Here is a 57,671-nt window from a genome sequence, read left to right on the forward strand (position 1 = left end):
CTCTAAAGGTCCCACTTGATCAAAGTTTAACTTTTCTGGAACGTTAGACCATAGAGTGTGATAGTCACGTAAACAATGATCAAAGGATCTGGATTATAACCTGAGTAGCGTGGGTCGGAATTCCCGCGTGAATTTGGGAGGCACCAACTTCCAAAACTAAATACTCCTTGAGACCGATAGCGAACTAGTAGGGTGACCGAAAACTGAAAAGTACCCCAAGAAGGGAGGTTAAAAGTGCCTGAAACCTGGAGGCGATAGAGCGATATGGCGTTAAAGGATCTTTATTGTGAAGGAAACAGTCGCGAGGCTGCAGTACGGGCAATATTGCCAATGTCATATCTTACGTTTTGAAGAACGGGCCAGGGAGTGTATTCAAATGGCAATGGCTAACTTGCAAATAGGAAGCCGAAGCGAAAGCAACATGCTCGCAACCGTAAGGTGAGGAGCGACGTATACAAGTGCGTGGAGTCATTGGGATACGACCCGAAGCCGGGTGATCTAGGCGTGGGCAGGTTGAAGCGTGGCGAAAGCTACGTGGAGGACCGCAAGCGGTATTGATCTGCAAATCATTCGTGTGACCTGCGTCTCGGAGTGAAAGGCTAATCTAACCCGGCATCAGCTGGTTCCTTCCGAAACATGTCGTAGCATGACCTAACTGGAGATAGTCGGTGAAGTAGAGCACTGATTGATGGTCCCGGGGAAGAAATTCCTCAGCCGTTTGTCAAACTCCAAACTCACCGTCGTCGAAGAAAGTTGGAGTCCGGACTACTGGGGTAAGCTTGTAGTCCGTAAGGGAGACAACCCAGCCCGTGGTTAAGGTCCCTAAGTGTCGACTAAGTGTTAATACTAAAGGGCGTCCTAAGCCCTAGACAGCTGGAAGGTTAGCTTAGAAGCAGCTATCCTTTAAAGAGTGCGTAACAGCCCACCAGTCGAGGTTTGGGGCCCCGAAAATGGACGGGGCTCAAGTCGACCACCGATACCACGGAGCACCGCAAGGTGATCTCGTAGGAAGGCGTTGCGTTCGGGCAGAAGCAGGGCTGTGAAGTCCTGTGGACCGTGCGGAAACGAAAATCCTGGTAATAGTAACAGCATAGATAGGTGAGAATCCTATCCGCCGAAGGGGCTAGGTTTCCTCGGCAATGATCGTCAGCCGAGGGTTAGTCGGTCCTAAGTTGTACCGTAATTCGAGTACATCAAAAGGGAAACAGGTTAATATTCCTGTACCTCATGACATTGAAACCAACGTTTTTGGGCAGGCCAGGCGGCGCCGTCGCGCCGTTTAAGCAGCGAATCCCGTGGAGAGCCGTAATGGCGAGAAGCGGGCGAATCTGTAATGACGTAAGCTGGCTGCACCCGGGAACCCGTGAAAAGGGAGTCATGGGTCCGTACCGAGAACTGACACAGGTGCCCCTAGCTGAAAAGGCTAAGGCGTGTCGGAATAATTTGGCTAAGGGAATTCGGCAAATTAGCTCCGTAACTTCGGGAGAAGGAGTGCCTGCTATGAAGATAGCAGGTCGCAGTGACAAGAGAGCTCTAACTGTCTAATATCAACATAGGAGATTGCAAACCCGTAAGGGCTAGTACAATCTCTGAATCCTGCTCAGTGCAGGTACCTGAAACCCCGGTTCAACGGGACGAAGGGCCTGTAAACAGCGGGGGTAACTATGACCCTCTTAAGGTAGCGTAGTACCTTGTCGCTTAATTGGCGACTTGCATGAATGGATCAATGAGAGCTCTACTGTCCCTAGCCAGAGTCCGGTGAAGCTTACTTTCTAGTGCACAGTCTAGAGACCTCTAGGGGGAAGTGAAGACCCCGTGGAGCTTTACTGCAGCCTGTCGTTGGGTTGTGATTTTGGATGTACAGTGTAGGTAGGAGACGTCGAAGTCGGTGCGCCAGCATCGATGGAGTCGCCATTGGGACACTACCCTTCCAAGATTACGACCCTCACTCCGAGAGGAGGACCCCGATAGGTGGGCAGTTTGCCTGGGGCGGGACGCCCTTGAAAAGATATCAAGGGCGCACAAAGGTTGACTCAAGTGGGTCGGAAACCCACTGAAGAGTGCAAGAGCATAAGTCAGCCTGACGTTATTCAGCACAGTAGTGGATGACGAGACGAAAGTCGGTTCTAGCGAACTTTTGAGCTCGCTTGGTGCGAGCCAAAAATGACAGAAAAGTTACCCCGGGGATAATTGAGTTGTTGCCGGCAAGAGCACATATCGACCCGGCAGCTTGCTACTTCGATGTCGGTTCTTTCCATCCTGGCCGTGCAGCAGCGGCCAAGGGTGAGGTTGTTCGCCTATTAAAGGAGATCGTGAGCTGGGTTTAGACCGTCGTGAGACAGGTCGGTTACTATCTACTAGAGGTGTCTGTAGTCTGAGGGTAAGCTACTTTTAGTACGAGAGGAACAGAGTAGCGGCGCCACTGGTGTATCAGTTGTCCGACAGGGCATTGCTGAGCAGCTACGCGCTAAGGAATAAGAGCTGAATGCATCTAAGCTCGAAATCTGACTTGAAAAGAGACTACATTAAGGGTCCCGGTAAAAGACCGGTTTGATAGGGTCGGGATGTACGCACCAAGGCAACGAGGTGTTCAGTCCGCGGCTACTAATAATCCGTGCCTGTCTGTCTTTCTTTGTCCAGGCGAAATCTGATATGTGTGTGAGAGTATACACGTTTCTTTGATAAAGTATATATACAATGGTTCCTTCCATGTATCGCTCATTGCCAAGATGGCGGAGCGGCTACGCAATCGCCTGCAGAGCGATTCCATTCCGGTTCGAATCCGGATCTTGGCTTCACTTTATCGTTCATCGTGAGTGAGTTTGGCGGCCATAGCGGCGGGGTAATTCCTGTACCCATTCCGAACACAGAAGATAAGCCCGCCAGCGTTCCTTACTGTACTGAAGTATGAGAGTCTTCGGGAAATATGGATCGCTGCCATCTCACTCACTCTTGATTCTAACTACTTTTTCTAAATACAATATTTTTCTACAAACAGTAATTACTTTGGATTTTTACTGATTTTTTACACTCTTAACACTCAATGTTCCGCGCAAAGCGCGGCACAGAGTGATACTACTAAAAAATGTGTATGGGTAATTATTTATCCACATTTCTGCCCATGGCTTCATTAACATCCTGAATAAAATCAGCCTTTGTAACGATTATAACCTCGTCCTTTTCTCTAAGCTTTGGGTCTTTCTCTGCAAAGATAAAATCACTCTTTCGATAAATTCCAATAAAAGCACTATCTTCAGGTAGTGCTATTTCTGACAACTTCTTATCAATCACACTTTCAGTCGCCACAATTCCCATAAAACGAACATCAGAGCGAACCAGATTACTTAGCTCAATAGTGTTAATGCCTCTAAGTACATCTGATATATATCTGGATGAAATGCTTGAAGGATCTATCATATAATTAAAACCAAGCTTATTGGCAACATCCATGAACTGCTTATCATCTATCTTCAGGATAATCTTCTCAACTTTTGCATCTCTGGCAATCAAACCAATAAGAATATTGTTCTGGTCATTACTGGTACAGGCAACAATTGCATCTGCACCAGGGAGGTCTGCCTTTTCCAGAATATCTGGTCTTGTACCCTCTGCATTTATCACAGTACAATCCAGGGTTTCAGCAAGCTCTTTTGCTATTGCTTCATCTTTCTCGATAAGTATGACTTCCCTTCCCTGGTCGATCATGTTCTTTGTCAGATGTATCCCCAGTGAACCTGCACCTACAACGATAACTCTCATGTTCTCACAGTCCTCCTATTGTTTCTTTTTCTTTTAATCCATGTTCCCGGCATAAACAGCAGTATCAGTGGTATTATTTCAATTCTTCCAAACAACATATCAATAATAAGTACTGCTTTTAGCACTGCTGGCATTGCAGCGCTGGTAGCTCCTGCAGAAAGCCCTACTGTGCTAAGTGCACTTGATATCTCAAAAACAGAAGTGCTGGTGTCCACTCCATATAGCATGAATATGAACGATGAGACTACAAGTATCAGTGTGTAAAGCAGCATGAATGTAACAAGATTGTATATCTCCTCACTCTCGATAACGTGTTCCTCTATCTTCATAGGAGTAATAGTCTCTCTTGGAAGGAACAACCTGAGAAGCACATTATGTACGACCTTGAAGAGCAAAAGCACTCTGAATACTTTTATTCCACCAGCGGTTGATCCCATACATCCTCCAATCCACATCATAAATATCAATCCTGCTTTTGATGCTTCCGACAGGATGGACAGGTCAAAGGTAGAAAAACCCGCAGTGGTAATCGCAGAGATAACCTGGAACAAATTGTCTTTGATAGCTGCATACTCAAAGTTCTCTCTGGATAATGTGAAAGCAAATACAAGTGAACCAAACACTATCAATGTCAGGAAATATTTTAGTTCCTTGTCCATGAAAAACTTTTCAGGCTTCTTGAACAGATATGGGTAGAGTACAAAACTGATACCTCCAAGAATACACGAAATACTGATGGCAGCGGGTATCAGATTTCCATTGTAGGCACCTATGCTGTCAGCCTGTGTTGAAAAACCTCCGGTGGATACACAGCAGAAAGCGTGACAGATGGAGTCAAAAAGTGACATTCCACTGAGCAGTAGCAGTCCAATGGAAACAAGTGTTATGACCACGTAAACCTTGCCAAGTGTACGGGTTGTGGATATTACAGTTGGTTTTAGTTTCATGTCTCCGTAGTTGGCTTTGTAGATTCTGAATGCCGTAGTTCCAGGCCTGATAAGGACTGAAAGGACCACAAGAATTATTCCAATTCCTCCTACCCATTGTCCCCATGAGCGTGCAAAAAGGAAAACCGGTCCAACATCAGCAGGAGCGACACTAAGTCCGGTTGTTGTAACTGCGGAAACGCTTTCAAAGTAAGCATCAAACAATGGCATACCAGTTGATAGCGACATAGGGATGGAACTCAAGAATGCAGATATAGGGAACACCAGAGCAACAATAATGAGTGCTTCTTTCGTTTCAAGGTCATAATCCGGTAAAGTCCTGTAAATTAAAGATCCCAGTAAAAAAATGATAGCTGCACTAACTCCATAATATGTAGCCGCTGCAAAATTGTGGAATATTAAAGCGACAATCATCGGAGCAACAAGAACAAATGAAAAAGCCAGAAGATAATATCCCATGTACTTCGCTACAGCCTTGATATCAACAGGGGTATGCAGTTCGTACATATAATATAATGATTCGTGAATCATTATAAATTATATAGTAAGTTCTGGATTAGTTCCTTTATTTTTTTGTTAATTTCCTCGTTCATTATTTTGAAGAATATCTCAGAGGAAGCTTAAATATATGTTAACCTCATCTAGTGGCTCATGTCACAATTTGATATAATACATAAGGATGCGGCAGGGCGTATCGGTAAGCTCACAACGTCACACGGAGTGGTGGAAACTCCTACCGTAATGCCTGTTATCAATCCAAATATCCAGACCATAAAACCATCTGAAATGAAGGATTTTGGTGCTGAGATTCTTATCACAAATTCATATATTATCTACCGCAAAGACGAGTTAAGGGAAAAAGCTCTCAAAGACGGTTTGCATGCATTACTCGATTATGACGGTCCAATCATGACCGATTCCGGCTCATTCCAGCTTTCAGTCTATGGTGAAGTGGAAGTTACCAACAAAGAGATCATTGATTTCCAGCAGAAAATAGGAACCGATATCGGTGTTCCTCTGGATATTCCTACACACCCTGATGTAACTCATGAGAAAGCAAAGGAAGATATGGACATCACAATAGAGCGTCTTAAGGAAGCAAGGGAACTTGTAAAGGAGGGCGGAATGCTTCTTGCTGGTCCGGTACAGGGTGCCACTTACAAAGATCTCCGTGAAGAATGTGCACGCGAACTTTCAGATGTTGGTTTTGATGTTTATCCTTTTGGCGCAGTAGTTCCGCTTATGGAATCATATCGTTATGCAGACCTTGTGGATGTTATTGCTTCAGCCAAGAAAGGCCTGGACCCTGTAGCACCAGTTCATCTTTTTGGTGCCGGGCACCCAATGATGTTTGCACTTGCTGTTGCACTGGGATGCGATCTCTTTGACTCTGCAGCCTATGCTCTTTATGCAAAGGACAGACGTTACATCACTTCAAGAGGCACTTATCATATAGACAAGCTCAAGTACCTGCCATGCTCATGCCCTGTATGTATGGCTCACACAGCAGAAGAGCTTAAAAAAGCCCACAACTGCACTGAACTTCTGGCAAGGCACAACCTCTATGTCACATTTGAGGAAATGCGTGAGGTCAAGCAGGCTATCTGGGAAGGTAACCTTCTGGAACTGGTAGAACAGCGCTGCCGTTCACACCCAAGAATGCTGGAAGCCTTAAAGCAGATGGCCAATTATTCCACATGGTTGGAAGAATGTGATCCGTCATCAAAATCCACTTTCTTCTACTGCGGACCCGAATCCGCAAAGCGCCCCGAGGTTCTTCGTTTCACCAAACAGCTTGAAAGGCTCACCATCAAAGGTTCAGTGCTTATCAGGCCATATCCAACAAAGAAGGATAAGGAGTACGATACTGTTATGGTATTCAAACCACCATTCGGTTCCTTTCCGCAGGATCTTGCAGAGGTTTATCCATTCAATGCAGAAGTTGTAAGGACTCCTGACTATGAGTCTCTGGAAACTGCTTTCCTTAATACTATAAAGCTGATTGAGCTAAATCCTGAGGCAACCTACACTTTCCTGATGAGGGAGAGTTTCAATCACCCACTGGTTGAGAAACTTAGCGGAATGGATAATGTAACAGTAGTTCCACCGAAGAGTGAGTGATTTTTAGAAATTATTTTTTCTAGGGGAGTTGAATTAGTGATAAAAAAGTAGGCAAGGATATGCCAAATTCCCCTATGATTTTTTACAGATATGTATTGACCAAAAATTAGCCATCAACTACTTTTAATGATCCACCGCCAAATTGCGGATATGTTACCATCCACAGATTGTTTGTTAGAGATACTACAGCACACTCACCGGCATCTGAAATAAACCATTTACATTCGCTTTTAATACACTCTGAATTTAACAAAGGACATATATTACCTGTCATATTGCTTTTCTCCGCACACTTTCATAAATAAAGTAAATGGTATATCACCAGACTCATATTTATTTCTTTTTAGTTTATCTTATGAAATATTGCTGCTTTCTCTTTAATATTCATACAGTACAGATTTACACGTTTTCATGTGTGTGGAGTATAATATTCTCAAATTAAGAATCAACCCTAATACTAATATATAATACAGGGAATTAGGTGCTATAATCTATCAGGTGATATACTTGGTTTCCACTTCAGGCTCTAAAACACGAAATCCTTATCTTGAGATGTTAAGGCCGGAAATTTCGGACATGGACTTAGCCCTGCCTGCAGCCAGCGCTTTACTTGCATCTTATCTGGTTACCGGTGGTTTTCCCGGATTAATACCGTTTATCATAGCCGTAATAGGTGGCTATGCAGCTATCACCAGTTCCTATGTTTACAACGATTGTTGCGACATCGATATTGATACTATTAATCTGCCTGATCGTCCTCTTGTGGCCGACAAGCTCACGCGGGACCAGGCGATGAAATATGCAGGATTCCTGTTTTTAGTTGCCAGTGCAGCAGCTCTTTATCTTAACCCTGAATCATTCGTGGTTCTTGTAATTGCTGTGGTAACCATCAGTATATACTCAAAACTCGCAAAAAGAATGACTTTCCTGAGTTTTGTTCCAGTGGGAATAGCATACGGGCTTGTGCCCATTGGCATATGGCTTGCCTTTGATCCGGCAGGATTTTTAAAAACACCTGATTATGGTTCAATACTTCCGCTTCCTGCAATCTTCCTTGGTCTGATGATGTGTTTTACCGACTGGGGATTCACACTTTCAGGCGTGGCAAGGGATGTAGAAGGTGACAGAGCCAGAGGAGCACCAACATTTCCGGTAACATTTGGCATACCTGCAACATCAAAATTCGTTACTTTTATGTGGGTTGTAGGTGTTATCGCTTCCATAGCCATTGGTCTGACAGCGGAATTGGGGCCGGTTTTCTTTGCAGGCGCACTGCTTGCAGGCGGATGGATGCTTGTTCAATCATTTGATTTCATAAAGAACCCAACAGAAGAGCGTGGAGGAAGACTTTTCCTTCAGGGCTCCAGATATAGAGGAATAATGTTTGGTTCTCTCATACTTGACGTAATACTTTGCATACTTGTACCGGCATATTCCGGTATCTTATGGTAATTTTTATATTTTTGGTAGCTTTGTTAGATTAGCAACTTAAGAGGTTCAACATGGATGCAGATATCATAGTAATAGGAGCTTCCCCTGCGGGAGTCATGGCAGCCAGGAATGCATCGGCAAAAGGCTGCAAAGTCATACTTCTCGACAAAAAGGAAGCTGTGGGCGTACCCACTCACCCTGCAAACACATTTTTCAAAGGAATGTTTGACAGGACAGGAGAGGAAGTAGACCAGAGTTATGTAATAAAGAACCTCAAGGGAGCTTATATTATCGCACCTTGCGGGAAGAACGTGATTTTTGAAGGTGATGCTTATTTCCTTAACAGGAAAAAGTTTGATGAATTTTATATCAAGCAGGCTAAAGATGCAGGTGCTGATGTTCGCTTCGGTATCGAAGTTCTCAATGTCCTCAGGACAGAAGGTGGCTTTATTGTAAGCACATCAAAAGGCAAGATCAAATGCAAACTTGTCATTGTCTCAGATGGAATAAACTCAAGGGTCGCTGCACTTATGGGCATGAAACCAATCAAACATACTCAGGATATTGCCTGGTCACTTGAGGCTGAGATCGAAGCAGAAGGAATCGGCGAACCTGATTACTTTGAATATTATGTAGGTAACCATGCACCAGGATGGAAATCCACGTATTCTCCATGCGGTGGCAACAGGGCTACACTTGGAATGTATGTACGCAGGCATGGGACTGATGTTTCCGACTTTTTCGATGCATGGCTTGAAAAGTTCAAGGAGCTTAAAGGTCTGGATGATGTGAAGATCATAAGCAAATCCACCGGTGGTGATCCAATTGTTGCAATTCCAGGTGAGCTTGTGGCTGATGGCGTGATGATAGTCGGAGGTTCAGCAGCCCAGTCTGGAATTGGCTATGGTATGCATGCAGGACAGATGTGCGGTGACGTTGCAGCCGATGCAATTTCAAAAGGTAATACTTCAAAGAGTTTCCTGTTCGAGTACAGAAAACGCTGGAATGCGGCTTACAGGACAGAATATTATCTTGGAAGGTTCGCAATGGAAGCTCTAAGGAAGATGACTGACAAAGAGATCGATGGGATGATGGAAGTCTTTGAAGGTGAGGACCTGAAAGTTCTTAGCGGAAGTCCTTTCAATCAGGCGTTACAGGTATCAAAGATGATACTGAAGAATAATCCATCTTCTATACTTTCATACAGGGCCATTTTCAGGAACAAATAATGATGAAACCAAAATATTATTTCTACAAGAACCCGGTTTTCAAGGTATATGCTCAGGTTGAGAATAACCGGGTAAGAATGAAGACCTCAGGCATTGCATCATCTATTATGGGTTCTTTTGTAGCGGATATGATGGAAATATTCGAAAATACAAAACCCTCAAAGGTTGAAAATGATAAACTCATTTATTCAACATGGATGCCTCCAATTCCAAGCAAGGCATTTGACCGGCTTGTATCCAGTCAGATGAAAGCCATGAGGGGAAAATATGTTCCAGAGCAGATTACAATTTCTATTACGGAAGAATGCCCTAACAGGTGTCTCCATTGCGCTCTTCCTGACACTAAGAACAAAGCAAGGCTAGATCCTGATACTGTAAAAAGTGTGATAGACCAGACTATTGATCTTGGCACAACTCTTATTATCTTTGATGGAGGTGAACCTCTACTTTATAATGGTCTTGAAGATCTTATCAGCTATGTAGACCAGTCACATGCAATTCCAGGCCTTTTCACATCTGGTGTGGGAATGACTCCGCAGCGTGCAGAGAGTCTCAAAAATGCAGGTCTTTCCATGCTAAGTGTTAGTTTTGACAGCGCCAACGAGGAAGGGCACGATTACATGAGGGGCAGGCCGGGTGTTTTCAAGGAAGCTGTAAATGCTCTCAAAAATGGCCTTAATGCAGGTCTGTTGGTTGGAATCTATGTAGTTCTCTCACCACGCAACGTTGATGAACTCGATGATTTCTACGAACTTGCAAAGGAGATTGGTGTGCATGAACTCTCATTCTATGAGATTGTTCCCACAGGCAGATGGGAAGGTCATGAAAAGGAAGTGCTTTCTCCGGATGATATCAAAAAGTTCGATGATTTTGTTAAAAGAGCATCCAATGCAGAAGGGCCACGTGTTTTCCCGATTCCTCAGATTATCAGGAAAATGGGATGTTTTGCAGGCAGGAAATGGCTCCATGTAACTCCGGAAGGTAATGTACTTCCATGTGCATGCATGCCAAAGCCATACGGTAATATTCACGAAGAAAGTCTTGAATCAATATGGAAAAAGATATACACTGACCCGGTGTTCGGTACAGGTCCATGCCTGATGCGTGATTCATCATTCAGGATCAATCATCTTGGTCTTGAACGGTGATTATTTCCTTTTTTATTCTTTTAGATACATCTACGATTCAGTATCTTTTAATTTCAATAGCTAAGCTAGTATCTGATACTAACCAATGAACTAATTAATAAAAAACAGTTGAAAAAAGGGTGAAAATCACCCTCTTTAATTTGATTATTTCAGGACACCAGATCTCTGGATCGCCATAAGGTTCTCCATGGTGAGCTTTTCTCCGGACTTGAATTTGTCAAAGATGTCTTCTGCATCCTTGCGTGCCTCTGCCCTTGAAGCTTCTTTCTTGCCATCGACATCTCCCTTTCTGAGTTTGCGAAGTTCTTTGTCAATGTCACGGATCTCTTTCTGAGCTGTAATGAAGAGCTTATGCTGTTCATCAGCTTTTTCCTGGAAGTGAACGAATTCTTTGTGAGCAGCATCAGATTCTGCGCGGACCTTGTCAGCCTCTTTGAAGGTGGTAATCATCTTGTCATGATATTCCTGAGCCTTCTGTGCGTACTCTGATAGTGTAGTGTGATAAGTGGATGCCTCGTCCCTGATCCCCTGAGCCTCAGCCAGCAGGTTCTTGAGTTCATCGTTGCCTTCAAGCTGCTGTTTCTTTACAACATACTGTTTCTGGAGTTCAGTGATTTTGTTGACCAGTTCTCTTTCCTTGTTGGTTGTAAGGACCTCTGTCTGCTGTGCGAATTCCAGCCTGTCGATCTCCTTGCGGATATCTTTGATAGAAGGACCACCAAGGTTGTTCTCATTGCGTATCTGGTCGATCTTAGCAAATACTTCGTTAGCCTTGTTGTTGACCTCATCACGGAGTGCTTTGTTCTCCTTTACCTTCTCGTTGTTTTCGTCACGGAGTCCCTTGTATTCCTGTGCTTCATTGATAAGGTCTTTAGTCTTCTTGTTCAGCTCATTACGCTTTGCTGCGAGAGTACTTGCTTCTGCGTTGAGTTCGTTACGTTTCTTCTTATATTCTTCAGACAGGTTCTTAAGCTCTGTCTTCTTGTCGTTCAGTTCTTTCATCATTTCCTTATTATCCTCCCGGTCCAGCAAAAGAGCTGGCATTTCATGCATCTCTAATGCACGATACTTGGCATTACTCGGAATCCAGGGACTGGATAACCGGTATCACTGCTTCAAGGTTCTTCTCTGTGATGACAATATTAGCATGTGCGTGAAGGATTGGTTTGGAATTGAATGCAATAGCAAACTTTGCTATTTTGAATATGCATATGTCATTGGCACCGTCACCAACTACTATACATTCATCAGGCTTAATTCCGTATTTTTCTGAGATCTCTTCCAGAACAAACTCCTTGGAGCCCTGGTCTGTCAGTGGACCTCTAACCTCTCCTGTAAGACACCCATTGTCTGTCAGAAGTTCGTTTGAAACCACGTGATCCATTCCCAGTGTCTCACCAACACGGTCAGCAGCTATTGTAAAGCCGCCTGAGATCATTGCGGTTTTGTAACCTCGGGATTTCAGGAAAGAAACCAGTTCTTTCGCACCTGGCATGAAAGGCATCTTGGCAAGAGCCTCATGTGCCTTATCAAGTGGCAGTCCTTTTAGAAGCTGAACCCTTTGCTGAAGAGCTTCGGAAAAGTCAAGTTCCCCGTGCATTGCCCTTTTAGTTATGGCTGCTACTTTGTCTCCCACTCCTGCGGCCTCTGCTAGTTCGTCAATGGTTTCAGCATCAATAAGGGTGCTATCCATATCAAAAACTATTAACTTGATCCTATCAGAATTGTTGCTGGTACGATTCACTTCATCAAACCTGGAATTTGAATCCCGCATTGAAACAGTATTTAAGTGCCGAGATTGATGTGAGATAAGTTACATTGCTTTTAAGGCTTTCGGACAATATTCTATACATCTTTTTATTTTTTAGGCGGATGATGTGGGTACTGATATAATTCAACAAGATTATATAATATATTCTTTATAATATGTCTGTTGAAACACAGCTTCTAGTTTGGAGGTTCCAATGATAACTACTGATATATCTGCTAAAATTGAAAATTTTGATATTACAAAGGATGTTCTCAATCAGCTTCCATGTATGGTCATGGCAGTTGATCGTGACTTTAATGTTCTCTTCCTCAATGCAGTTGGATGTAAATGGCTTGAAGAGGATCTTGAGAACCTCGAAGGCAAAAAATGTTATGATATAGTGCAATCACCGCATTGTCGTACAGACAATTGTCGTGTAAAGCAGGCAATGGAGAACGATCGCGTATATGTATGGCGAAATAAAATGACAGCTGCCGGGAAGACATTCCCCATAGAATATACTGCTGCTCCTTTGAAGGACAAAGAGGGTAACATAGTGGGTGGATTGGAATATGTTGTCGATATAAGTGAGAGAGTAAAGATCGAGGAAGAGGTGCGTGCCCACAGCCGTACGATCATGGAGCTCTCAACACCTGTCATCAAACTGTGGGATGGGATAGTAATCCTCCCACTTGTTGGTGTCATTGACACTATGCGTGCTCAGCAGATAATTGAGAATCTATTGTTCTCTATAGTTGAAAATGAGGCAGCTGTGGCAATACTCGATGTTACGGGTGTTCCTATGATAGATACAAGCGTTGCCCAGCATATTCTTAAGACAGTAAGTGCAGGGAAGATGCTTGGTGCTGAGGTGATCATCACTGGATTCAGTCCCAATGTTGCACAGACCCTTGTGACATTAGGTGTCAATCTGGGTGATATAAAAACCAGTGGCTCATTACGTGATGGTGTCTCAAAAGCATTCGATATAATTGGTAAGAAGCTGGTCTGATCCGGGTGATTGCATGCAGATACCTATACTGAAATTGAAGAACATACTGTTGACTTCTATACAGAGCGACATGACCGATGATGATGCTCTTAAGTATCAATCAGATGTTGTATCTTACCTTGAAAAGAGTGATGCAAAAGGTCTGATTATAGATATAACTGCAATGGATATTGTTGATTCCTTTATGGCTCGTGTGATTAATGAGACTGCCAGAATGGCGCGTCTTATGGGTGCAAAGGTTGTTCTTTGTGGTATGCAGCCCATGGTTGCACTGACACTTGTAGAAATGGGACGTGAACTTATTGGTGTTGAAACAGCTCTGAATCTTGATAAAGGATTTGACAAACTTCTGGAAATGATTACAGAAGGAGTTGATGATCATTAGTGAGAAAAGCATAGAACTTCATATTGAAGATGATATTCTCATAGCCCGCAAGGTTGCCAGGCAGGAAATGGCCGATATTGGCTTTGGTTCTGCCGATCAGACTCGTATGGCTACAGCCATATCTGAATTGACAAGGAATGTTATTAAGTATGCAGGACATGGCGTGTGTCACATCATCACAGAATCTACTCCCTCGGAAATCGTCATAAAAGTTGAGATTGAGGATTATGGTCCGGGAATCGATGATATCAATAAGGCTATGGAAGATGGGTATACCACAGGCGGTGGTCTTGGTGCAGGTCTTCCCGGTGCAAAGCGTCTTGTCAATGATTTATCTATAGAATCACGTCCGGGATTGACTAAAATTAATTTGGAGATGACACGTCCGAATGTCTGAAATTAAAGATTGTTCATTTCCTGAAAATGGTCTGGAGGTAGTGGTGGAAATAAAGAACCTCGCACATGTTGCAAATGCACAGACGCAGGTTCTTTCGATAGCGAGAAAACTCTGTTTTTCTGAAATTGATGCGCATAAAGCAGCCACTTCTGCATCAGAACTTGCTTCAAACCTGGTGCACCACACATTAATTGGTGGTACCATAAGAATCCGTGAGCTCAGAAAAGAAGGATATGTGGGAATAGAGATTGTATCTAACGATTCAGGTCCGGGTATAATGGATGTTGAGCAGGTCTTACAGGATGGTTATTCAACAGGTCCGGGTCTTGGATCAGGATTACCTTCCATTAGAAGGATGATGGACGAACTTGAAATTTCAGTCATAGACAATACAAACACTTGTATTACTACCAGGTTGTGGTGTCCATGCGAGTAGCAACAGAATCCCGTTCATTTAACAACGACGTGCATTGTGGTGACCAGTGTGACTGGTGGGTAGAAGATGATTTAGTAACGTTGTGCATGATCGATGGTCTCGGTCATGGGTTACATGCTGAAGAGGCAGCAAAAGAAGCTCTTGATTATGTTTCCACTCATCTGGATGAATCTCTTGACAGATTATTCGCCGGGTGCGATAAGGCTATCAAACATACAAGAGGTGCGGCAATGAGCATTGCACGTATCGATCAGGGTAATTCCAGTCTTGAATATGCTGGTGTTGGTAATACCCGTTCGATGATGTATGGAGTAAAGTCCTCTCATCTGCCTTCAAGCTGGGGCATCGTAGGAGGTGGATACCGGCACCTGTATATTGAGAGAGCAGACCTTTCTCTTTACGATCTTGTAATCATGTGGACAGACGGTATACCTGAGCATATAAAGATTTCATCTTATGATATGTATCTGTTACAGGACGAGCAACAACTGGCAAAGAGGATACTCGAGGATTATGGACGTATGACGGACGATGCGACCATACTGGTATATGCAAAGGGGTGATGAAATATTCATAAAGCTGAATTCAATGATAGGTATTATGGTATCCTGAAGGGTTATGTTTCTACTCGTGAAGAAAAGTATCTCATGAGGTCAGAGGATCTTGGTTCTGAGTTGGTTAGATTCAATGTGCCCCCGGAAGATATTATTGAAATGCATGAGATTGCTGTAAAGAAGCTGGCAGCAGATCTACCTGCGAAAAATATGATGGAATCTGTAGGTTTCCTTTCAACTCCTCTTGTAGAAGTTATGATGGCTTATGGTCTTGCATTCAGACGATGGATAGAGGACCTTGAAAAAAGCAAGAAGGAACTTGAAGTTTATGCTCAGGAATTGCAACGCTCCAATGAGCTGAAAGAACTTTTTGCCGATATCATGCGCCACGACCTTTTAAATCCTGCCTCACTAATAAACGGATTTGTTTCTGTCCTGCTGGAAAAGGAGGAAGATGATAAGAAGAGATCCTACCTTTCAAAAATAGAACTAAGTAACCGGAACCTCATCTATATCATCGAAAAAGCAGCGGAATTTGCCAAATTGGATTCTGTTGAAGGACTTGATTTTTCAATTCATGACCTGGGCTTAATCCTTGGAAACATAGTTGATAGTTTCAGACCTCGATTTGAAGAGAATGAAATGACAGTAGGTATGCAAATAAATAGCTTTTATCCTTCAATGGCGAACACTGTTATTGATCAGGTCTTTATCAATCTTATTTCGAACGCTATAAAATACAGCCCAAAAGGAAGTCATGTGGAGATTAGCATATCTGATCTGGGCGAACAGTGGCAGGTCAATGTAAAAGATCAGGGAACCGGTATCCCTGAAGAAGACAGAGAATTGGTCTTCACTCGTTTTTCAAGACTTGATAAGGTTAAAAAAGGAAGTATTAAAGGAACAGGACTGGGTCTTGCAATAGTTCATAAGATCGTAACTCTTCATAATGGTGAGGTTGGTGTGGATAGCAATTATCCAGAAGATGGCAGCTCATTCTGGGTGCGCCTCAACAAGGCACATACGGATTAGTGCTCAGTCATATATTCTCATTTTTACCTTCTTTTTCGCATATTCATTCATTTTTGAATTGTAGCGGTATCATTCCAAAAGTAATATATGCTACACAGTCTATTGCACTACTGTGATTTTACATGGCAAAGATTGGATTCATTAAGCTAGGTAACTTAGGTATGAGCCAGGTCATCGACCTTGTACAGGATGAGATCGCAGCAAGAGAAGGTATCAGTGTTCGCGTTTTCGGTACAGGTCCTAAAATGGGTAAAGACGAAGCAGCAGCAACAGAAGAACTCAAAAAATTCGATGCTGACTTCTATGTTATGATTAGCCCTAACTCAAGCGCACCAGGCCCAACCGCAGCTCGTGAGATATACAAGGATGTTCCATGTGTAGTTATCTCAGACGGTCCAACAAAGAAGGACGATCGTGCAGCACTTCAGGAAGCTGGCTTTGGTTACATTATCATGACCGTTGACCCACTCATCGGTGCAAAGACAGAATTCCTTGACCCTGTAGAGATGGCATCATTCAACTCAGATGCAATGAAGGTACTTTCAACCTGCGGTGTTGTAAGACTTATTCAGGAAGAACTCGACAAGCTCGCTGCAATGGCAGACGAAGGCAAGGAACTCGAACTTCCACACATCCTCGCAAAGCCAGAGAAGTGCATCGAGAGAGCAGGATTTAACAACCCATACGCAAAGGCAAAGGCACTTGCAGCTCTCCACATGGCTGACTCAGTTGCAAAAATCAACTTCCCTGCATGCTTCATGATGAAGGAGATCGAGCAGGTTACACTCACAGCAGCAGCAGGTCACGAGATGATGCGCGCTGCAGCACAGCTGGCAATTGACGCAAGAGAGATTGAGAAGGCAAACGACAGTGTATTCAGGCAGCCACACGCAAAGAAGGGTTACCTGATGACCAAGACCGCTCTCTACGAGAAGCCACAGCAGTAATTTTAATTAAGTACCCTTGTGGTACTTTCTTTCTCTTTTTATGGATACTATTTCTGTAATATTGTTTGCCATAGTTTTGTTTGTGGTAATTGTTCTCTTCACAGCTTATTTTATGAAAAGTACATTGTACATGAATAAGCAGTCTAGCGTTGCAGAAGAGAAGTAAGAATCTGAAAATGATACAGATTCTGTTAAAAATGAGAATGGGAACTGATTCCCATTGAAATACTGAGTTTAATAAATTGATTTATGTAATTATTTTGGCTCTTCCTTAGCTCTTGGCATTGCTATGATCTCTCTTACCTGCATGCCGAAGAAATCAAAGGAATGTGCAGGTCTGACAACTACAGATACGTCTGCTCCCTGTCTTGTTCCGCCAATTGCTATTATTTCTGTGTCAAGTGATACTGGTATGTGACCTGAGTCCGCTGCCATCATTACACACTCAAGAGCAACCTTGAATCCTTTTCCAAATACAGCTCTTAATGTGTCGGATATGACATCAGCACGGCTGGCACCGCCAATGCGTTTCTGGATTGCACGCTCAACACCTGAGAACATGTGTGACTGTGTTGTCATTACAACACCAAGCTCGTTAAGTTTTGCAAGCTTGTCCTCATCGACTTCCCACTTTCCAGGTTCCTTGAGTCCGTATTGGTGTGTGATTGCTATTATCTTGACGTCCTGACCTTTGAATGCTTCTGCGGCAACAAGTGCTGTTTCCCCGCTTGTGCTTGCCAGCACAACGTATTTGATTCCAAGCTCTGCTGCTCTCTCTGCAGATAATTTCATAACCTCTTCGGTGTTTGCTTTTCCAACATCGTCAAAGTATGTGATTGTCTTTTCCATGTTATCGCCTTCGTGATTTTGTGATATAGAGTTGGATGATTTCTTGATTTTATGTCATAAGAATGTTTGTGGTGAGGCGTGGTTTTTCTGTGGGGATATCTATAGTGGTCAGTGGTTCAAATTTAGTTGTTTGAATGTTGGGTTTGGGGCAATAGTAATATAAAAAATGCAACGGATTTTCAATCATTGATGTCTTATTGTTAGAAAGCAAACAATTTTTGTACTTATTTATGTAATAATATATATTGCAACAATTAAAGTAGATTAGTTATTTGATGAAGGTCATAGACTGCCTAATAGTTTTGGTACATTATTCATCTTTAAGTACAATTATTTGTTTGCATACATGTTCTTTTTCCAGAGGGTATAGTGATGATTATGATGATGATATGACCCCTCGGAATACAAACTATATATAGAGCGGAGTATTAAAGGAAATTAGAAGGTGGTGCAAAAATGAAGAACGGACAAAAAATAATCCTTTGTGTAGGGATATTTTTTGCATATATTATTATGTTTGCAGGGACTGCTGCAGCAGATTACAATCCACTTATAATATCAAAGACTGATGGGTGCGATCAAATCGAGCAAGGCGAATCCCTTCTTTACGAGATTTCCTTTGAAAATCCCAATGGACAGGAAGTAAGTGATGTGATCATTACCGATACTCTTCCTGCTGGTGTGACATTTGTAGATGCCACTGCTGATGGTAAATGTTCAGATGGTGTTGTTACGTGGAATATAGGTACAATGTCTGCATCTGAATATGATACCGTTTCAGTAACCGTGCAGGTCGATTCTAATACAACTGGTAATCTGGTTAACACCGCAGAAATCGAATGCAATGAAAGTGAACAAATAAGCATATGTGAGGATGAGACGGAAGTAGTAATTGTATACCTTCCACTTATAATCTCAAAGACCGATGGATACGATCAAATCGAGCAAGGCGAATCTCTTACCTACGAAATAACCTTTGAAAACCCCAATGAGCAGGAAGTAAATGGTGTGACCATTACCGATGCACTTCCTAAAGGTGTGACCTTTGTAGATGCCACTGCTGATGGTAAATGTTCAGATGGTGTTGTTACTTGGAATAAAGGTTCAATGGCTGCATTTGAATGTGATGCCGTTTCAGTAACCGTGCAGGTTGATTCTAATACAATTGGTAATCTGGTTAACACTGCAGAAATTGAATGCAGTGAAATCGGACAAATAAGCAGATGTGAGGATGAGACGGAAGCAATTGCAATGGATTACATTATGGAAGCGATTGCAACTGACTATGTTGCGGAACCGCTGTCAGTAGCATATATTCCACTTGAGATATCAAAGACCGATGGACACGATAATGTTACTCAAGGCGAATATCTTATCTACGAAATAACCTTTGAAAATCCCAATGAACATGAAGTAAATGGTGTGATCATTACCGATACACTTCCCAAAGGTGTGACCTTTGTAGATGCAGATGAAGGTGAATATTCAGATGGTATTGTTACTTGGGATATAGGTACAATGTCTGCATCTGACTCTGGTTCCGTTTTTGTAACTGTGGTTGTGGATTCAGATCCAAATCGTGAGCTGGTTAACTTTGCAGAGATCAAATGCAATGAAATTAGAAAAATAAGCAGCTGTAAAGATAAGACGAAAGTACTTCCAGGAATTCCGGAATTTCCAACAATAGCAATTCCGATGGCTGCCATACTTGGTCTGGCATTCTTCTTCCAGCGTAGAAAGGATTAATAATTAGTTGATTGGAGGTTTAAATCCTCCTTCTATTTTTAATTTTTACTTCCATCATAAATCCTATTCACAAACGATGCTCTTATCTATAAGCTAATTCTTATATTAATCAGGGAGTTTAGTAAGTTGTATTTTAAAAGGTGATCGTTTGGCTGAAACAGATTATGACGACAACAACGTAAAGATCATAACTACAGAGATTCAGACTGAAAATCCAGTACTTATAGAAGGTTTTCCGGGTATAGGTTTAGTTGGTAACATTGCCAGTCAGCAGATAATAGATGAACTTAAGATGGAATATGTAGGTTCCATAGATTCCAGGCATTTTCCTCCAATAGCGGTTCTCTATGAAGGGCTGATCAACATGCCTGTCAGGATCTATGAAAGCACAGAGCATGGCATGGTAATGGTAGTCTCTGACATTCCTATCAATCCGGTAATTGCATACGATATAAGCAAAGCTCTTCTCTCATGGGCTAAGGCCATCAATGTAAAAGAGATTGTCTCTCTTGCAGGAATCGCAACCATGAGCGAGGAGAACAAAGTATTCGGTGCAGCCACTAACATGGACATGCTGGAGAGGATAAAGGACAAAGTAGAACTATTCCAGATGGGCACAATCTCAGGAATATCTGGCAGCATCATGGGTGAATGTCTTGTACGTGAGATCCCTGCCATAAGCCTTCTCGGTTCAACCATGAGCCAGAACCCTGATCCAAGGGCAGCAGCAGTAGTAATTGATGTCCTGAACTTATTATATGACTATAAGATCAACACAGAAAGTCTCATAGAACAGGCAGAGAAGATCGAAATAGAGATGCAAAGGCTTGCGGAAGACGTAAGGACAACCGAACAGCCCACAGCAGGTGGAAGGAAAGAGTTCCCAATGTACGGGTGATAGCATGGAATATATTGCTTTAACAGGAATATCTGAGCGTGTAATCTCAGAACTGAGGCAGAACAAGCTTCTGACCATCGAGATCAGAAGTCCTCACAACTTTCTGGCAGCACTGCGCATGAACGTAGGCGACATGTTGTTCCTGACCCATACATGCCCTGAGGACCTCACGGGCGGAAGCATGGGCATAGTCACCAAGCTGGTCAGGCATCAGGTTTCAACTCACCGGGTAATGCAGAGCAGTGAATCCTTTTACGAGGAGCGTGAAACCACAAGCCTAAGACTTCAGCTTGACCCAAAATGCATTGCACGTGTCAGGAGAGTCCTGAACAACACCATCGGCGAGGTCACAAAAGTAGATGCGGAAGAAATTCCACTCTACAATGCCAGATGATTATAATCAATGGAAACAATAGATCTAATACAATCGATATGATCAATCAAATGTTGCAGGGATATTTTTCAGTCCCTCTTCTATTTTTTCCAGCATGCTATATGCAATTCCAATCGGAACTTCCTCATTAGCATAGCCGCTGTGTTTTCTTGAACCCTTACACCCATAGGAAATACCAATCCCTTCCTTCAGTACCCTTGCAGTACAATCTCCGCATATGGATGCTGCACCAATTGACCTTGAAGTAATGCCCTCTCCAAAATGAAATGCATATGCCTGTATAATTTTCATGGCACTTTCAGGTTTCAGGTAAAGCAAAAGAACATCGAACTTACCGCTATTTTTCCCAAGAGGCTCGATTTTAATCGACCTATATTCCCTTTCGACTCTCGAAAGTGAATCAACCGCTTTCTGTGCAGTCTCCTCATCCTTATAACGATTGGACTTCAGGTAATAGTCCGCCGGACTGTTCTCACTCACGCCAAGTATGAATTTTCCAGGCCTACATCTCTGGTCTTCTATCTGGAATGATTCTCCTTCACGTGCCAGATGAACGAGTTCACAGTAAAGCTTCTCTGATGTCTCTCCTTCTTCATCACAAAGAGAGATGCACACAGGCTCCCCTTCGTCCATAAGCGCTTCAATATTCGGGTAGCTTTGATTATTTTGATTATTCGGATAATTTGAATCTCTGCATGGCTTCATAATCTCAATCCCTATCCTTCTGTTCCAGAATCTCTTTCTTAGCCTCTGCTGCGTACATATGTGCAAGCCTTGTTGGTTCGGGTAACTTATAGCCTTTCAGGCAGTGTTTCACGATCTCAAGCGAGCTATCAACAGATACTTTGTGTCCGGGTGCCACAATAATCGGATTGCTGCGCTTATTACTTTTCAGAAGCCAGCCAACCTGCTCACCTTCATATACAAGTTTCTGTGATTCTCCAACCTCGACAGGTGTTTCAGAATCGCCGCAAAGAATCTTCTTGGAAACACCAATAGTCGGTATATCCATAACTGCGCCAAAATAAGTAGCCATTCCTGCCTTTGTAGGATGGTTGATGCCACAGGAATCAAAAACTATAATGTCCGGCTTGTTCTCAAGTTCCATAAAAACAGATGCGATGGCTTTTCCTTCTCTGAAGTTCAGGTAAGTTGGGATATACGGAAAAGCAACCTTCTGCACAATGTATTTCTTTTCAATAACTTCAAGGGTATTATAGTCCAGAACAGGCATGGCACAGACGATCTTGTCATCAAAATATGCACAGTCCACGCCTGCTATCCTGTCTATTTTTCCAAAGCCATCTTCAAGACTTAGTTTCTCGATGGCTTTGTTTTGGAGGACCCTCAGTTCCTCCAGTGTGCGTGAAGAGGGGTCGAACCAGTAATCCAGTTCGCTATTATTCAATAGTTGCCCTCACAGTAGTGAACACAGGTCCACGGATGTCAATTTTCTTCTTCTTGCTTGTGATGAAGCGCTGTGCCAGTGGTTCAAGGCGGAAGTTAATCTCTGAAGGAACCTTCACGATTCTGACCCTTGTCTCAACTTCGCTCTCACCATTCTCTACGGCACTCTCAATATCCTTTGCTGCCTGGCAGGCAAAAGCATCAAGGAATCTGAGTCCGGTTCTTGCGGAGTGGTTTTCAAGTACCTTCTTCCATTTCTTGTTGTCAGGTACTCCAAGGATGTCGTTCTCATATGCAACGACCTCATTAAACACTGCAGGTCCACAGAGTTTAGTTTCCTCTTCCGGTTCGATAACTGAGACTTTCACAGTCTTTCCATTGATAGTTCCTTCCCATGCAGGGAATTCACATGGACTTGGAGTTGAACCATTTTCCTCACAGACAGTCACAATAGCCTTTACAATCTCCATGCCTTCTGCGGTTTCAGGAACATTTGCAACTTTGACATTCTTTGCAAGTTCATTATCGGTCATTTTCCACTCAGAATATTGTGTGATCTGCGGGTATGTAAGTGAACGGATATCAGTTGCATCGTGGAGTATCATAGCAAGCCTTTCCACACCAAGCCCGAGGTTCATCACCGGATATGGTATATTGTACTGTGAGAGGGCGATAGGTGAGTAAATACCGAAGGTTGCTATCTCTATCCACCCGTCGGAGTACTTTGTGTTAGAACCAACTAATTTTGGATGGTAAGCAAATACCTCTATCTGAGTGTCAGGTACGTAGTACTTGCTGCGCTTGTCGTCCGGCCTGAACATGAACTTCTCAAAACCGAACTGTGAAAGTAATCCCTGAGCCACTGCTTTTCCATGGTCGATTGTCACGTTCTCATCCATTATCACACAGGACGCAGAGTAGTATGTCATAAGACGTGCAGCATCCTCGTCCTGTTCTCTTCTGAAACAGCGATCAATTGAGAAGAAGTTAAAAGGTGGGTTCGCACGTTCGATCACAGATGAAAGACTGATAAACCATCCTGATGTCATGTGGCTTCTGAGAGTCTTCTTGGTTGCCTGTGGAATGAGTTCCTTAAATTCCGGGAAAACCTGGTCAATCATCTCAACAACGAGTGAGTCTGAGACATTGATACTGGCTGCAATCTCGGGTACAAGGTCATCTCCCTCAACGTCCCCCTTCTTGTATGCGTGAAGAACCTTCCTGATGGTCTCTATGGCTTCGTCATTCACACCACCTAATATCTCCTTAATCTCAGCAATACGCTCGTCTGAGATGCCTACATTTGGACGTGGGAGTCCTGCAAGGTAGAAGCACCTGTCAAGGACGGCCAGTGCTTCATGGCTGAACTGCTTGTGAACCTCTCTCTCATCAACAATGAGAGGGTTCATCATTTCCTCAAATCCCATTCTCATGTATGCATCACGAAGCTTTGAGATGGTGTCATAGACAGGGTGTGGCTTGCCGTATTTGATGGTCATGTGTGGGTACTGGTCATTCAGCGTTGACTCGCTGATGTAATCTTTACCCTTGTTCCATGCAGCATCAAAATCCTCACTTGCTGCTTTTTTAATATCATCAGGGTTGAATTTCATGTATATTCCTCGTAATATGTGTAAATATGTGATCTTTGTAATCTTGAAATTGAAATAAGCTGATCAATTCTGGCGGATCGACTAATTAATTCTATTCTCAAATTCCTTCATTGCCTTTTCCAGTTTTTGCTGTCGCATAGCATTTGTAAGGTCGCCTCTGGTCTTCTCTATAATTGATCTTGTAACATCGGTCTTATGCCGGAGGCCTTTGGTCATGGCATCAGGATAGTCAAACATCATAAGTCCGTTGTATATCTCTTCCATAAGGCCCAGATACTTTTCACCTTCTTCAGGTCTGTCCTTTCTTATCAGGTCAAGGATGTGCCGTCTGAGTTCTCCGCCAACATCTCCAAGTCCGTTAAGATACGCCACATTGCTGACATTGAGTTCCTGAGGTCCGGGCATCTCTTTGCCTTCACCGCTGAGTATGTTGTATATCACCAGACACTCTACAAATTCCTGCTGGGCGTGTTCCAGAAAGCCGGAATAATATATGTCTGGATGATCCGCAAGTAGTATGTTCATTTTTTCGACCATTTCCATGGCTTCGGATATCAGCGTATTTGCTTTGTCGAAATTCCTGTTATGTATGCTATACATTGCTGTCCTGCAGTTGCGCACAACGTCTCTGGAAATTGCCAGACTACTCTCTCTTGCCCTGTCTTTTTCCTCAAAGCTGTCTTTTATGCTGCAGGATATATTGTAGATCATTCCAATCCTTTAGTTCATTTACAGCTTGATATAAACAGTTTTTCAAAAGCGTGGATAAAAACAGTGATATTTTGTTGAAATTACAAAATATCCATACTTGGAAGTTAAAAATGTAAAAAAAGATTAAAAAGCGAACAATCAGATTGTTCGTTTTACTCGTCGACCGGAATGGTCTCGAGCTGGCTTGCAACATCCCATATAAGTGTTCTTGTATGAACAGGGATGTTAGGGTCGTTGCTGATATCCTCAAGAATGGATATGCTTGATGATGTCCTCAAAAAGAGTGGCTCATCCTTCTTACTTAATGTTTCCAGTATATCATTTGCAGAACGCCTGATGTTTCTTGGTACTGAATTATCATTCGCGATATATTCTAACTTCTGTTTGCATTCTTCAATGACTTGATCAAAATTTGACATATAGGATCACCTTGATAAGTTTGAAATCAAAATAGGTTGCTCAATTTATCCCTAAATCATTATATTCTATAAAAAGACTTTCATTGGTATATATGTTTTGAGAAAAAGGAGATAACATGTCAAACACTGATGATGAAAATATACAAAAAATATCCCGTATGCTTGAGATTGGCGGAACAATGCTTGCACAACATTGTGCTAACTGCGGAGCTCCTCTCTTCCGCTATCAAGGGAGGGTACTATGTCCGGTCTGTGATGATGTCCGGGACCCAAGAGCAAGTATGCAGCCACCATCTTCTCCCGCAGTTGCACCTGCACCAAAAACAGAAGTTTCTCCAGTAGAAAAAAAGGAAACTCCAGTTGCGGCAGTCACTCGAAGCACACCTTTAATCTCTCCGGATGAAGAAACAACTGTAAGCCAATCCTCTTCAGTTTCAGCATCGATTCCTGAATTGGAAACATTGCTTATCAGAAAAATGGTGTCACTTGCAAGCGCAATGCAGGACGAGACAGATGTAAGAAGATTATCTGATTATCTTGATATGATCGAGCGCTGCATGGATATCATGAATAAAATGAAGTGATTTGTGAGTTTAAAGTGGAATTATCCACTACTTTTTTTTATTTGCAGTCATCAACGTTTATACTCGCTGCCGATTATCTCTCTGATCTTGGCTGCGGTCTTGGGTCCGACATTGTTGACTTCAAGTAGTTCTTCATAACTGGCTTTCATCACATTTTCCACAGAACCGAAATGCTTCAGGAGATTTCTGGCTGCCTTTGGACCAATGTCAGAGATTGAAGACACAACATATTCCTGCTGTTGTGGTAACATGGCCGCCGCCTTCTTCCCGTGCATATTCACTTCCCGTTTCTCATCAACTTGCTCTCTCTTTGCAATCTGCTGCAAAAGGGCAGCAGTATCTTCCGGGTCGCGCGTATAGAATATTGAAACGCCAAAATCCAGTGATATTGATGAGAGTGTCCCATGTATTGCATTCGGATTTATTCCTCTGCAATTAAAGAGGCTTTCACCCTCAACAATGAGTATTGGCTTTTCATAAGCTCTTGAGAGATTGGCTATCTGCTCAAACAGTTTTTGTTCAATAAGCGAACCAACAAAATCCTGAGTATCTTTCCTTTCCACAGCAATCCGGTCACTCAGGATGTAATCCCCGACTTCCAGCGTCTTTACTATAATCTCAACACCATTTCTGTCAAGGGAGCGGGCAACAGAACTGCGAATCTCGCGCTGGTCTACAACAATTTTGATACTATCCTTGTTTTCTGGTTTAGCATCACCGTTGTCATCATATTCGAACAATGTTTTCTGGTCATTCCCATTAGCATCTGACATGAATTCTTCTTCAATTGAGTTGTTCTTCCTTGCTGGCATAGCTGCCTGAAGCTCTCTCATGTTACTCTGCATTTTCCTTTCTTTAGAAAGGCTGCTCCAGTAGTATCCTTCATCCCGCGTGCCTTTGGTGACAAGTACAACAACACGACCTTCATGCTTTCGGCCAGTTCGTCCTTTTCTCTGAATACTCCTTATCTCAGAGGGAATCGGTTCGTAAAACAGTACAAGGTCTGTAGATGGAATATCAAGACCTTCCTCTGCAACCGAGGTCGCCACAAGTACGTTGTAATCTCCGGCCTTGAACTGCTCGATAATCTCAACCTGTTGCTTCTGTGTCAGTCCTTTATCCTTGTATTTTGATGCCTGCCCCACAAACCTCACGGGTCTTATGCCTTCAACTTCGGCAAGTGCTTTTGTAAGCATCTCAGCAGTATCGCGGTAGTTGGCAAAAACAATTACTCTGGAATGCGGCTTATTTTCAAGTTCATCGAGAACTATCTTTTTTACATATTCCAGTTTAGGATGCTCAAGGTCACAGTCTCTCAGGCGGTGTACAACCTGTCTGATATATAGGTCTTCAGCCAGACGCTTTGAAGCCTTGCTTCCGCTTTTAGAACCGGCTTCGTTGTCCAGTCTTTCCATATACATGCGGAGTGCTTCAAGTCCCTGTGTTTCAGTAATTTCCACAGCATGACTTACTTTTAGTATCTCTGCAAGTAAGGATATGGCGCTGTAAACCGAAGTGTCAGGCATTCCTCCCCTGAGTTCTCCCTGAAGTTTTGCCTGCAATCCAAGAAGGTCTTTTTTAGAAACATATCTTTTGTTGTAAATGGGATAGCCAAATTCGGTGAGCTTCTTGTACCTGTCTTCAAGAACCTTGTTAAGCAGGTCTTTGATCTCTTTCATCTCGTCAGGAAGGTTGATGCGCTTCCATTCGATCTCTTTTTTATGAATGTAAGGTTTAACATCGCTGTCAGATTCAGTTTTAACAGCAACAGATTCGATGTGAAGTGACTCGCAAATCTCTGCTATTTTTTCATCCGAACTTCCGGGACTTGCAGTTATTCCTAAACAAAGAGGATTCTTTGCAGTTTCAAAATACTTCTCCGCAATGTAGGTATAAGCATAATTTCCAACTGCACGGTGTGACTCATCAAATGTAATGTGGGTGACATCTTCAAGGCTTATCCTTTTGGTCAGGATATCATTCTCAATAACCTGCGGTGTGGAAATAATCACTTTGCCTGTTTTCCAGAGTTCTGATCTTTTCTCAGGACTAACACTGCCTGTGAACGTAAGAACTTCTTCTTCCGGAATGTTCATCACATTTCTGAAAAAAGATGCATGCTGCTCTACAAGGGGTTTTGTAGGTGAGAGCACCATGACCTTTCCGCCCAATTTTTCAAGGCGGGAAGCCATAACAAGAAGACATACAACGGTTTTTCCAAGTCCTGTTGGTAGTACAACGAGCGTGGAAACATCAAGAGCTTTGCCTGTCAGGTCAAGCTGATATAGCCTCTGCTCTACAGTATCTGCTTTTATCAAAGGGTGCTTGATATATTCCGGCATGTTACCATACTTGCATGTTCGCCATTTTCTACATTAAGTGTCTGGCTTTGCAATATATACTCTCTTCAGACTTTTAAAGCTGAGCTAAGCATGGTGAAAGTATTGTTTAATTTCGGAAACGAAAAAATGAACTAAAAAGTAAAGTCACATTTAAAAATAAAAAGAGTTTAGAGTGCTTTCCCAGCACTCTCAAAATCCCTTGCCATGTAGATCATTTCATAAACAAGGTCTGCAATTCCGTCAATAGGTGCACGTACCTGCTTCATGCTGTCCCTGTCCCTGATTGTGACGGTGTTGTCTTCCAGTGTGTCATAGTCGATTGTGATAGAGTATGGTGTTCCAATCTCGTCGTTCCTTCTGTAACGTCTTCCGATGGTTCCAGAGTCATCGTAGGACACAAGCAGGCCTTTCTGCTTCAGCTGAGCTTCGATCTGCCTTGCAGGATTGATGAGTTCTTCCCTGGAAAGCAATGGAAGAATTGCGACCTGTACAGGAGCGACTTCCTTCTTGAATCTCAGGACAATCCTTGCTTCTGCTTCTTCGCCCTCAGCTTCCTCCTTGCCGCTGACCATTTCCTCTTCAAATGCATGTTCCATGGTTGAGTAGAATATCCTGTCAATACCGTAGGACGGCTCGATAACGTGAGGAATGACATTTTCTCCGCTTATTTTGACAGTTTCCTCTGCAAACTCTACAATATCTCTCTGTACGGTGACTTCTTCCCCGTCAACAGTAACTGTGATGTTCTCCTGTTCAAGCTCGGCCTGGCTGAGTGCTTTGAGTGCATCTGCAACTGCTTTTGCCTTACCCTTGAAGAGTGGTCCGAGTTTGCCCATGTTTGGTTTGACAACGAACTGGGTAACCATCTTAGGTTCACTGTATTCTCTGTAAATTGAGAGTTCGGTCTTGCTCACAGCAGCATGTGCCTTCAGGTCATAGTCTGTCCTGTCTGCAATTCCTACAACTTCGACCCAGTCGAACCTGTCAGTCTGAATCTCAGCATCCCAGCAGTCTATCGCATAGTGTGCCATCTCATCTTTCTGGTGCTGCCTGAATCTCAGCTTGTCTGCTGCAATTCCAATGCGCTGGAGGAAGTGATTTGTAAGTCCTATCTGGTAAGCGAGGAACTCGTGGGCAATTGTGCCTTTCTCAACGGCTTCACCAAGAGTCATTTTTTCGATAACGCCTTTATGCTGTGCTTCCTCAGAGTAAAGGTTGACAACTGTATCAGCAAACCTGCCGAAGTTAGCATGTTTCTTATCGTTAGGATCAATGAAAATCTCAGCTTCTGCCTGGGTGAACTCTCTGAGTCTGATGACACCCTGTCTTGGTGAGATCTCGTTACGATAGGATTTTCCAATTTGTGTGGCACCGAATGGGAGTTTTTCACGGTAGAACCTTGCAAGTCTTAAAAAGTCTACAAACATTCCCTGTGCAGTCTCAGGACGCATGTATCCCTGTCTTCCTGTCCCCGGGCCTATGGTTGTCTTGAACATAAGGTTAAACTCGTAGGCTTCCCCAAGTTCTCCTTCACATTCCGGACATCTTACATTGTTCTCTATAATTACTTTGTCCAGTTCTTTAACGCTGAGTGCATCAGCACAGTTCACCATCTTGTCCACAAGGTGATCTGCCCTGAAAGCTTCTCCACAGTTCTTACATTCACAGAGAGGATCTGAAAAACCGCCAACATGGCCCGAAGCAACAAATACATCTTCAATTCCAATTGTAGGTGCCTCAATTTCCATGAAGCCTTCCTGCACAACATAGGTCTCTCTCCAGATCTGTTCGATCCTGCGTTTCAGGGTGCTTCCAAGTGGTCCGTAATCGTAAAATCCGGCGGTACCTCCGTAAAGCTCAAAAGAGTTCCACAAAAATCCGCGACGTTTTGCCAGTTCAATTACTTGCTCATATTTATCCATGAATGATCCTCGATAATTTGGGTATATTTATGATTTTTATGAGTTCATCGATATGCCCATTACATTTAATGGTAACGAAAGCAATTTCAAAATCAGTATGTTCATAAAAGCTAAATTAATGTAGTAATATTACACTTTTACTCTCACAGATATTATATGTATGTTCATATATTGTATGATTGAGCAAGGTCGAATCTCAATCAAATCATATCATATCGTACCACCATCTAAATATGATTCAATTGGTCATTTCAACACTGGCCTTGCTTTTCCTATCCATTTTTTTGGCGTTAGTTTTTTTTTGGATATCGATGATATTTCTTGCAATTTATGTCCGTAATTATTATATATGTAACAGTATATTATATATTTGAGCAAGGTCGAATCTCAATCAAATCATATCATATCATATCGTACCACCATCTTAAATATGATTCAATTGTTCATTTCAACACTGGCCTTGCTCTTTCTATCCACTTTTTCTGATATTGTTTATCTCTTTAAATATGGTTTTGTTAAAAATATCAGGTATTTTTTTGTGAAAATATACTGTGTTGATTATTTTTCAATTACCTTCGGCTTAGTGTAAGGTTGTACGCATCCATAAAGAATGCATTTGTGAAAATTAAACAAAACCCCTTTGTTTCCACTGGAGTATATATTATATACTGTCGAAAATAAAAGTCAACTTAAAAATAAATATGAGTGCTCTTATTGTTTGAGCACTTCTTCCGGTGTCATTCCACCATGTACTATCTTGGAGATGTGTGACACCAGTTTTGTAGGATCATCTGACTGGAAGACATTTCTTCCAATTGCAACTCCTTTTCCTCCTGCCTGGAGTGAATCGTATACCATTTCCAGAAGCTGCTGTTCAGTGTCCATTCTTGGGCCGCCTGCAACAACAATAGGTACGGGACATCCACTGACAACTTCCTTGAATGTGTCAATATCGCCAGTGTAGTTTGTCTTGACGATGTCTGCTCCAAGTTCTGCTCCGATCCTTGCTGCATGCTTCACATACTCCACATCATGCTCGGAGGTTACCTTAGGTCCTCTTGGATACATCATAGCAAGAAGTGGCATTCCCCACTCGTCGCATTTGCGGGCAATGATTCCCATATCCTGAAGCATTTCTGCTTCATCATCAGCACCGACATTTACGTGAACTGATACCGCATCTGCACCGATTTTGATAGCTTCCTCGATTGTTGTGACAATGACCTTGTGGTTTGGGTCAGGTCCAAGTGAAGTTGAAGCTGAGAGGTGTATAATTAGTCCGATGTCTCTTCCATACCCGCGGTGTCCATGTTTAGGAAGGCCCATGTGGCCGAGAACTGCGTTTGCTCCGCCGTCTGCAACTTTGTTCACAGCAGCAGGCAGGTCAATGATCCCTTTTATAGGTCCGGCACCAACTCCATGGTCCATTGGAATGATGATTGCATTTTTTGTATTTCGATCGAAGATCCTTTCCATCCTGACAGATTTGCCTATTTCACTCATGCTTGCGTGATTGCTTTAATTATAGATAATCCTAACGTAGATTATGTTACTATGTCACAGATTCTCATGTTGGTATTTTCCGTTATACCCTTCTGTAAGCTCGCTGTGGAGGTCAAAGAATATTAGTTGCATAACACGTGCATTTCTTTTTAACCTGAAACCATGAGGGTTGTAGACCACCAGCATTGATTCACTTCTTCCTCTATATCCAGAATCCCATACGGCAGTTCCGATATTCGCTCCACACCTGAGTAAAGTTGATCTTGGTCTTGCAATAGCAGCCCGGTCAAGAGGAATATTAACAATCTCGTTGAATGTTATCTTGTAAACTCCGGGTTTCAGGTGTGCCCATCCGTTCTCATCATATTCTATCGATTCAGTGGCTGGTGTTTCTCTTTCACTATTATCAAAATCAACTGCACCGGAACTGGTGTATGTCTCAATATCTTTGAGGGTTAACTCAACACTGTTCGGTTGTAACTGTGTCTCCGCATCAATCATATTCTCAACAAGCGGTGTTTCGCTGTTTATCAAATCCTTTAGTTCATTTCTGGATAATAGAGTCATGGTTTTAGGTTTGCATTATACGATATATTGTTTATGACTATCATATACCAAAGTGTAAACGTAATTAATTCACAAAGAAAGCATTCGTAAACCAACTAGTTTATATCTATTAGTTGTTATTACTTGTATGGTGAGTTTGAGAATGTTTTCATGCTCCCACTTCCCTAATATTGGGGGTTGGATGTGGAGACTTATTTAGACTACATAAAAATAATTGACTATAAGGAGTGAATGATGTGAGTAGTACGGATTTAGTAAAGAACGGTAGCAGACCAGAAATGTTGTTCAAAATAAGTGTAAGTCCTGATGGAACGACTTACCAGAAAGAGATATCTCTTGTTTTCCCTAAGTATGTGAGCGCAGACCTTCCTCGCTATAAAGAGGATTACAATTCCTCAACCAGTGAAATGCGTGATGACTGCCAGTGGCATTTCCAGATGGATGATTGATTTTTAAATCCTTTCCTTTTTTTATTTACCGATATTTATTTGTCTAATTTATTGGTCTGAATTTTCTGGTTTGATCTATTTTTATCATACTCTTCATTTTTAAAATAATTTTGTTATAATCCCTACAGTTTCTATTTTTTTGTAATATCATGGTATACAAAATACTTTTATTTATTATGACTTGCAAATAATGGTTCGGAAGGGAAAATTCTTTTAAACATGTTTCTTGCAGATAGTTAATAGAACTATGTTTTGATATGGTGGGGTGGTACTATAGGGCGTACAAAATGCAATGATTTGCAGGAATGTGAAGATTTTCATTCCAATGATAATATTGATTCTTATAATGATTCTGTTGAAAATATAGAACAAGACCGCAATGCTTGCGTAGATGTTCGTTTGAGTACCACTGATCGATTTTTCATGGAGAAAGGTGATGTATATCGCTCACTTTTCAAGTATAACAAGGCTGTCACTCTGCTAATTAATCCTGAGAACTTTGAAATCATTGATGCAAATAATGCTGCATGCGAATACTATGGGTGGCCTTTTGAAGTTATCACATGTATGAAAATACATGATATCAATGTCCTGCCTCCTGAGAAAATATTGGAAGAGATGCAAAATGCAGTTACTGAAAAGAGGAACTATTTCCTTTTCAGGCACAGACTTGCAGATGGCCAGATTCGTGATGTGGAAGTATACAGCAGTCCTGTAATTGTAAATTCAAAGCAGCTTCTTTATTCGATTGTCCATGACATAACTGAGCGCAAGAAAGCTGAAGCTGAACTGAATAAAAGAAATATGCAGTTAAGAACTGCCCAAAAAATAGGGCATATCGGAAGCTGGGAGTTTAATCTGAATACAGGTAAGGTAGATTCTTCTGATGAGGCAAAAAGGATCTATGGATATGATCCTGATATAGCAATTTTACGAATTAAAGATGTACAAGCGGTAGTATTGCCAGAATATCGCCCAATGATGGATGATGTTATGAGGGGGTTGATACACAATGGTATTCCTTATGAAGTGCAGTTTAAAATTAGCAGGCAAAACGATGGTGCTATCAGGGATATTCATTCAATTGCTGAGTATGACGCAGAGAAGAATGCCATTATAGGTACAATTCAGGATATCACAGAACGTAAGAAAGTTGAAGATGCATTATTGCAAGCAAAAATTGTTGCAGAGGCGGCAAACCGCAGTAAGGATGAATTTTTGGCTACTATGAGCCATGAACTCAGAACTCCGCTTACATCTATAATTGGTTTTTCTGATATTCTTGAGGATGGAATGTTTGGTGAATTGAACGAAAAACAGAACCGTTATGTGGGTCATATTCTGGATGCTGGTAATCATTTATTAAAACTCATTAATGATGTCCTGGACCTTTCAAAAGTGGAAGCAGGAAAAATGGAGCTTGAACTTGAGTATTTTTCATTATCTATGGCAGTCGAAGAAGTAAAAATTCTAGTTACTCCAATGGCTATGGATAAGAGGATAAAGCTTGTCATTGATACTGATACGAATATTGGACAAATCAATGCAGACAGGACCAAGCTAAAGCAGGTTCTCTATAATCTTGCCAGCAATGCAATAAAGTTCACTCCGGAAAAAGGTACGGTTTCTATTATTTCCAGACAATCGGATAATATGCTTCATGTATGCGTAAAGGATACCGGAATTGGCATATCAGAAAAGGACCAGGCAAGACTTTTCCAGCCTTTCAGACAACTTAATTCATACATCACAAATGAGTATGCAGGTACTGGTCTTGGCCTTGCCCTTGTGAAGAAGTTCGTAGAAATACACAATGGTAAAGTGTGGGTGGACAGTACTATTGGCGAAGGTAGTGAGTTTTGTTTTTCGATACCTGTAACTAATAGTAACAAGTGATGTATAGTATCTTTTTAATAATTTCAAAATGGGCCCGGCGAAATTCGAATTCGCGACCTCTGCCGTGTGAAGGCAACGTCATGACCAGCTAGACCACGAGCCCTGATAAGAACAGAATTAATTACGTGTTTATGTCTATAAAACTGTCGTTGCCCGCGTTATCTGTCATTCTTCTTTCTTAAAAAGGCATAAGTTATTAAAGCCACTATGATTGCACCTGAAAAAACAGTTATTAATGCTGTGTTATTATCTGGCAGGAATTTGTATGCAATAATTGCCAGCAAGGTTCCAAGAGCTACAGCCACAGGCATCAGCAAAGAATTTTGCTTAAGTGTTTTCTCTTCAATCTCTATTTTTGCCATTTTCATATCCCGTAAGTTTTGCTATCTTTGGTAATATATATTTATTTGTATGTTCGTGATGGGTATATATACTTTATCCCTTTCTCAGTGATTTTTTAACTATTACGGCGTAATTATGGCTTAAAATGCTCAATACATGTATATTTTAATTCAATTTTACTGGAAAAACATCAGAGTTTCTGCTGTAAGGTAGGCCAATGCTGTATACCTTGCAGTTTTCCCTATGAACACATAGAAGGAAAATATCCTGAAATCAAGTTTCAAAATACCTCCTGTTGCCGTTATCGCATCACCTATAATTGGAATCCATGTAAAAAGCAACAAAAAAGACCCATATCTGGCAAACAATCTATCTGTTTTCTTCAGTTGTTCATCAGAAATTGAAAAATACTTTTCAATAACGTCCTGTCTGCCTTTGATCCCAATATAATATGTAGTGCATGCTCCCATGTAATTGCCAATAGAAGCAACCATTATTACAGGCAGAATAGAGAATCCCTTACTTATAAGCAGGACTACATAAGCTTCCGAACCGATGGGAAGGACAGTTGACGCAAGAAAACTTGCAATGAATAAACCGGCAAGGGCATGGTCTTCTACAAGTGTGGATAAAATCTCTATTATTTTCAGCTCCAATTATTAACTTTATTTATATGCTCATATAAAAAAAGCTAAGGATATTTATATATTAATAATACAATACTCTTAATTGTACTATTTGCTCACCAGTGTAAAAATCATCACATATAATCATAACTATATTTCACAGAATAGTCACTTATCTAATAATATGCAACACTTTGTTTCAGGGCTTAAAAATGGACGAAAAAACAGGATATACCGTATTGATTGTGGATGACGATCCGCTAAACGTCAAGCTTTTGAATGTATTTCTCTCAAAACATCATTCAGTTCTCGGAGCTTACAGTGGGGAAGAAGCTCTTAAAATTATGGAGTCTGTTCCTGTTGACCTTGTAATACTGGATATAATGATGCCCGGGATGGACGGGTATGAAGTCTGTCGCAGGATAAAAGCCAATGAATCTACTAAATTTATTCCTGTAATTGTCGTTACAGCTCTTTCTTCAAAGAACGATCGAATAAAAGGTATTGACGCAGGTGCAGATGAGTTCCTTGTAAAACCCATTGACAGGGTGGAAGTTCTCACACGCGTGCGCACTCTCCTGAACAATAAGCATCTGTATGATGAATTGAAGTCTGAAAGAGATAGGGTACAATCTTATCTTGACATTGCAGGATGTATAATTGTTGCTTTTGATAAAGACGGCACGGTAAAACTTGCAAACAAAAAATGTTGTCAGTTACTGGGATATACTGAGGACGAACTTATCGGTCAAAATTGGGTCGATATCGCTGTTTATGACGATGAAAAAGAACGTGTATCCAGGGTTTTTGAAAGGGTGTCAAATGGCAATCTGGAATCTGTAAAGGTAAATGAGAATGGGGTTCTGACAAAGAACAAAGAACAAAGAATAATACGCTGGAACAATTCGTATCTTAAAGATTCTGATGGTACTATTATTGGAACTCTTAGTTCAGGTATTGATGTTACCGAGGAACGGCTTGCCACAAAAAAACTTCGGGAAAGTGAGCATAAATTCCGTCTTTTAGCTGAAAATGCAAATGATGTTATATGGACCATGACTAAAGATGGCAGGTTCACATATACCAGTCCCTCTGTTTCCAAACTAAGGGGTTATACTCCTGAAGAGGTTGCAAAGCAGCCATTAGAGGAAATATTCCCTCGTGAACACATAGAAAAGATATTGGATGCGATGGCACGTTTTCATGATCATCTCAAGGCGGGCAAAAGAAAATATTCAGAAACATTTGAGATCGAGCAATATCACAAAGATGGTTCAAGAATATGGACTGAAGCCATTGCAACTCCTGTTTTTGATGAAGATGGTACTTTTGAGTTTTTCCTGGGTGTGACTCGTGATATTTCCGAACGCAAGAGGGCTGATGAAGAAATAAAACGGTATACAGCGGAGCTGACAAGGATGAATGAAGAACTAAAGACTCTTGACAGGATGAAGGATGAGTTCATATCAAATCTGAGCCATGAGTTAAAAACGCCTCTTATTTCCATTAAAGGTTATAGTGAACTGGTGCATGATGAAGTGATGGGGCCACTGAATTCCAGGCAGAAAGCAGCCATGAAAACCGTCCTTGATAAGTATGATCACTTGAGCTTCCTTATGGATTCATTACTTTATATGAGTATTGTAAAGTCTGGAAAAGTGAAATACAGGCTTGATCCTGTTAGAATAGAGGATACTCTTAAAAAAGTAGTGGATTATTTCTCTTTCCGGTCGCAGGAAAAAGATCTTATTATGGTATTTGATTTCCAGGAACATCTGCCACTGATGAAGGGTGATGTAGAGTATCTGCCATATCTTTTCAGGTCTATCATAGATAATGCTGTCAAGTTCAGTCCTAACGGTTCAGAGGTATTGGTGCGTGCATTTGAAGATAAAGATAATGTGCATGTAATGGTAAGTGATTACGGAATAGGTATTCCTGAGCATGAAATTGAGAATATTTTCAAGCGCTTTTACCAGATAGATAGCTCCAAGTCCCGAAAGTATGGTGGAAGTGGAATGGGTTTGTATGTAAGCAAAACCATTGCCGAGATACATGGTGGAAAAATATGGGTAGAGAGTTCTGAAGGCACAGGTACTACTGTTCATGTAATATTCCCTGCGATGTCCAGATCCAATTAAATTTCTTTCTAAATTTTTGTGGTTTTATTTTCTTCCTGCAGATCACAAAGCATTTTATATCCTGAAGTTTCTTTTTGTTCTGATGTATGCTGAAGATGTAGTCTCACGCTTATGGAAATTATATCCGGGTGGATATTTTCACATTAATAAGGACCCATTTTACCTGCTTATATCCACTGTATTGTCCCAGCGAACAAGGGATGAGGTTACCATTCCAACAACCCAGAAGCTTTTCAGTGTGTTTGGCACGGTTCAGGAAATGGCAGAAGCTGACGTTGATGAGATTCAGGAGCTCATTAAGAATGTGGGATTCTACAGGGTTAAAGCCCAGCGCATTATTGACATTTCACGCATCATTTTGCAGGACTATGATGGTGTCGTTCCTGACAGCATGGATGAGCTTCTCAAACTTCCGGGTGTTGGCAGGAAGACTGCAAACTGTGTACTTGGTTATGGATTTGAGCAGGATGTCATTGCAGTTGATACTCATGTGCATAGAATATCCAATCGCATGGGTCTGGTAAAAACATCTGATCCGGATGAAACTGAGAAAGAGCTTGAGAAGGTGCTTTCAAAAGATGACTGGAAGGACATAAACGGGCTTATGGTGTTGTTCGGTCAGAATGTATGCAGGCCGGTTGGGCCGAAATGTGATGAATGCATTATGGCTGATATTTGTCCGAAGCTTATCTGAGCTATTTTATTATTTTGAGCAGTTTTGATAAAAACCCGAGTTTCAACAAACTATTTATTGCTATATTCTATATAAAGCACAAATCTCGTGTTTCATGCCATAACTCTAATATATAAAGTGCTGGTTTTGCACGAGAACTGATAAATTTCATAGTTGCAAATAGTATGATAACTAATGAACTGGCTATTAGACAACTACAACTGCAGACACGCTATTTATCCAGTATAGTATAATATACGAGTGAGAATCATGTTATTAATCGGAGAAGCATTAATCGGCGAGGAACCAGAACTCGCACACGTTGACCTTATGATCGGAAACAAAGACGGTCCTGTTGGTCAGGCATTCGCAAACGGTTTGACACAGCTTTCAGCAGGTCACACACCTCTGCTTTCAGTTATTCGTCCAAATCTTCCAACAAAACCTGCAACACTTATCGTACCAAAGGTAACTGTAAAGAATATGGACCAGGCAGCTCAGATCTTCGGTCCTGCACAGGCAGCTGTTGCAAAGGCTGTTGCAGATGCTCTTGAAGAGGGAGCATTCGGTGACCTTGACCCTGAAGATCTTGTGGTTGTTGCAAGTGTTTTCATTCACCCTGAAGCAACAGATTACAACAGAATCTACAGGTACAACTACGGAGCTACAAAACTTGCTGTAAAGCGCGCAGTAGATGGCTTCCCTGACATCGACACAGTACTCAATGAGAAGGACAGAATGGGACACGCAATCATGGGATTCAAGGTATCCAGACTCTGGAACCCACCATACCTACAGGTTGCACTTGACAATCCAAACCTTCCTCTTATCCAGAACATCGTCAAACAGATCCCTAAGAGCGACCACGTTATCCTCGAAGCAGGAACACCTCTTATCAAACGCTATGGTGTTGACGTTATCAGCAAGCTCAGGGAGATCCGTCCTGATGCATTCATAGTTGCTGACCTTAAGACCCTGGACACAGGAAACCTCGAGGCACGTATGGTAGCAGATGCAACTGCAGATGCAATTGTTGTTTCAGCTCTTGCACCTATTGCAACCATGAACAAGGCAATTGAGGAAGCTCACAAGACAGGTATCTATGCTATCATGGACACACTCAATTGTGATGACCCTGTAGCAGTACTCAAGAAGCTTGATGTACTTCCTGATGTTGTAGAACTCCACCGTGGAATCGATATCGAGGAAACAGAGCACGCATGGGGTAACATCGATGCAATCAAGGCTCTCTCACCAAAGATCCTTGTGGCAGTTGCTGGTGGTGTACGTATCGACACAATGCCTGCAGCTCTTAAGGCAGGTGCAGATGTCCTTGTAGTTGGAAGAGCAATCACCAACGCAAAGGATGTAAGGCAGGTCGCAGAGAAATTCATTGAAGGTCTTAACAACCCTGAAATCGACCAGTTCAGAGTTATGACCGACTTCTAAGCGTGTGGAATTTCCACACTCTTTTCTTCTTTTTCTAAATTTCACTCTTGTTTTAGCTTCTTCTGTGTTTCTTTCGGGATACTTCCACGTTTCTCCCAAGATTATATTTATAGTTGGAGTTACATCTATATTGCTGCGTACAAGATGCGCATACTGATATTCATAATCATATTGGAGAGATTTAATTTGAGTTCTACACTAATTGTCCTGAACCTCAAAACATACCTTGAGGGCACAGGCGAAGGCGCCGTAAAGGTTGCACAGGCATGTAAAGAAGTTGCAGATGACAGCGGAATTGAGATTGGTGTTGCACCACAGTTCTGTGACATCTACCGTGTAGCATCACAGGTGGACCTGCCGGTCTATGCACAGAGTCTTGACCCGGTAGGAGCAGGCAGCTTTACAGGACATGCATTCGTCCAGTCAATCAAAGACGCAGGCGCAGTTGGAACCCTTATCAACCACTCCGAATGCCGTCTCACTCTTGCAAACATCGATGCATCCATCACAACTGCAAGAAACGCAGCCCTCAAGACAATAGTCTGCACCAACAACGTTGCAACATCAGCCGCTGCAGCAGCACTCGGTCCTGATTATGTTGCAGTTGAACCACCAGAGCTTATCGGCTCCGGCATCCCTGTATCAAAAGCAGACCCTGGTGTAGTCACAGGTTCAGTTGATGCAGTAAAGAGGATCAACCCTGCAGTCCAGGTTCTCTGCGGTGCAGGCATCTCAAAAGGCGAAGACCTTGCAGCAGCTCTTGAACTTGGTTCAGTTGGCGTTCTGCTGGCATCAGGAATTGTGAAGGCTGCTGATCCAAAGGCTGCACTTGAAGACCTTGTGAGCAAGGTCTGATTGTTCTTTTTCAAATCACAAATAAAAATAAGGCATTTTAGTTCTATCCAGAGGTAGTGCAACTAATGCCTTTCAATTGCCTTTCTATTTCTTGATGCACATTTTTGGTTGCCAATGTCTAAATAATTAATGATGCATATAGGTATGTATTTTTAGTTGTTAATGAAATAAATTTACACAACGCTTATATAGTAAACATGTATATGTTGACATATGTTTCTTCCAACAGGAGATAAACAGTTTGAGTTCTGGAAACTGCGAAGAAACGGTTTCCCCAACATTAACATTGCAAACTCATTCAATATCTCTCGACAGGCTGTATCCAGGGCGCTAATCAGCATGGATACCCGAATTGAGAAAACACTTCTTGAGATGGCTCAGGCGAATCAGATCGAAGTGGAGAAGATGAATGTTGAGTGTGGTATACTGTTCGGACACTCAGTACCACTGAATGTCAGCACCTTGATTTTTGTATCGGAAAAGTACGGTGTTCAGGTGTGGTACGAACACGAAGGGGACTGTGGTAAATGCAGCAGATACAAAGAATGTATGGAATTACTGTGGGACTTTGCAGATGAGATGAATGTCAAACTCGAACAGACAGACGATCCTACAAAATTGGCAGAGGAACTGTTCGAGAAATTGAGGGGGTTAGTATGACAATAAATGTGGCTGAAACTATACGTAAAGTTATGGGCTGGTGTCCCAATGCAACTGTGAGTAAATCAAAATTATCTCAACAGATTGATTTTGTAAACACCAATATGAACTCTTTGAGAATACCAAATGGAGACTTCGTTCGATCCAAAAATGTATTATTCCCTGCAAACACTTCCTTGTTTATTATTTTGAGTGTAACTATTTTGAATGTGGTTCTGTTTTTATCCAGAGGGATGGATTACACAGTCTTAATCCCTATCACTATCGGAGCCTCTCTCTTGTTTTATTTTTTTGTGATTAGATCAATCCAGTCTAATATCATCATCGATGATCATGGCGTTCATTTAGAATCTTTTGAATTGAGGAATATTACAATAAAATACAGAGACATTAGATCCGTAACTCCAAACAAACCCATTAAATTTGCAGCTTCAATGACTTCATTACTGGCAATACCATTGTTAATTCTTGTTTCACTATCGGCTTATTCAGTATACATGAGGGGAGGATGGCAAATGTCCATGTTGGTTTTCCTGATCGTGCCCGGGTATTTGTTACTAAAATACAAGGGCGATGCAAAATATCGGGATGTAGACACACAGCTATCTATCCAATGTGAAAACAAAAGTCGTTATTCAAAATGGTACGAGGCTACGTCTAACTATACGATTGCAACCGACAAGTTGACCGCATCAGAGGTTCAGGATTGTATTGAGCATTACAGGGATGTGCGCTAAATGTTTTTAATTGAAAATGTTAGGAAGATGATGGGCTGGTGTCCGAATGTGGCTGCTATGGATACCAAAAAAATCCAATTCGATGACCTTGCAGTAAATGCGTCTGATAAAGGTGGGGAATCAAACCATACGACCATGAAATGGGGGAATAAGTATCACAATTTGATCTTAATAGGGGCAATACTCGCTACTATTGGTCCCATAAATATGTTGGTTTCGTGGGGAGTAATGAGCACAGGAAGTTTATTTTCAGGTGCTTTTTCAGGACTGTTGACAGGTGTGGTTATGAGGAAATCAGTTTGGCATTCATTAGATCGGATAGAAACTCGTAAACCACGTAAAACTACCTCACGGGTATCCATAAAAAAAGCAATTGTTTTTGCTATCGGCTTTCTTCTATATGTGATTGCATTAAGCCATTTAATAGCAATTTTCGGATCGATGAATATCGTTGCATTCCATGGTGGGTTTGGCATGTCTCTATTCTGGTCAGTATATATTCAGGTAATACAATGGGAAGGGAAAAATCAGAAGATATTGGTTAAGTTTGGATTCGCTGATCCAGTTGCTGTAGTATTGGACAGGAGAAAAGCGAATTGACAAAAGTTATTGGATATTTTTATCGATGATGTGAAACTAATTCGTATTTTCAATGTGATAAATTAGCATCCGCGAATACTGCAACCAATTCCCTTAAGCTGCCTCTCAACTTCCTTATGCACTTTTTCAGCTTCAACATCACCCATAATCATTACACGGAAGGTCACGCTCAGCCTCTCAGTTCCCTCAACACCTTCATACCTGTCAATTATCTCAATTGAAACGATATCATCATTACAGGAAGCAAGTTCCATGATTACATCAGCATCAGCTCTCTCAGGAATCAGCACCGATATGTCTCTTAAATTATGCTCAAGGTTTTCGAGTTTCCACTCATGCAGTTCCTCTTCATCTAACAGGTGTATGTTCTCTATTTTCAGAGGAACCATCCTGCTACCACATTCAATAACCACGTCTCTAGGACTTACTTTCTTGATAATTCCTGTGTGGACTACGCCTGAATAGATGTGCCTGACGCCAATCTCCTGTCCTATGGAATCAAGTAGCCTGTCAAATTCAGCAATCTTTGAATTTATGAGCTTGTCAGATCTGCGAAGTGCAGATGCAGTATCTCCAAAATGCACTGCTGCATCTTTCATTTTATTGGTGAAGGCTTCGACATCCTTTTTCCTGACAATGGATGACATCTCACTGCATTGGTTCATGAAAGCATCATGCACCTTGAGAACTTCCGGGTTCTCCATCTGGATGTATGCGTAGAGGTATGGGTTCTGTCCGAGTATCCTGCCAACGAAATCAAGCATGATGTCGTAGACCGGGCTCATGAATCTCCTTGACTCGTTCACACTGAAATCAAGGGCATCAAAGGTGGTTCCGATGGTGATGTAGGCAAAGTGAGTAAGTCCCTGCACAACGGAAACAAATCCATCGTGCTCTGCGGGAGTGATAACTTCGATGTGGGCTCCGTTATCCTCAAAAAGTGAGCGCATAACAGGGAACCATTTATTGCATCGTCCCTCGATAGGTGTTAAAATGAATATCTGCCCATGCAGACTTGGAATGGATGGTCCGAACATAGGGTGGGTACCGAGTATCTCCACATCTTCGGGAGCATACTTCTTCATGGCTTCAGTAGGTCCGACCTTTAGTGATGTGAAATCCATAAGCAGGCTTCCACTCTTCATCTTTGGTGCAGTTTCACTGATGACCTTCTCGGTTATATTGATGGGTACAGTTACGATAACAACATCACTGGTGCTGATTGCAGCATCAAGGTCACTGGCAAACTCAACTTCCATCCGCTCAGCAACTTCAACTTTCCCGCTGCTGCCCCAGACAACGACCTCGTAACCGTGGTTCTTAAAAAAAGGAGTGAACCACTGTCCCATTTCACCGGTACCGCCTATGATCAGGACTTTCAAACTTAAAAGCCCTCCAATATCGCTTTCTTCATAACTTCAATTGGTGGCTCAACGCCAGTCCAGATCTTAAATGCCTCTGCACCCTGGTAGACCAGCATCATCTCACCGGTGACTGCTTTAGCACCAGCTTTCTTGGCTTCCTTCAGAAGGGTGGTTTCCAGAGGATTGTAAACGATATCAAATACAGTGAGTTCAGAATGCATATCATTTGCTGTTGCTATCGTTCCCTCGGTCTTTGGATGCATTCCGAGGGTGGTACAATTGATAAGTATATCACTATCAGCAATCAGTTGCTTCATATTTTCAAGACCGCAACCTCTGGCACTTCCAACTGCCGACACACCGGCTGCAAGCTCGATAGCTTTTTCCTCGGTCCTGTTGGCTATGGTGATGTCTGCTCCGTCTTTCGCAAACTGAAATGCGATAGCCCTTGAAGCTCCGCCTGCACCTACTATCAGTACATTGGAACCTTTTATCTTCACTCCTTTTTCCTCAAGACTGCGTTTTGCACCAAGTCCGTCGGTATTGTAGCCGACCATTCCATCCTTGAAGTCAACGGTGTTCACTGCGCCGATACCTTCTGCCAGCGGGTCAGCATCGACTATCTTCAATGCTTCCTGTTTTAGCGGAACAGTGAGATTCACACCGCCAAAACCCATGGCTTTAGCTCCAAGGAGTGCATCCTTTAGATTTTCAGGACTGACCCTGAAAGCATGGTATGTGCATTCCATACCAAGTTTCCTGAATGCTGCATTATGCATATCGGGTGATTTTGAATGTGCTATCGGATCACCGAATACGCCGAAAACTGTGTTCAAAAGAGAATCTCCAGAGCTGATTTAAGTTCGTGTATCTTGATCTGTCCCGGTGCAACAGCCTGTGCTATTGCTCCGTATGTGAGACGTGAGCCATAACATGGAGCAACGATACGGCTGTGTTTGCCTATTTCTCCCATTGCAATGGTACAGACTGGTTTTTCCATATCAGCAGTAGCCTGAAGAACGTTCAGCACATCCTGTTTTGACTTTGCCATAACAGCCAGTTTTGCGATATCGCCACCTGCTTCATGTGCATGATTGAGTATTTTCTTCATGATATCGACAGAAGGAGTTCCATCAAAATCATGAGCGGAAACAATTACTGTTACTCCTGCTGCTTTTGCTGCAGCGATGACCTTATTACGCTGTTCTTCGTCCGCGCTAAGCTCAATATCAACCGCTTCAACAAATGGAATAATATCTATCAGAAGTTTAATCCTGTCATCTTCAGAACCTTCCCATTTGCCGCCATCAGATTGTAATCGGTTGGTTGCAATACAAGGAAGGTTGGTGTTCACTTTTATTCTTTCAATGGTCTTCTTAGCTTCTTCAAGGTCTGAAAAATTGAGAAGATCAAATCTCAGCTCAAGCACATTAGCACCCAGCCAGTTTGCAGCTTTTGCATTCTCCGCTGGGTCATCGTCTATCACTGAAACGATAGCGGGCTTTTCATCAAGGTCAAAGTTTCCTATCTTTACCATTGAATCGCTCCTGACTTATCTTCTTCTCGTTTATTTCTCAATGATGGTCTCTTCGATCTTCATTCCGAAGTGACGACCGATATCTTCTGAGTGAACAAGTATCTCATCGCCAACCTTGACATCTGTGACAGCTATTGGTTCCTTGTCCTTTGTGACAAGTTTGATGGTCTCTGCATTCTGCAGGATGTTCTTTATTATCTTACCATTAAGGTCTGCTTCAACAAGAATGAGCGGCCTTCTTTCGATCTTGACCCGACCGACAACACCTGTTCTCTGCTTGCCGTCACCATCTACAATGGTTACTTCGTCGCCTGCTTTAAGCTCTGAAAGGTAGCGTGTTTTTTCTCCTACCTTGATGTAAGCGTGAACCGCACCTGCATTTACTCTGAATGGACGGGAAGCAACGTATGGACTTTCCTCTGATTCAGAGTGCACAAGGAACATTCCGTTCGCCTGTGAACCCACAAGCATTCCCTCGCCTCTTACCATGAGGTTGCATGTATCCACACATACTCTGTCACCCATACCGATGGCCTCGACTCTTGTGACCACTGCAGTCTGGATTGTAAGATTCTTGACACCGGCTGTTTCTGCAATTTCTGCGGTCTTCTTGATCGTACTCAGGTCTTTTGTGTCAAGCATTACTCCATCTGTACCGTGTTCCATTGTCTCAAAAGCAAGCTTTGCCTGTTCAGAATTCTGGACACCGGAGAGGAGCATTACATTCTCTTTCTGAAGTCCTGCAATGAGGTTCTCCAGTGGAATGACCTGCCAGTCTGTGCCTATGGTTACAAGGTAATCGCAGATGCTTCCCATTTCAGCTGCAAAGTTCTCGTAATCCTTGTTGCGGATGATGACATATCCTGCAACCTTGAGTCCCTTATCTTTCAGGCGAAGGGCTGTTGTAATGTCAAGTGAACCAGCATAGTCTGGTGGCAATGGCTTTGTTCCGTCTCCTTCTCCACCTTTTCCAACTACAACAATCTCTGCTCCTTCAACAGGATTTGAGGAGAAAGCTGCTACTTTCACGTTTCCAAGCTCTTTTACCTTCTCAACATCAGCAGCATCAACCATAATTGCATCCACGCCGGATTCCATTCCGGTGGTAATTACAGCCTTGCGTTCATCCCAGTTGCCTTCATCGGCTTTTATCCAGATTATCTTATTATTCATAATGAGCACGTCCGCAAGCAATGGAAACAATCTACGCTTATTTCAGCATTTCCAGTGCTTCTTCAACTGACTTTTTGTAGTGCACTATCTCTGTAATTGCTTTTGTAATTTTTGTAGGGTTTTCATGCTGGAATACGTTTCTTCCTATGGCAACACCCCTTGCGCCACCTTCCATGGCACCCTCTATCATCTGGAGGAATTCTTCATCGGTATTTGTCTTTGGTCCGCCTGCAATAACTATTGGCACAGGACATCCCTGCACTACATCTTTGAATGTATCCGGATTGCCGGTGTATAGTGTTTTAACAACATCTGCACCAAGCTCTGCACCAACCCTTGCAACATGTGCTATAAGTTCCGGGTCATATGGGTTGCTGATATCCTTACCACGTGGGTACATCATTGCAAGAAGTGGCATTCCCCAGTAGTTGCATTCCTCAGCTACACTTCCAAGTTTCTGGAGCTGGTCTGCTTCAGTCTCAGAACCGATATTCACATGGATGGAAACTGCATCTGCACCCATTTTCATGACTTCTTCAACAGAGCATACCTGTACCTTGTTGTTAGGATCTGGTCCAAGGATTGTGGATGCGCTCATGTGGACAATGAGTCCCACATCATGGCCGTATCCCCTGTGTCCGTGGTTGACAATTCCTTTCTGCATCAGAACTGCATCTGCGCCGCCTTCAGCGACCTTGTTGATGGTGTCAGCCACGTCGATGAGTCCTTTTATAGGCCCATCTGATATTCCGTGGTCCATAGGTATGATAACTATGTTTCTGCTGTCTCTGTGCATGATCCTTTCAATGCGTATTTTTTTGCCGATCTCTGACATTTGCTTTCGCCTTCTATAAGTTTGATTAATTATGCATTAATGTCTTATTTAGTACATTAATGTATGGTCTGTTTGTATGTTAGTATGTGACATAGTAGCACGGTTAAGTATATAAAAGTTTTTGTATAACTGGCTGAAACTAATTGAAAAACAAAGCTTACATATCTTTCAGGAATTCGCCGATACTTATTCCTTCAGAAGTTATATCGTAGCTTATGAGGTGTTTTTCATGGTCACTGCCATGCATTTTCAGGATGGACATGGTTTTTCTGATCTCTTTTCCGATATCCATATGCTTGAGAAGGATCAGTACATCAACAAGAGAGGAAACAGGTATCTCTGCTTGAAGTATGTCGCTTCCTGCAGCCATGTTACCGCTAATGAACATGGATGTAACACCCATATTCTTGAAAAGACGTATCATGTTGGCAATATGTTCTCTTTTTGCTATCTGGGTATCAAAAACATAATCAAAGCCAGAAATATCATCCAAAAGCACTCTTTTTGCACCCATTTCCTGGATGTAGTTACGGAGTTCTATAGTGTGCCTGCATGCATTGATTTCAGAAGGTGGTGTGTAAATTATTTTTATCAATCCCTGCTTTTCCAGTTCTTCGAGATCAAGTCCTAGACTTGCTGCATAGCGTCTCAGTTCGGCAGGACTGTCCTCAAAAGTACTGATTATTCCAGGCTCGCCATTTTTGGCACCCTCTACAATGAAATTGAGTCCAAACAGTGTTTTTCCGGTACCGGTATTTCCAGCTATCAACGTAGCTGATAATTCAAAAAGTCCGCCTCTGCTCAATTCATCAAATTTAGGAATGCCTGCGCTAATTCTGCTGACCTGTGCTGTTTCTTCTATAACAGGCGCAGTAATTCTTGGATAGATAGTAAGCCCATTGGCATTTATGCTGAAACTATGCTCACCATCAATATAGTTAGGACGGTTCATTTTCAGTATTGTGATCATGCGCTTGCTTCCTCTTCGCAGTATCTCCTGGGACAGATAAACAATACCGTCTGTTACGTCGCTGATCACTGATCTGCAAACATCGGACTTTGACATGGTTCCGGTTAGATAAACAATAGCATTCCATTCAACAATGGCTGAATTAAGTGAGTATATAAATCTCCTTCTTTCAGCTTCAGGGAAGCCGAATCCAATGGGTGTTATCGGGTCAATGAGTATCCTGTCAGGTTTTATTGAATTGACTGTATTTCCAAGATCTACCAGCATTGTCAGAGGGTCTCTTTCAACGGAGCTTGTATTGAATATGTGTATATTGAGGGCTTCTTCATAAAATGAGTATTCTGATAGTGATTCTCTTATGGAATTCTCTGATTGGGTTGTAATGCAAATGTAAAGTACCTTCTCACCATTACGCGCTGCTTCACATAAACTCTGCACTCCCAGTATGGTCCTTCCGCTACCCGGGTTGCCTGCTATAAGTATAGTAGATGGGGCAGTTATTCCGCCTCCAAGTATCTCATCGAAACCGTCTATTCCTGTGAATTTTGTTTCCACTTTCAGAACCTCGTTTTGGTATTGCTAAGCAATAATGAGATTTTTATGTAAAGGAATTATATGAAATTTCCTCTCCCTAATTTAATTCTCTTTTAATTTTACTTAATGTTATTCATGAGCACTGCAGTAAAAAAACTTACAATGGGTTGATGTACTTTAATGCTAAATCTTTTAATAAATTTATATCTGTACTATGAAACCCTCTTATATGGTTAATTACTATAACGCCAATATAAGACTGTATTAATAGTAATTCTATACTGATCATATTTGGAGATGTTCTCCAGACTTTACCTAATCTTAACCTAATCTAATACAAACAATCAGGGAATAAATATGAGAGAATTAAAAATCCTTGTTATCAACAATTATGGGCAGTTTTGCCACCTTATCCACCGTTCAGTAAGGGATCTGGACATGGATACAAAGATAGTACCCAACACCACTCCTGTCGATGAGATTCTCGATGAGGAGCCTGACGGATTGATACTCAGTGGCGGTCCGACAATAGAACGTGCAGGAATCTGTTCTGAGTATGTGGAAAGTATTGATGTCCCTATTCTTGGAATCTGTCTTGGACACCAGATCATCGCTAAAACCTTTGGCGGGGAAGTAGGTCCCGGCAGTTCCGGCGGCTATGCTGACATCGAAGTTGAGATAGTTGACGAAGATGATCTCCTGAAAGGAATTGGTCCAAAAACATCTGTATGGGCTTCACACGCAGATGAAGTTGTCAGGATGCCGGAAGAATTCATCCAGCTTGCAAGGTCTAATATTTGTGAATGTGAGGCTATGAGGCATGAAGAAAGGCCAATATTCGGTGTTCAGTGGCATCCTGAAGTTGCCCACACTGAATCCGGAGAAAAGTTGCTGACGAATTTCTTTGAGATATGCGAGAACTATTAGTCTCGCATTCTCCTATGTGTAAATTACTAAATCTTAAAATTTCATGTGAGAACTATTGCTCTCACATTCCCATTTTCTTCATCATTTTCTGCATATTGAATTTACCGCCGCGGAATCCTTTCATGGCGGTCTGCATCATTTTATGATACTTTAAAAGCTCTCTTACATCATCAGGGCCGCATCCTGATCCTCTGGCAATCCTCTTGATACGTGCACTACCAATTATTCTTGGATTGAGCATTTCCTCTTCTGTCATTGAGTCCATAAGAACTCTATAGCGTCCGAGCTTATCTCCGGTGACCTGATATGCATCTTCAGGGATCTTGGCACCAAGTCCTCCAAGAGGCAGCATTTGCATAATCTGCTTCATTGGTCCCATTTTATTGAGGCTTTCAAGCTGTTTGTACATATCCTTGAGTGTGAACCTGCCACGGAGCATTGCTTCCATGTCAAAGTCCTCTTCTCCAAGGGCTTCCTCTGCCTTTTCAATAAGACTTTTGATGTCACCCATTCCGAGAAGTCTCGAGATGAACCTGTCAGGCTCAAATCTCTCAAGGTCGTCAGGTGTTTCACCAACACCAATGAATGCGATGGATGAATTTGTTTCAGATACAGCAGAGAGTGCTCCACCACCTTTTGCGGTACCGTCAAGTTTTGAAATCACAACACCTGAGATTCCGATCGAATCATTGAATGCACGTGCCTGTTCGCTTGCCTGCTGACCAATCGCACCGTCAAGCACAAGCAACTTGTAGTCAGGCTTTGCCACGGCATGTATATCTTCCATCTCGGTGATAAGGTCACTTTCAAGTGAGTGACGACCGGCAGTGTCTACAATAAGAATATCGTTCTTCTGCAGTTCTTTAAGTCCTCTCTCTACAATGCCTACTGCATCAGGGTTGCCTTCTTCTCCGTAGAATGCAACGTTTAATTTAGTACAGAGGGTCTTAAGCTGCTGGTATGCACCAGGCCTGAATGTGTCAGCACAGACTACACCAGGTTTCAGTCCTTTCCTCTGGAAGTAACGTGCAAGTTTTGATGTGGTAGTTGTTTTACCGCTTCCCTGCAGACCTATCATCATGATTGTCTGTGGTTTGAGTGGGATATCGGTACTTTTACCAATGATACTGATGAGTTCCTGGTAAACTATCCTGATCACATGTTCCCTTGGGTTCATTCCGGAAGGTACTTCCTCCTTCAGTGCACGCTCTTTGATGTGCTGAGACATCTGCATGACAAGTTTGACATTGACGTCAGACTGGAGCAAAGCCCTCTGGATATCCTTGACGACCTCGTTTACTGTACGTTCGTCGATGCGCCCTGATTTTACCAGTTTCTTCAGGGCATCCTGCAGGGAATTTCCGAGTTTATCCATTACCATTTAAGGATCTTCCTGTTTAGTTCTCTCTTTTTGTTCTAATAAACGGGGAGTTCATATTTAATTCTGTTGTGAAAATCATACCTGTGTTGAGCTGATCTATGCTTTCAAATGCCTCTAATTATGAGATTAACATCACTGCCAGCATTACTGCAAACACTCCGAACCATTGCCTGCTCCTGAGTTTCTCTTTCAGGAGCACCCATGCAAGAATCACGGTCACAGCTGGATAAAGTGAGGCGAGGATGGCTGCAATATCAAGTCTTCCGGTCTTTGCTGCAAGAACATAGAATACATTCCCTCCGGTGTCAAGGAATCCGGCAAGTAAGATGAGTGGAAGATACTTGATCCCTGGTATTTCCAGTTTTTTGCTGTAATATGCCACTATAATAAATGCAGGAACCGTTGCCATCCTGGCTCCTACAAGTGGCCAGAATATTCCCGAACTCTGTACTTGGTCAATGAGTATCATAAACAGTCCAAATCCTGTGCCGGCAATAAGTGGTAACTTGATTCGGTCCAATTCAATTTTCTGGCTGTTTTCATCCTCTGAGATTAGTCAAACTCCTGCAAAAGCAAATGCAAATCCTGTAAGCTGGCTCACGGTTGGCAGTCCCTCCGTTATCATTCCAAAAGCCATTGGAACAACTGCACTCCAGACTGCTGCAACTGGTGCTACTATTCCCATTTTCTCTACTGAAAGTGCATGGTATAGTGCCAGTAAACCTGCGCCACCGCAAAGTCCTGCAATCGCACCCCATAGAAAATCAGTGTATGCTGGCATGCTCTCTCCAAAAATTATTGCAGATGATGCGAGAAGTATTAGCCCTGTTAATTGGGAGATGATGGCAACTATCAATACGCCGTTGCGTTTGGTTGCAACTCCGCCACTGAAGTCTCCTGCTCCCCAACACAAGGCAGCTGCAATCCCGAAAATAGCAATAGATAGTTCCATTTTTATATCCTGAGATTACAGGAATGAGTAAATGGTATAAAAGAGTTACAACTCACTCCTTGTATTGATATTGCTTAGAAAAGTAGCGGGGGATAGATTCGAACTATCGGTCTACGGGTTATGAGCCCGTCGGGATCTCCTGGCTACCCCACCCCGCTTCGGGGATTGAAGTTTAATTTTGAAAGCAAATTCTTCTATGTCTGCATTCTATTTATGTATATTTCCAGAACGCGGCTCTAACACATTATTAATGGTTGTATTGAAATGTGTTAGAAAAGTAGCGGGGGATAGATTCGAACTATCGGTCTACGGGTTATGAGCCCGTCGGGATCTCCTGGCTACCCCACCCCGCTTCGGAGATTAATGCTTATTCTGGAAGGGTACTCCCTCATCAACTATTTCATTGTTGATATAGTTTGCGTGTGGTTTCATTTTCACAATGGGATACATGATACATAAATAGGTAAATTATATCTTCTATCTGTCTAAATATGGTAAATCATCTTTTGTTTATAATAATTGGAGAGATTTAATGGCTTTACCTGACAAATTCAAATGTGTTGTTACAAACTGGGATTACATTTACGATCTGTGCAGAGAAGTTGCAAACGAAGTGAAAGCTTCAGGTTACGAACCAGATATGATAGTTGCCCTTGCAAGAGGCGGATGGTTTGCAGGTCGTGTGTTATGTGATTTCCTTGGTCTTGATGACCTTACAAGTCTTAAGATCGAGCACTACCTTGGAACTGCACTTGCAGGTGATGAGCCACAGATAAAATACCCTCTTGCTGACAAAGCTGTTGCAGGAAAGAAAATCCTTATCGTTGATGATATTGCAGACACAGGTAAGAGCCTGATGCACTCTCTTGAATACGTAAACGAACAGGGTCCAAAGGACGTAAAGACTGCAGCTCTCCAATTCCTTGATTCGTCAGAATTCGAACCGGATTTTATAGGAGAGCATCTTGAGGAATGGGCATGGGTTGTTTTCCCATGGAATTTCATCGAGGATATGATCGATCTTATCTCCACCCTCATGACAAAAGAGGACAAGGAACTCTGGGATGTTGCTTCCATAAGACACGGTCTTTACATGTATCATTCACTTGACTCTTTCGCATTTGAAATTGCACAGCCAGGAAGGCTCCCTGAAATAATGGAAGAAATGCATCGCAGGGAAATTGTATGCTCTGTAAATGAGGATGGCAAGCAGTACTGGAAACTTGCTGAATAAAATCGGTGATACAATGCAGGAAAAAGCTAAAGCTGATATCGCAATTATAGGTGGAAGCGGCATTTATGATGCTAATCTGCTTGACAATGTATGTGATGTTGATATTGACACTCCTTTTGGAAAACCTTCAGATTCAATAATAGTTGGTAAACATGGTGATGTGGGTGTCTGTTTCCTTCCAAGACATGGCGTAGGTCACAGGATATCCCCATCTGAATTGAACTCCAGAGCAAACATCTTCGCTCTCAAGAAACTTGGTGTTAAACGCATAATCGCTGCATCCGCTGTGGGCAGTCTGAAAGAAGAACTCAAGCCACTGGATATTGTTATTCCAAACCAGATATATGACCGTACAAAATCCAGACCATCAACTTTCTTTGAGGATGGCATTGTGGTCCACATGGGATTTGCTGACCCATTTTGTCCTGAGACTTCAAAGACCATAGTCGATGTTGCCAATTCAAAAGGGTACAGCGTCAAGGAAGGTGGAACATACGTTTGTATGGAAGGTCCGCAGTTCTCAACCCGTGCAGAGTCAAGAGTTTATCAGGCACTTGGATTTGACATCATTGGCATGACTGCTATTCCTGAGGCAAAACTCGCACGTGAAGCTGAGATATGCTACTCTATGATCGCCACTGTGACGGATTACGATGTCTGGTATGAGGAAGATGTGACAATCGAAACTGTCATTGAGAATGCAATGAAGAACGAGGCTGCTGTGAAGGATATAATCGTGTCAACCCTGGATAAACTGAGTGTTGAGCAGCACTGTATGTGTAAGGATGCTCTCATGGGTGCGATTACAACTGTTCCGTCCATGATCCCTCATGATACAAAGAGAAGGCTCGATCCTCTTATCGGGAAATATCTGAATGACTAAGGCAGTGCTATCTGTAAGTGGCTTATCGCAAGTGTTTTAATATATCATGATGCTTATTTAATTCGGTGAACCATGCCTCATAAGTGTACAAGATGTGAATCGATCTTTGTAGACGGTGCTTCAGTAATACTTAGCGGATGCCCTAATTGTGGCTGGAATAAGTTCCTTTATGTCAAGGATGAAGAGGTTGAAAAAGAATCTCAGGAAGAGTCTGAGACAACAGAAGCCGGAGAGGAACATGTCATTGACGAGACCTCCCCTGAAATTACAGATGAACAGTCCTCAGGCGAGATTATCAGGGAAATAGATGATATCCTTGGTGTCGAAAAGAAGGAATCCAGCGTTACTGAAGAGGAAGGTGAAAGGGTTGAATCCGTGCGTATCCTTGGTCCGGGTTCTTACGAGCTGAACCTTGATTCCCTGCTTGACCGCAAGGAGCTTGTCATGGCTTTCAAGGAAGATGGTGCATACGCCCTGCATCTTGGTTCTGTTTTTAAGGACAATAAAGATAAGAAAAAGAAGAAAAAGTGATTATTTTCTTCCAGAAAGCTGACTATGGATTTAATTCGAAAACAACGTTTCTTTGAAGTTGATGCCCTGCGCGGCATTGCCATCATATTGATGGTTATATTTCATTTCATTTTTACTATTGATTACCTTGGTATTCATGAGTTTGATATGCATTCCGGTCTTCTTCTGGTAATCGGCAGAAGTGCTGCAATCCTTTTTCTATTTCTTGTGGGTGTTTCCCTTACGCTGAGCTATTCAAGAGCAAAGATCTCATCAGATGGCACACAAGGTCAATTCATTCATTATCTCAAAAGAGGTGCTGGTATCTTTGGATGGGGTCTGGTAATCACAGTTGTTACAGCTACATTCCTTGAACGTGGCACTATTTATTTTGGAATACTGCATTTGATTGGTGTTTCTATAATTCTTGCTTATCCATTATTGAGATTCAGAGAAAAGAATCTCCATTTGGGTCTTTCATTCCTGTTTGCAGGCGTTATCATGAGGGGTGCCTATGCAAATTACCCCTGGTTGCTATTTCTTGGCGTCAAACCCTATGGTTTTTACTCTCTTGATTACGTCCCCCTGATTCCCTGGTTTGGTGTTGTTCTTCTGGGCGTTTTTACAGGGAACAGCCTGTATCCTGATTACCGGAGAAACTTCCATATGTGTGACTGTGGAGAAAATACAGTTGTAAGAGCACTGGTTTACATGGGAAAAAAGTCACTGCTGATATATCTGGTACATCAGCCTGTGATTGTGGGATTGCTGTATTTGTTTAGTTCAATTGTAGCAAGATAATCGTTAGCTAAATGTAAATGACAATTAAATCTCAAAGTTTAGTATCTGAATTTATTTATTCCCTTGGGACTTTTATCATCCATGTGATTTCTACAGTTAATTTAAAATATATTGCCACAGTTGTTTGCTTGTGGTTTCAGATAATTTTAAAAAAATAATTGAAATATCCGTAGCTACTTTAACGGCATCTCTTACGATAATGTTATTGTTTTTTGTTCTATATCACCAAAAATTTTTATTTTTCATGGGTTACTTGGGTAATCATAGTGTTGGAATATTGGTGGTATTACTAACGATTGATTTAGGCGTTGTGACTTTATACGCAACCTTAAATGAAAATGTTGAATTTATGAAGATGTTTATACGCACATTTGTAGGCAGATTTTCATTTTTCATGACGAAGCACAAACAAATGATTGTAGCAATTGCAATTTTGCTTACTCCTTTAATATTATGGGTTGTACCTCTTGTTCAGGTAAGTCGGTTTGAGTCTAATCTTAACAATACTAAAGATATTGCTGAATTAGAGAATGCTTTTAGGGCAACCTTGGCCCAGATAATAGGTGGATTTGGGATTTTTGTAGGTCTTTTTTTAACATGGAAAAGGGTGAGTGCTGCAGAAAAGAATGTTGAAGTTCTTGAAGATGGGCAAATTACTGAGCGTTTTACGCGTGCAATTGAGCAGTTTAAAAGTGAAATAACAGAAGTGAGGTTAGGTGGGATTTATGCTTTAGGAAGAATTGCGTCAGACTCCTAAAAAGATTGCAATTCAATTGTAAAAATAATGTGTGCATATGTTCAAAACAATTCACCCGTTACTGATGATGATTTCTTCAGGGAAACGGAAATTGATATTAAAGCTATTGTAGATGTTCTAAGAGATTTATATCAGAATTCTGTTCTTGATATGGAATCTATTGATTTAAGAAAAAGTCATTTGACAGATGCAGATTTTATGCATACAAATCTTAGTTATTCAAATTTCAGTGAATCAAATCTTTCAGGTTCAATCTTCACATCTTCCAAACTGATTGAAGCTAATCTTGCATCTACTTGTTTTTTTTATGCCGAACTTGAGGGCACTGAATTTATACTTGCTAATTTGAATAATGCCAAATTTCAAAATGCAGATTTAAATAGTGCTGACTTTAGTAACTCAAATTTGACAAAAGCAAACTTTTCTGAGGCTGACCTTGCATTTGCAAAATTTAAAGGTTCATGTCTTAAAGAAGCGGATTTTAGCGACTCAAAAAATCTGACTGCACAACAACTTCTTGATGCTGAAACATTGTTTGGAGCAAAACTTGATAGTTATTTAGAATTTGAATTACGGGAAAAAGCTCCTCATCTATTTGAAAAACCAGCTGATTAAACAAAATAACCTATCCTACGTATGTACATATATAAACCCAAACACAAGTACATGATTCTAAATGTTGACAATATTTATATGGTTGAGTTCTTTCTCCTTAGTAAAAATCACTCAAAAAAGTCTGTCTCTCATCTATCTTCTCAAGTTTTGTGACTCCGACCCCAAGTAACCTGAATCTGCCTTTACCCATAAACTCTTCCATGAGTATCAGAGCATTCTTTGTAATCACTTCTTTATCTGTGGTTGCAGCATTCAGGGTTTTTGCCCGGGTGTATGTCCTAAAATCCTCATAACGCACTTTGATGGTCACAGTCCTGTACCTGAATCTCTTTTTCATCATTGATGAATGGACCTTCTCGGTCAGTTCCCTGAAAACAGTTTCAATTTTAACGGGGTTGGAGATGTCCTCGTCAAACGTATCCTCCGTGCTTACCGATTTGACTTCTTCTCTTTCCTTTACTTCTCTTGTATCAATACCGTTTGCAAGTTGGTGCATGACAACCCCGAATTTTCCAAAACGTGCAATAAGTAACTGGACATCGCAGGTAGCAAGTTGTCCCACAGTATTGATTTCCAGCTCTTCCAGAATTGGCTGGGTTTTCTTGCCGATTCCAGGGATTTTAGATACATGCATGGGGAACAGGAAATCCTGTATTCCTTCAGGTCT

58 protein-coding genes, 4 tRNA genes and 2 rRNA genes (1 of these 64 running past the window's edge) are annotated in these 57,671 nt (G+C 41.9%); 34 read left to right on the top strand and 30 right to left on the bottom strand.

Features of this window, described 5'->3' with window-relative positions:
- The 3 genes from FKV42_RS07330 to rrf all read left to right on the top strand — a co-directional run.
- Window positions 1-2,628 (top strand): 23S ribosomal RNA (locus FKV42_RS07330); the annotation flags it as partial.
- A gap of 95 nt (window positions 2,629-2,723) precedes the next feature.
- Window positions 2,724-2,795, top strand: a tRNA-Cys gene (locus FKV42_RS07335).
- 26 nt (window positions 2,796-2,821) lie between these two features.
- Window positions 2,822-2,943 (top strand): 5S ribosomal RNA (rrf, locus tag FKV42_RS07340).
- 156 nt (window positions 2,944-3,099) lie between these two features.
- Here rrf and FKV42_RS07345 read toward each other — a convergent pair.
- Both FKV42_RS07345 and FKV42_RS07350 read right to left on the bottom strand, forming a co-directional pair.
- A complete protein-coding gene (locus tag FKV42_RS07345; RefSeq protein WP_154809598.1) occupies window positions 3,100-3,759 on the bottom strand; it encodes a potassium channel family protein in 660 nt (219 codons plus the stop codon).
- Window positions 3,756-5,213, bottom strand: a complete 1,458-nt coding sequence (locus tag FKV42_RS07350; protein ID WP_154809599.1) for a TrkH family potassium uptake protein — start codon at window positions 5,211-5,213, stop codon at window positions 3,756-3,758. Before FKV42_RS07350 ends, FKV42_RS07345 begins: the two co-directional genes overlap by 4 nt.
- 144 nt (window positions 5,214-5,357) lie before the next feature.
- Here FKV42_RS07350 and tgtA point away from each other — a divergent pair, with 144 nt between their 5' ends.
- Window positions 5,358-6,827 carry a tRNA guanosine(15) transglycosylase TgtA gene (gene tgtA, locus FKV42_RS07355; protein ID WP_154809600.1) on the top strand — a complete coding sequence of 490 codons (1,470 nt, stop codon included), beginning with the start codon at window positions 5,358-5,360 and terminating at the stop codon, window positions 6,825-6,827.
- Between the two features lie 106 nt (window positions 6,828-6,933).
- Here the strand turns inward: tgtA and FKV42_RS07360 are convergent, their stop codons facing one another.
- Window positions 6,934-7,101, bottom strand: a complete 168-nt coding sequence (locus FKV42_RS07360; RefSeq protein ID WP_154809601.1) for a hypothetical protein — start codon at window positions 7,099-7,101, stop codon at window positions 6,934-6,936.
- 233 nt (window positions 7,102-7,334) lie between these two features.
- Between FKV42_RS07360 and FKV42_RS07365 the strand changes: the two genes are divergently transcribed.
- From FKV42_RS07365 to FKV42_RS07375, 3 genes are read left to right on the top strand one after another with little or no spacing between them, the layout of a single operon-like run.
- Window positions 7,335-8,279, top strand: a complete 945-nt coding sequence (locus tag FKV42_RS07365; RefSeq protein WP_196214084.1) for a UbiA prenyltransferase family protein — start codon at window positions 7,335-7,337, stop codon at window positions 8,277-8,279.
- Window positions 8,280-8,329: 50 nt separating this feature from the next.
- Window positions 8,330-9,487, top strand: coding sequence for an NAD(P)/FAD-dependent oxidoreductase (locus FKV42_RS07370; protein ID WP_154809602.1), 1,158 nt, complete (start codon window positions 8,330-8,332; stop codon window positions 9,485-9,487).
- Window positions 9,487-10,635, top strand: coding sequence for a radical SAM/SPASM domain-containing protein (locus FKV42_RS07375; protein ID WP_154809603.1), 1,149 nt, complete (start codon window positions 9,487-9,489; stop codon window positions 10,633-10,635). Before FKV42_RS07370 ends, FKV42_RS07375 begins: the two co-directional genes overlap by 1 nt.
- Window positions 10,636-10,779: 144 nt before the next feature.
- On the opposite strand, the gene FKV42_RS07380 is transcribed toward FKV42_RS07375, so the two are convergent.
- The gene (locus FKV42_RS07380; protein ID WP_154810152.1) at window positions 10,780-11,640 is read right to left on the bottom strand and encodes a coiled-coil protein; all 861 of its coding nucleotides are present in this window, start codon (window positions 11,638-11,640) and stop codon (window positions 10,780-10,782) included.
- Between the two features lie 70 nt (window positions 11,641-11,710).
- The gene (gene serB, locus FKV42_RS07385; protein WP_196214085.1) at window positions 11,711-12,409 is read right to left on the bottom strand and encodes a phosphoserine phosphatase SerB; all 699 of its coding nucleotides are present in this window, start codon (window positions 12,407-12,409) and stop codon (window positions 11,711-11,713) included.
- A gap of 190 nt (window positions 12,410-12,599) precedes the next feature.
- Between serB and FKV42_RS07390 the strand changes: the two genes are divergently transcribed.
- The 7 genes from FKV42_RS07390 (at window position 12,600) to FKV42_RS07420 (ending at window position 17,148) form a co-directional block, all read left to right on the top strand.
- Complete coding sequence (locus FKV42_RS07390; protein WP_154809604.1) at window positions 12,600-13,397, top strand: PAS domain-containing protein; 798 nt, start codon at window positions 12,600-12,602, stop codon at window positions 13,395-13,397.
- A 13-nt stretch (window positions 13,398-13,410) separates the two neighbouring features.
- The gene (locus FKV42_RS07395) at window positions 13,411-13,782 is read left to right on the top strand and encodes an STAS domain-containing protein (protein WP_154809605.1); all 372 of its coding nucleotides are present in this window, start codon (window positions 13,411-13,413) and stop codon (window positions 13,780-13,782) included.
- Window positions 13,772-14,179, top strand: a complete 408-nt coding sequence (locus FKV42_RS07400) for an ATP-binding protein (protein ID WP_154809606.1) — start codon at window positions 13,772-13,774, stop codon at window positions 14,177-14,179. Before FKV42_RS07395 ends, FKV42_RS07400 begins: the two co-directional genes overlap by 11 nt.
- Window positions 14,172-14,615: an anti-sigma regulatory factor gene (locus FKV42_RS07405; protein WP_154809607.1), complete on the top strand. Its 444-nt coding sequence runs from the start codon at window positions 14,172-14,174 to the stop codon at window positions 14,613-14,615. The genes FKV42_RS07400 and FKV42_RS07405 overlap by 8 nt, the downstream gene beginning before the upstream one ends.
- Window positions 14,606-15,178, top strand: a complete 573-nt coding sequence (locus FKV42_RS07410; protein WP_154809608.1) for a SpoIIE family protein phosphatase — start codon at window positions 14,606-14,608, stop codon at window positions 15,176-15,178. The genes FKV42_RS07405 and FKV42_RS07410 overlap by 10 nt, the downstream gene beginning before the upstream one ends.
- A 42-nt stretch (window positions 15,179-15,220) precedes the next feature.
- Complete coding sequence (locus FKV42_RS07415; protein ID WP_268865979.1) at window positions 15,221-16,201, top strand: ATP-binding protein; 981 nt, start codon at window positions 15,221-15,223, stop codon at window positions 16,199-16,201.
- Between the two features lie 122 nt (window positions 16,202-16,323).
- Window positions 16,324-17,148, top strand: coding sequence for a F420-dependent methylenetetrahydromethanopterin dehydrogenase (locus FKV42_RS07420; protein WP_154809610.1), 825 nt, complete (start codon window positions 16,324-16,326; stop codon window positions 17,146-17,148).
- 255 nt (window positions 17,149-17,403) lie between these two features.
- Here FKV42_RS07420 and FKV42_RS07425 read toward each other — a convergent pair whose 3' ends face one another.
- Complete coding sequence (locus FKV42_RS07425; protein WP_154809611.1) at window positions 17,404-17,997, bottom strand: pyruvate kinase alpha/beta domain-containing protein; 594 nt, start codon at window positions 17,995-17,997, stop codon at window positions 17,404-17,406.
- A gap of 456 nt (window positions 17,998-18,453) precedes the next feature.
- On the opposite strand from FKV42_RS07425, the gene FKV42_RS07430 reads away from it, so the two are divergent.
- The 3 genes from FKV42_RS07430 (at window position 18,454) to FKV42_RS07440 (ending at window position 21,035) form a co-directional block, all read left to right on the top strand.
- Window positions 18,454-19,743, top strand: a complete 1,290-nt coding sequence (locus FKV42_RS07430; protein ID WP_154809612.1) for a DUF7933 domain-containing protein — start codon at window positions 18,454-18,456, stop codon at window positions 19,741-19,743.
- Between the two features lie 148 nt (window positions 19,744-19,891).
- Window positions 19,892-20,641 (top strand): proteasome assembly chaperone family protein, encoded by a 750-nt coding sequence (locus FKV42_RS07435; RefSeq protein ID WP_154809613.1) that lies wholly within the window; start codon window positions 19,892-19,894, stop codon window positions 20,639-20,641.
- A 4-nt stretch (window positions 20,642-20,645) separates the two neighbouring features.
- A complete protein-coding gene (locus FKV42_RS07440) occupies window positions 20,646-21,035 on the top strand; it encodes a DUF473 domain-containing protein (protein WP_154809614.1) in 390 nt (129 codons plus the stop codon).
- Window positions 21,036-21,077: 42 nt separating this feature from the next.
- Here FKV42_RS07440 and FKV42_RS07445 read toward each other — a convergent pair whose 3' ends face one another.
- From FKV42_RS07445 to FKV42_RS07465, 5 genes are all read right to left on the bottom strand, one after another.
- Window positions 21,078-21,668, bottom strand: a complete 591-nt coding sequence (locus FKV42_RS07445) for a DUF169 domain-containing protein (protein ID WP_154810154.1) — start codon at window positions 21,666-21,668, stop codon at window positions 21,078-21,080.
- 76 nt (window positions 21,669-21,744) lie between these two features.
- On the bottom strand, window positions 21,745-22,443 hold the full coding sequence (locus tag FKV42_RS07450; protein ID WP_154809615.1) for an endonuclease V: 699 nt from the start codon (window positions 22,441-22,443) through the stop codon (window positions 21,745-21,747).
- Window positions 22,436-24,055 carry an O-phosphoserine--tRNA ligase gene (gene sepS, locus FKV42_RS07455; protein WP_154809616.1) on the bottom strand — a complete coding sequence of 540 codons (1,620 nt, stop codon included), beginning with the start codon at window positions 24,053-24,055 and terminating at the stop codon, window positions 22,436-22,438. Before sepS ends, FKV42_RS07450 begins: the two co-directional genes overlap by 8 nt.
- A gap of 81 nt (window positions 24,056-24,136) precedes the next feature.
- Window positions 24,137-24,766 carry a translin family protein gene (locus FKV42_RS07460; RefSeq protein WP_154809617.1) on the bottom strand — a complete coding sequence of 210 codons (630 nt, stop codon included), beginning with the start codon at window positions 24,764-24,766 and terminating at the stop codon, window positions 24,137-24,139.
- Window positions 24,767-24,918: 152 nt separating this feature from the next.
- Window positions 24,919-25,185, bottom strand: coding sequence for a UPF0147 family protein (locus FKV42_RS07465; RefSeq protein WP_023845491.1), 267 nt, complete (start codon window positions 25,183-25,185; stop codon window positions 24,919-24,921).
- 116 nt (window positions 25,186-25,301) lie between these two features.
- Here FKV42_RS07465 and FKV42_RS07470 point away from each other — a divergent pair, with 116 nt between their 5' ends.
- Window positions 25,302-25,769: an Sjogren's syndrome/scleroderma autoantigen 1 family protein gene (locus tag FKV42_RS07470; protein ID WP_154809618.1), complete on the top strand. Its 468-nt coding sequence runs from the start codon at window positions 25,302-25,304 to the stop codon at window positions 25,767-25,769.
- Window positions 25,770-25,819: 50 nt separating this feature from the next.
- Here FKV42_RS07470 and FKV42_RS07475 read toward each other — a convergent pair whose 3' ends face one another.
- The 4 genes from FKV42_RS07475 to FKV42_RS07490 all read right to left on the bottom strand — a co-directional run bounded on the left by FKV42_RS07475 (window position 25,820) and on the right by FKV42_RS07490 (window position 32,103).
- Window positions 25,820-28,111, bottom strand: a complete 2,292-nt coding sequence (locus tag FKV42_RS07475) for a DEAD/DEAH box helicase (RefSeq protein WP_154809619.1) — start codon at window positions 28,109-28,111, stop codon at window positions 25,820-25,822.
- A gap of 167 nt (window positions 28,112-28,278) precedes the next feature.
- Window positions 28,279-30,033, bottom strand: a complete 1,755-nt coding sequence (gene glyS / locus FKV42_RS07480; protein WP_154809620.1) for a glycine--tRNA ligase — start codon at window positions 30,031-30,033, stop codon at window positions 28,279-28,281.
- Between the two features lie 711 nt (window positions 30,034-30,744).
- Window positions 30,745-31,536, bottom strand: a complete 792-nt coding sequence (locus FKV42_RS07485; protein WP_154809621.1) for a 2-amino-3,7-dideoxy-D-threo-hept-6-ulosonate synthase — start codon at window positions 31,534-31,536, stop codon at window positions 30,745-30,747.
- Window positions 31,537-31,590: 54 nt separating this feature from the next.
- Entirely contained in the window at window positions 31,591-32,103 is a 513-nt protein-coding gene (locus tag FKV42_RS07490) for a deoxyuridine 5'-triphosphate nucleotidohydrolase (RefSeq protein WP_154809622.1), read from the bottom strand.
- Window positions 32,104-32,339: 236 nt separating this feature from the next.
- On the opposite strand from FKV42_RS07490, the gene FKV42_RS07495 reads away from it, so the two are divergent.
- Both FKV42_RS07495 and FKV42_RS07500 read left to right on the top strand, forming a co-directional pair.
- Window positions 32,340-32,552 (top strand): hypothetical protein, encoded by a 213-nt coding sequence (locus FKV42_RS07495; protein ID WP_154809623.1) that lies wholly within the window; start codon window positions 32,340-32,342, stop codon window positions 32,550-32,552.
- A 252-nt stretch (window positions 32,553-32,804) separates the two neighbouring features.
- Complete coding sequence (locus tag FKV42_RS07500; protein ID WP_154809624.1) at window positions 32,805-34,448, top strand: PAS domain-containing sensor histidine kinase; 1,644 nt, start codon at window positions 32,805-32,807, stop codon at window positions 34,446-34,448.
- Between the two features lie 29 nt (window positions 34,449-34,477).
- On the opposite strand, the gene FKV42_RS07505 is transcribed toward FKV42_RS07500, so the two are convergent.
- The 3 genes from FKV42_RS07505 to FKV42_RS07515 form a co-directional block, all read right to left on the bottom strand.
- A tRNA-Val gene (locus tag FKV42_RS07505) sits at window positions 34,478-34,551 on the bottom strand.
- A gap of 55 nt (window positions 34,552-34,606) precedes the next feature.
- Window positions 34,607-34,816, bottom strand: a complete 210-nt coding sequence (locus FKV42_RS07510) for a hypothetical protein (protein WP_154809625.1) — start codon at window positions 34,814-34,816, stop codon at window positions 34,607-34,609.
- A 150-nt stretch (window positions 34,817-34,966) separates the two neighbouring features.
- Window positions 34,967-35,446 carry a YqaA family protein gene (locus FKV42_RS07515; RefSeq protein WP_230375536.1) on the bottom strand — a complete coding sequence of 160 codons (480 nt, stop codon included), beginning with the start codon at window positions 35,444-35,446 and terminating at the stop codon, window positions 34,967-34,969.
- Between the two features lie 182 nt (window positions 35,447-35,628).
- Here FKV42_RS07515 and FKV42_RS07520 point away from each other — a divergent pair, with 182 nt between their 5' ends.
- The 7 genes from FKV42_RS07520 (at window position 35,629) to FKV42_RS07550 (ending at window position 42,531) form a co-directional block, all read left to right on the top strand.
- Complete coding sequence (locus FKV42_RS07520) at window positions 35,629-37,557, top strand: PAS domain S-box protein (RefSeq protein ID WP_154809626.1); 1,929 nt, start codon at window positions 35,629-35,631, stop codon at window positions 37,555-37,557.
- A gap of 82 nt (window positions 37,558-37,639) precedes the next feature.
- Entirely contained in the window at window positions 37,640-38,251 is a 612-nt protein-coding gene (gene nth / locus FKV42_RS07525; RefSeq protein ID WP_154809627.1) for an endonuclease III, read from the top strand.
- 249 nt (window positions 38,252-38,500) lie between these two features.
- Window positions 38,501-39,679, top strand: coding sequence for a bifunctional 5,6,7,8-tetrahydromethanopterin hydro-lyase/3-hexulose-6-phosphate synthase (locus tag FKV42_RS07530; RefSeq protein ID WP_154809628.1), 1,179 nt, complete (start codon window positions 38,501-38,503; stop codon window positions 39,677-39,679).
- A 144-nt stretch (window positions 39,680-39,823) separates the two neighbouring features.
- Window positions 39,824-40,534, top strand: coding sequence for a triose-phosphate isomerase (gene tpiA, locus FKV42_RS07535; RefSeq protein ID WP_394348054.1), 711 nt, complete (start codon window positions 39,824-39,826; stop codon window positions 40,532-40,534).
- Between the two features lie 213 nt (window positions 40,535-40,747).
- A complete protein-coding gene (locus FKV42_RS07540; protein ID WP_154809630.1) occupies window positions 40,748-41,194 on the top strand; it encodes a hypothetical protein in 447 nt (148 codons plus the stop codon).
- Complete coding sequence (locus FKV42_RS07545; RefSeq protein WP_154809631.1) at window positions 41,191-41,931, top strand: DUF1673 family protein; 741 nt, start codon at window positions 41,191-41,193, stop codon at window positions 41,929-41,931. Before FKV42_RS07540 ends, FKV42_RS07545 begins: the two co-directional genes overlap by 4 nt.
- Entirely contained in the window at window positions 41,932-42,531 is a 600-nt protein-coding gene (locus FKV42_RS07550) for a DUF1673 domain-containing protein (protein ID WP_154809632.1), read from the top strand. It begins immediately after the preceding gene.
- A gap of 62 nt (window positions 42,532-42,593) precedes the next feature.
- Here FKV42_RS07550 and FKV42_RS07555 read toward each other — a convergent pair whose 3' ends face one another.
- The 6 genes from FKV42_RS07555 to FKV42_RS07580 form a co-directional block, all read right to left on the bottom strand.
- Window positions 42,594-43,913, bottom strand: coding sequence for a prephenate dehydrogenase (locus FKV42_RS07555; RefSeq protein ID WP_154809633.1), 1,320 nt, complete (start codon window positions 43,911-43,913; stop codon window positions 42,594-42,596).
- Between the two features lie 2 nt (window positions 43,914-43,915).
- Window positions 43,916-44,731 carry a shikimate dehydrogenase gene (gene aroE, locus FKV42_RS07560; protein WP_154809634.1) on the bottom strand — a complete coding sequence of 272 codons (816 nt, stop codon included), beginning with the start codon at window positions 44,729-44,731 and terminating at the stop codon, window positions 43,916-43,918.
- Window positions 44,728-45,432 carry a type I 3-dehydroquinate dehydratase gene (gene aroD, locus FKV42_RS07565; protein ID WP_154809635.1) on the bottom strand — a complete coding sequence of 235 codons (705 nt, stop codon included), beginning with the start codon at window positions 45,430-45,432 and terminating at the stop codon, window positions 44,728-44,730. Before aroD ends, aroE begins: the two co-directional genes overlap by 4 nt.
- A gap of 30 nt (window positions 45,433-45,462) precedes the next feature.
- On the bottom strand, window positions 45,463-46,605 hold the full coding sequence (locus tag FKV42_RS07570; protein WP_154809636.1) for a 3-dehydroquinate synthase II: 1,143 nt from the start codon (window positions 46,603-46,605) through the stop codon (window positions 45,463-45,465).
- A 37-nt stretch (window positions 46,606-46,642) separates the two neighbouring features.
- Window positions 46,643-47,440, bottom strand: a complete 798-nt coding sequence (locus tag FKV42_RS07575) for a 2-amino-3,7-dideoxy-D-threo-hept-6-ulosonate synthase (RefSeq protein WP_154809637.1) — start codon at window positions 47,438-47,440, stop codon at window positions 46,643-46,645.
- 157 nt (window positions 47,441-47,597) lie between these two features.
- Window positions 47,598-48,965, bottom strand: coding sequence for an ATPase domain-containing protein (locus FKV42_RS07580; protein ID WP_154809638.1), 1,368 nt, complete (start codon window positions 48,963-48,965; stop codon window positions 47,598-47,600).
- A 336-nt stretch (window positions 48,966-49,301) separates the two neighbouring features.
- On the opposite strand from FKV42_RS07580, the gene FKV42_RS07585 reads away from it, so the two are divergent.
- Window positions 49,302-49,871 (top strand): GMP synthase subunit A, encoded by a 570-nt coding sequence (locus FKV42_RS07585; protein ID WP_154809639.1) that lies wholly within the window; start codon window positions 49,302-49,304, stop codon window positions 49,869-49,871.
- Window positions 49,872-49,932: 61 nt separating this feature from the next.
- Here the strand turns inward: FKV42_RS07585 and FKV42_RS07590 are convergent, their stop codons facing one another.
- The 5 genes from FKV42_RS07590 to FKV42_RS07605 form a co-directional block, all read right to left on the bottom strand.
- Window positions 49,933-51,252 carry a signal recognition particle protein Srp54 gene (locus FKV42_RS07590; RefSeq protein ID WP_154809640.1) on the bottom strand — a complete coding sequence of 440 codons (1,320 nt, stop codon included), beginning with the start codon at window positions 51,250-51,252 and terminating at the stop codon, window positions 49,933-49,935.
- A 118-nt stretch (window positions 51,253-51,370) separates the two neighbouring features.
- Entirely contained in the window at window positions 51,371-51,772 is a 402-nt protein-coding gene (locus FKV42_RS14110; RefSeq protein ID WP_230375539.1) for a DMT family transporter, read from the bottom strand.
- A 36-nt stretch (window positions 51,773-51,808) separates the two neighbouring features.
- Window positions 51,809-52,204 (bottom strand): hypothetical protein, encoded by a 396-nt coding sequence (locus FKV42_RS14115; RefSeq protein ID WP_230375541.1) that lies wholly within the window; start codon window positions 52,202-52,204, stop codon window positions 51,809-51,811.
- An 83-nt stretch (window positions 52,205-52,287) separates the two neighbouring features.
- Window positions 52,288-52,362: transfer RNA gene (locus FKV42_RS07600), tRNA-Met, on the bottom strand.
- A gap of 120 nt (window positions 52,363-52,482) precedes the next feature.
- Window positions 52,483-52,557: transfer RNA gene (locus tag FKV42_RS07605), tRNA-Met, on the bottom strand.
- A 179-nt stretch (window positions 52,558-52,736) separates the two neighbouring features.
- On the opposite strand from FKV42_RS07605, the gene FKV42_RS07610 reads away from it, so the two are divergent.
- The 6 genes from FKV42_RS07610 (at window position 52,737) to FKV42_RS07635 (ending at window position 57,004) form a co-directional block, all read left to right on the top strand.
- The gene (locus FKV42_RS07610; RefSeq protein ID WP_154809641.1) at window positions 52,737-53,438 is read left to right on the top strand and encodes a phosphoribosyltransferase; all 702 of its coding nucleotides are present in this window, start codon (window positions 52,737-52,739) and stop codon (window positions 53,436-53,438) included.
- Entirely contained in the window at window positions 53,407-54,321 is a 915-nt protein-coding gene (gene mtnP, locus FKV42_RS07615) for an S-methyl-5'-thioadenosine phosphorylase (RefSeq protein WP_230375542.1), read from the top strand. Before FKV42_RS07610 ends, mtnP begins: the two co-directional genes overlap by 32 nt.
- A gap of 72 nt (window positions 54,322-54,393) precedes the next feature.
- Entirely contained in the window at window positions 54,394-54,852 is a 459-nt protein-coding gene (locus FKV42_RS07620) for a Zn-ribbon domain-containing protein (RefSeq protein ID WP_154809643.1), read from the top strand.
- 24 nt (window positions 54,853-54,876) lie between these two features.
- Window positions 54,877-55,632, top strand: coding sequence for a heparan-alpha-glucosaminide N-acetyltransferase (locus FKV42_RS07625; protein WP_154809644.1), 756 nt, complete (start codon window positions 54,877-54,879; stop codon window positions 55,630-55,632).
- Between the two features lie 130 nt (window positions 55,633-55,762).
- Window positions 55,763-56,389, top strand: a complete 627-nt coding sequence (locus tag FKV42_RS07630) for a hypothetical protein (RefSeq protein ID WP_154809645.1) — start codon at window positions 55,763-55,765, stop codon at window positions 56,387-56,389.
- A gap of 27 nt (window positions 56,390-56,416) precedes the next feature.
- Window positions 56,417-57,004 carry a pentapeptide repeat-containing protein gene (locus FKV42_RS07635; RefSeq protein ID WP_154809646.1) on the top strand — a complete coding sequence of 196 codons (588 nt, stop codon included), beginning with the start codon at window positions 56,417-56,419 and terminating at the stop codon, window positions 57,002-57,004.
- 97 nt (window positions 57,005-57,101) lie between these two features.
- Here the strand turns inward: FKV42_RS07635 and dinB are convergent, their stop codons facing one another.
- Window positions 57,102-57,671, bottom strand: the 3' portion of a protein-coding gene (dinB, locus tag FKV42_RS07640) for a DNA polymerase IV (protein WP_154809647.1). The gene runs 519 nt beyond the window's last position; only the last 570 of its 1,089 coding nucleotides appear in the window; its start codon lies beyond the right edge, outside the window — the gene reads right to left on this strand; the stop codon is at window positions 57,102-57,104.

Origin of the sequence: Methanolobus vulcani (assembly GCF_006546655.1) — an archaeon.
GTDB lineage: Archaea > Halobacteriota > Methanosarcinia > Methanosarcinales > Methanosarcinaceae > Methanolobus > Methanolobus vulcani_A.

Excerpts from the sequence above, each read along its gene's own strand:
- FKV42_RS07345 (WP_154809598.1), bottom strand. The coding sequence starts at position 3,759 with ATGAGAGTTATCGTTGTAGGTGCAGGTTCACTGGGGATACATCTGACA.
- FKV42_RS07350 (WP_154809599.1), bottom strand. The coding sequence starts at position 5,213 with ATGTACGAACTGCATACCCCTGTTGATATCAAGGCTGTAGCGAAGTAC.
- tgtA (WP_154809600.1), top strand. The coding sequence starts at position 5,358 with ATGTCACAATTTGATATAATACATAAGGATGCGGCAGGGCGTATCGGT.
- FKV42_RS07360 (WP_154809601.1), bottom strand. The coding sequence starts at position 7,101 with ATGACAGGTAATATATGTCCTTTGTTAAATTCAGAGTGTATTAAAAGC.
- FKV42_RS07370 (WP_154809602.1), top strand. The coding sequence starts at position 8,330 with ATGGATGCAGATATCATAGTAATAGGAGCTTCCCCTGCGGGAGTCATG.
- FKV42_RS07375 (WP_154809603.1), top strand. The coding sequence starts at position 9,487 with ATGATGAAACCAAAATATTATTTCTACAAGAACCCGGTTTTCAAGGTA.
- FKV42_RS07380 (WP_154810152.1), bottom strand. The coding sequence starts at position 11,640 with ATGATGAAAGAACTGAACGACAAGAAGACAGAGCTTAAGAACCTGTCT.
- serB (WP_196214085.1), bottom strand. The coding sequence starts at position 12,409 with ATGCGGGATTCAAATTCCAGGTTTGATGAAGTGAATCGTACCAGCAAC.
- FKV42_RS07390 (WP_154809604.1), top strand. The coding sequence starts at position 12,600 with ATGATAACTACTGATATATCTGCTAAAATTGAAAATTTTGATATTACA.
- FKV42_RS07395 (WP_154809605.1), top strand. The coding sequence starts at position 13,411 with ATGCAGATACCTATACTGAAATTGAAGAACATACTGTTGACTTCTATA.
- FKV42_RS07400 (WP_154809606.1), top strand. The coding sequence starts at position 13,772 with ATGATCATTAGTGAGAAAAGCATAGAACTTCATATTGAAGATGATATT.
- FKV42_RS07405 (WP_154809607.1), top strand. The coding sequence starts at position 14,172 with ATGTCTGAAATTAAAGATTGTTCATTTCCTGAAAATGGTCTGGAGGTA.
- FKV42_RS07410 (WP_154809608.1), top strand. The coding sequence starts at position 14,606 with ATGCGAGTAGCAACAGAATCCCGTTCATTTAACAACGACGTGCATTGT.
- FKV42_RS07420 (WP_154809610.1), top strand. The coding sequence starts at position 16,324 with ATGGCAAAGATTGGATTCATTAAGCTAGGTAACTTAGGTATGAGCCAG.
- FKV42_RS07425 (WP_154809611.1), bottom strand. The coding sequence starts at position 17,997 with ATGGAAAAGACAATCACATACTTTGACGATGTTGGAAAAGCAAACACC.
- FKV42_RS07430 (WP_154809612.1), top strand. The coding sequence starts at position 18,454 with ATGAAGAACGGACAAAAAATAATCCTTTGTGTAGGGATATTTTTTGCA.
- FKV42_RS07440 (WP_154809614.1), top strand. The coding sequence starts at position 20,646 with ATGGAATATATTGCTTTAACAGGAATATCTGAGCGTGTAATCTCAGAA.
- FKV42_RS07445 (WP_154810154.1), bottom strand. The coding sequence starts at position 21,668 with ATGGACGAAGGGGAGCCTGTGTGCATCTCTCTTTGTGATGAAGAAGGA.
- sepS (WP_154809616.1), bottom strand. The coding sequence starts at position 24,055 with ATGAAATTCAACCCTGATGATATTAAAAAAGCAGCAAGTGAGGATTTT.
- FKV42_RS07460 (WP_154809617.1), bottom strand. The coding sequence starts at position 24,766 with ATGATCTACAATATATCCTGCAGCATAAAAGACAGCTTTGAGGAAAAA.
- FKV42_RS07465 (WP_023845491.1), bottom strand. The coding sequence starts at position 25,185 with ATGTCAAATTTTGATCAAGTCATTGAAGAATGCAAACAGAAGTTAGAA.
- FKV42_RS07470 (WP_154809618.1), top strand. The coding sequence starts at position 25,302 with ATGTCAAACACTGATGATGAAAATATACAAAAAATATCCCGTATGCTT.
- FKV42_RS07475 (WP_154809619.1), bottom strand. The coding sequence starts at position 28,111 with ATGCCGGAATATATCAAGCACCCTTTGATAAAAGCAGATACTGTAGAG.
- glyS (WP_154809620.1), bottom strand. The coding sequence starts at position 30,033 with ATGGATAAATATGAGCAAGTAATTGAACTGGCAAAACGTCGCGGATTT.
- FKV42_RS07485 (WP_154809621.1), bottom strand. The coding sequence starts at position 31,536 with ATGAGTGAAATAGGCAAATCTGTCAGGATGGAAAGGATCTTCGATCGA.
- FKV42_RS07490 (WP_154809622.1), bottom strand. The coding sequence starts at position 32,103 with ATGACTCTATTATCCAGAAATGAACTAAAGGATTTGATAAACAGCGAA.
- FKV42_RS07510 (WP_154809625.1), bottom strand. The coding sequence starts at position 34,816 with ATGAAAATGGCAAAAATAGAGATTGAAGAGAAAACACTTAAGCAAAAT.
- FKV42_RS07520 (WP_154809626.1), top strand. The coding sequence starts at position 35,629 with ATGGACGAAAAAACAGGATATACCGTATTGATTGTGGATGACGATCCG.
- nth (WP_154809627.1), top strand. The coding sequence starts at position 37,640 with ATGTATGCTGAAGATGTAGTCTCACGCTTATGGAAATTATATCCGGGT.
- FKV42_RS07530 (WP_154809628.1), top strand. The coding sequence starts at position 38,501 with ATGTTATTAATCGGAGAAGCATTAATCGGCGAGGAACCAGAACTCGCA.
- tpiA (WP_394348054.1), top strand. The coding sequence starts at position 39,824 with ATGCGCATACTGATATTCATAATCATATTGGAGAGATTTAATTTGAGT.
- FKV42_RS07540 (WP_154809630.1), top strand. The coding sequence starts at position 40,748 with ATGTTTCTTCCAACAGGAGATAAACAGTTTGAGTTCTGGAAACTGCGA.
- FKV42_RS07545 (WP_154809631.1), top strand. The coding sequence starts at position 41,191 with ATGACAATAAATGTGGCTGAAACTATACGTAAAGTTATGGGCTGGTGT.
- FKV42_RS07550 (WP_154809632.1), top strand. The coding sequence starts at position 41,932 with ATGTTTTTAATTGAAAATGTTAGGAAGATGATGGGCTGGTGTCCGAAT.
- aroD (WP_154809635.1), bottom strand. The coding sequence starts at position 45,432 with ATGGTAAAGATAGGAAACTTTGACCTTGATGAAAAGCCCGCTATCGTT.
- FKV42_RS07570 (WP_154809636.1), bottom strand. The coding sequence starts at position 46,605 with ATGAATAATAAGATAATCTGGATAAAAGCCGATGAAGGCAACTGGGAT.
- FKV42_RS07575 (WP_154809637.1), bottom strand. The coding sequence starts at position 47,440 with ATGTCAGAGATCGGCAAAAAAATACGCATTGAAAGGATCATGCACAGA.
- FKV42_RS07585 (WP_154809639.1), top strand. The coding sequence starts at position 49,302 with ATGAGAGAATTAAAAATCCTTGTTATCAACAATTATGGGCAGTTTTGC.
- FKV42_RS07590 (WP_154809640.1), bottom strand. The coding sequence starts at position 51,252 with ATGGTAATGGATAAACTCGGAAATTCCCTGCAGGATGCCCTGAAGAAA.
- FKV42_RS14115 (WP_230375541.1), bottom strand. The coding sequence starts at position 52,204 with ATGGAACTATCTATTGCTATTTTCGGGATTGCAGCTGCCTTGTGTTGG.
- FKV42_RS07610 (WP_154809641.1), top strand. The coding sequence starts at position 52,737 with ATGGCTTTACCTGACAAATTCAAATGTGTTGTTACAAACTGGGATTAC.
- mtnP (WP_230375542.1), top strand. The coding sequence starts at position 53,407 with ATGGCAAGCAGTACTGGAAACTTGCTGAATAAAATCGGTGATACAATG.
- FKV42_RS07620 (WP_154809643.1), top strand. The coding sequence starts at position 54,394 with ATGCCTCATAAGTGTACAAGATGTGAATCGATCTTTGTAGACGGTGCT.
- FKV42_RS07625 (WP_154809644.1), top strand. The coding sequence starts at position 54,877 with ATGGATTTAATTCGAAAACAACGTTTCTTTGAAGTTGATGCCCTGCGC.
- FKV42_RS07635 (WP_154809646.1), top strand. The coding sequence starts at position 56,417 with ATGTGTGCATATGTTCAAAACAATTCACCCGTTACTGATGATGATTTC.